Raw genomic sequence first — 55,575 nt, forward strand, 5'->3', positions numbered from 1 at the left:
GTGCCATAGACGTCGATGGCGCGCCAGTCATCCTGCGGACGTCACGCACGCGCTCGACGGACTGGCCCACGATAGCGGCGAGGTCGGTGGCACGTGCGCCACGCGGCGCCTCCGCGACAAAGCCCATCCACGTGGCGTCGCCGTGCGTCACCGGGCGTTCCTCTCGTCAGTTAGGGCGGTTCGGCCGGAGGCCAGCTGCGCCGGCGTCAGACCGGCAATGGTGCTCAGGAATTCGATCACATCGTCGGTGATCGCCGCGAGGCGCTCGGTGCTGATGCTGGCCATGGCACGGTCCCACTGGGCGAAGTTCGTCGGGAACACGGGCCGAGACGGGCGGGCGGTGATGGCGACTCCTTCCATGGCCTTCGCCAGCGGCAGCCTGAATCGGTCGAGTCCGCGCGGACTCAGGCAGAAGAACTCGCCGGGCGCCAGCATGGCGAGGTCGCCGTAGGTAACCCGATGGGCACGGAACAGCGGCGACAGGTGCGTCCAGGCGGTCGAGTCCTTCTGCTGGCCGATCAGGGTCAGATTGGTGTTGCCGAACAGGGTGCGGCTGATCGAGCCGGTGAAGCGGTGCGCCGTGAGGCAGATGTCCAGGGCACGCTTGCGACCTCGCTCCGCCAGATCGTTAAGTATGTCGGTCGTCTCGCTCGCGCCATTGCGCCGACGGCCGGTGCGAGGCGCAGAAAAGAGCTGGCCTTCGTCCATCATGAGGATCAGGGGTTTGCGGTGTGCGTCCGCCGCCGCGGCGATCACCTCCCCGTAGGGTATGAAGGCATTGGCGTCAGGAGCATCCACGACGACGATGGGCTGATCACGGTCGGCTAACCGTTGCGCGAGGGCGTCTGGCGAGGCTACGGGATTCCCGTACAACGCGCGGATCTCGTGCTCTGGATCGACCAGAACGGCAACCCAGCCTTGGTTCGCCAACTGTTCGCATACCACCAGGCCGGCGTTGGTCTTGCCCGACCCACTCGGCCCGATGGCAGCCATGCGCAAACCCGTTGTCGCAAAGTCCGTGAGGTCGATGGGCGTGCCGCCGAGGTTGAGGGAGGCACCCACGAGTTCCTTACGCTGGATCACGCCGCTCATTGCGCCTGCCCTCCGGTGGTGGTGTCCTGGGCCGACAGGATCGTTTCGCGTAGGCGCAGCGCCTGCGCCGGCGAAAGCGAGAAGACGACAGCGAAGTCCTCCACAATCTCCGTGGTCAGGCGCTGCAGCAGGCCGTCCCGGCGCGCCTTGGCCAGCACCCGGCGGAGGCTCGCCCAGTCGCTACCGCCGGCGGCGGCCTGGCCGCCGCTGATCTCGCGCACCGCGTCGCTGAGCATCGCCTCGGTGTATCGCGGCGCGTCGGGCCCGAGGTCAGCCACGAGACGATCGTTGAGCAGCTCGAGGAGCAACGGTGCGGGCAGCATGTTGCCCATGCGGCGGACTAATGCCTTGTCGGCCATCGTGAACGGGCGAGGCTCGGCCGGCGGCGCGAACGGGCCCGCGTTGGACATACGGCAACCGCAGAGGCGGCAACTCGCCGGTGCTGCGGCGCCCGACGCGAGCGGGCCGAGCCTACGAACCTCCGCGCGCTCAGCACAGTCGTCACAGACGCCGTAGCGATGCGGCGGACACAAGGACGTGACAGCGACGGCATTCATGGGGACGTCCCCCTGGCTTCGGTTGGCATGACAGACCCTCACTTCGGTGTCGGACGTCCCGATGCTGAGTGGCCTTCGTAGGCCGCAAAGATCCCAGCGGTTTCGCTGCCTGCGTCATCACTCGCGCAAATGCTACCGACCTACTGTGGCGGCTAGACGGAGGAAAACCCCCGAAAATCCAGCTCTTTTCTCTGACTGCTATGGACGCTGAAGTGGGTATTCCGACTGTGCCGCGAGAACGCGGACGCGCCGGGCAGGCCGGTGCGAAGCTTCGGAGGAAGTGGGTCAGTGCTCGGAAACAGATACGTCGTGGATAGGGTCTACCGGGGCATGGACGCGGTCGCGCAGGATGCCTTCCCAACTCGCGAGCACCGCGCGGGCGCGGCTGATGTCGAACCAGTCGTCGCTACGCAGGCTTTCCTCCATATCGATCCACCAGTCGCCCTCCGCTACCAGCAGGATGCGATCCATCTGCTCGGCCAGGTTGTGCGGCCCCAGCCCGCCTGCGAAGCCGACCCGTTTGGGCGTTTCCGGTCTCCGCCAGTGCTTCGGGCCAATGCCGCGCCCACCGGAGGCATCCACCAGGAGCTGGTGGTGACCCGACTCGGGCGCTAGGGACAGGTCAGTGCTGCGCGGGTTGTACTGCGTGATCAACGCATGTACACGCGAGGAAAGGATCGGGAGTTCATCCCGCCCCACGTCGCCGTTGACCTGGACCCGGCGGGCATGGCGCACCAGGTCCTGCAGTTCGCCTGACTTGAGCTGGGCTCGCGCGAGCATGCCGCAGACGTGGATGGCGCAACGGCCTGCCAATGCCCTCGCGGTGGCGTGCAGCCAGCCGAGGGATGGGTAGCGGTTCCGGTGCTCCGGCGTCGCGCTGTAGAGAAGACCGATCTCGAGCGTCGGGTGAGCCGCGAGCAGCTCGAGCAGGGCTGCTACGTCCGTTCGTTCGTCGGCACCGGTCAGCGTGATGCCGACGTTGGGTGAAGCGGTCATCGCCTGCGGTTGCATGGGAAGTCCCTCTCTGTGATGGGCGCCGACATCCTGTCGTCTGGTCGCAGTACGAAAAGATCGCCGCGAATTGGATTCGGGTCAGCGCGGCGGCGCGGCGGCGACGGCTTCCATCGCCGCGGTTCGAACCAACCCCTGAGCGATGTCCAGGCTGTGGATGGCATCCACCTCGTGGATCAGTCGGGCCAGTGCCCGCACACGGCCGTCGCGAAGGACGCCCGTCGCGCGGAAGTCAAGCATCTCCTCGCAGCACTCCCGCAGGTGCTCGGCGGCGAATCGCTCAGCGTCAGCCATGACCTCGCGGTTGCGGGAAACGACGGGTGAAATGAAGCGGTCGGCAGCCATGGGGCCCGGACTCCGCTTAGTTCGTCGTGCTGTCGAGGATCGAGCAGCCCTTCGGCGACACGCCCGGATCCAGGAGCATGATGGCGCACTGCCCCACGGAGGTCAGATCCGCGCTGAGGTAGGAGACGGCCTCCTCCTGGCCAAGCTGGTCTGCCAAGGCGCGGTCGTGGGCCGCGCGACGGAAGACCGCTTCATCGTCCACAGTGATGGCGATGGTAACTTCGATCTGCATACTGAGATCCTTGATCGGCGTGGTACGGCGGTAGTCTCGCCCGCCCGTTCGGCCGGCAAAGTTACCGCTGATCCTGCGTGCCGCGACGTGATCGCATCGCTTCGATCTCGCTCACGGGCAGGCCCAGCTCGCGGGCGAGCATCGCATTCTGCTCGCCGCGTGGCGCAGCATCGAAGCGGATCACCGTTAGTTCCAGTGCGACCATCCTGTACAGGAAGATCGCCCCCATCGCAGTGCCGGCGATACCGGCGACGATCAGGAATCCAGGCCCGATGAGCGGATCGACCCCGGGCAGTTGCGGAGCCGGGTCGAAGTAGGCAATGGCGCCTGTAGCCAAGGAGTAGAGGCCGAAGGCGACGTAGCCGACCGTCATGAGGAACCCGAATCGGTTGGCGTTCCAGAGCCTGCGGATGACGGTTGTGGCCTGGGTGGACATTGTGAAGCTCCTTGGTTGTCGGTACCGGTTGGACGATAGGATCCGTCCGTCTCGTGGATTGATACGCTCGACGCTACTGGATATCCGGCGGCTCCGCGCGTGGCCGTCGTCTATCGCGCCCTGATCCAGCCCGTGTTTTCGCCGCGTCGACGCAGGTGCCATAGGTGGCGGCGGTAGGCGAGCACATAGTCTTTGCGGTCCACGCTCCCCGGCGGCCAGAGATCGGCCACGTCCACGCCGAGGTCGCAAGCCAGTCGGGCGACACGTGACGTCGGTGTCGGAAAAAGGCGCGCAAGGCAATCATCGCCGACGGCCAGCGCGACGACGCTAGCCGCCAGGGCGCCCAGCAGCCCGTCAGGACTCGGCCACGTCACTAGCACGACCAGTCCTGTGGCAGCGGCGAGCGCGGCGGTAATCCGTTGCCGTAAAACAAACGGAAGGCGTGGCGCGACCTTCACTTGCTCGCGCGCAAACGTCCTCACCTGTTCCTCATGGGCCAGGCGGTTCCTTTCCGTGAACTCCCACAGTGTCTCCACGGCAACGCCGGCGCGTTCGCAGGCATGCCTGGCCTGCAGCACGGCGCGTCTCAGGCTGACGAGTTCGGCATCGCCGGCGACCGGCCGGCCGAAGCCATTGAGCGCAGCCAGTAGTTCGTTTTCGCACTGGCGGAACTGCTGCTTGGCCAGCGCCGCTTCGTCGGTCAGGGCTCCGTCGGTCATGGGGAGGGTCACTTTCCGTAGTGGACGCGGCCAGCGCCGGCGATGTCCGCGCGACGCTCCGCCGGGTTTCCGTAGACCGTCACCATGGCGGCGCCGCTGACCGCTGCGTCGAGGGCTTCGGTGGCCCGCACCCCCACAATGGCTGCGCCAGACACCTCCAGGGACACGCGCTTGGCGACCAGGTGGCTCGTGTCGGCGGTGCCGGCGCCACTCACCCTCAGGTCGAAGGCGTCCACGTGACCGCGCGCCGTTAGGTTGCAGGCGTCAGCGAGGACGATCGGCACGCGGTGCGCCTCTAACACCTTGAGGTCGATGTTCGAGGCGCCGCTGGCGCGGATGGCCGGGATTTCGGGAAGCACCAACTCCACCAAGGGGCGCGGCTTGGCCTTGGTGCGCCCCTCCCCCGTCTGCCCGCCGACCACATGGACGCCGCGGACCTCGGTGGTCACGCGGTCGTCGCCGAAGTGGACGGTCATATTGTCGATGACGACAGCGCCACCGCGCATCGACAAATCGACAAGGCCGGCGCTGACCTCGAGACCGGCGCGCTTGATGACCATCGCGCTCCGTTCGGTGACGGTGCTGATTTCTGCCACCTGCTCGGCGTCGGCGCCGTACACGGTGAGGCTCGGGCAGTCGCCGTCCTGGATGATCATGAGGTCGATGGGTCCGGACACCCGCACTTGGCTGATGTCTCCGCTGAAGGTCCGCGACTCTCGGTACGGATGGTCGTAGCCTCCGCTCTTCCTGGTGGAGCTATTGCGTACGTGCTCTGCCGCCGCCTGCCGAGACAGACTTTTCCAGCCCCGAAATCCCATCTTAACTAGCGTTTCCCTCACGTTCTTCATCAACCATCCGTTGGTCATTTGGGTTCCCCTGCCAAGGCCGTCGTGATCTCGTGGTCGATATACGCGCGTCGGCCGCATTGCGTGGCAGCGGTACGCAGTAAGACTCGCACCCGCTCGAGTTCCGCATCGCTATGCGGCGTGCCGCCACCGTTCAGATCGAGGTAGTGCTGAAGGAGATCCGCGCGATTCTGGAAGGTGTACACCATCACGCGGAAACGAAAGCGGTTTGATGCTCCCGTGACCTGGAACGGGGTGGCATCGAATACCTGGACGGGCAGGCCGAAGGGTTTGACCTCACCGGCGAGGAAGCGTCGTACCGCAGTGAGACGCTGCAAGCCGTCAACGCATTGCACCGTTGCGCCCAGGTCACCCGTTGGGGCGTGATCCCAGGCCGGAGCATTGAAGCGAAGGGCGAGGCCAGCCTGATCCACTACGCCGCGGAGGACGTTCTCGATGAAGTGCCGCTGCTGATCGGTAGACCAGACGTGGCCGCGCTGGAAGTCAGGCTCCAACTCGACAGGCGCACCCGACCCCTCCGCTAGCCAGGTGAGCATGCGCTCGCACCCACTCCATGGATAGTCTACGGCGTAGGATGCAGTCGCCAGCGGACGGATGATGCCGGCCAGGTCACCACGGGGCTCGTTCCTTGGTCCACTGTGAGGCATCACGGCTCTCGCTTCCCAGCTTCGATTACGCGCTTGGACGCGGCGGCGGCGACCGCCCTCGGCGTCGGGTAGGTCTCCGTGCCCATCTGTCGCCCGTCGAGATCCGCGTGGATCCACCGGTCGTTGGTGAGGAGGAGTGCGAGCGCAACGATCTCTTTGTCGCGCACGAGCTGGTAAGCATCCGGTGTGACTCGCCGGGCTGTCACGGGTGGCGCGTCGGCCTTACTACGTGTTGCGCTCATGTTCTCTCCTGGTCAGTGTAGGGGCGTCGCGGCTCAGGGTGCGACTTGCAGATTGCACCTGGCAGCCTTCGTAGATGCTTGGGTGACAGCGCGTCAGCGCCCTCGCCAAGCTATCGCGCCGACGCTGGTCGGATTACACCGCCACCGGCGCTTTGATGGCCGGGTGCGGGTCGTAGCCGTGGATTGTGATGTCGTCGAAGGTGAAGTCCTCCAGCGATCGCACCGATGGATTGAGTGCCAGTTGTGGGAGCGGGCGAGGTTTGCGGGTCAGCTGAAGCGCCGCCTGTTCCACGTGGTTGCTGTACAGGTGCGCGTCACCCAGCGTGTGGACGAATTCGCCCACGCCCAAGCCACACACCTGCGCGACCATGTGGGTGAGGAGCGCATAGGACGCAACGTTGAAGGGAATGCCAATTACCAAATCACCCGATCTCTGGTAGAGCTGACAACTCAGCTTTCCGTCCGCTACGTAGAACTGGAACATGGTGTGGCAGGGCATGAGCGCCATCTTGTCGAGCTCGCCCACGTTCCACGCGCTCACGATCAGCCGGCGTGAATCCGGGTTGCGCTTGATCTCGTCCACGACCCATTTGAGCTGGTCGATCTCATGGCCACTGGCCGTGAGCCAGCCGCGCCACTGGCGGCCGTAGATCGGTCCAAGGTCGCCGCGCTCGTCAGCCCACTCGTCCCATATAGTCACGCCGTGCCTGTTGAGGTAGGCGGTGTTTGTGTCGCCGTGCAGGAACCAGATCAGCTCGTGGATGATGGACTTCAGGTGAAGCTTTTTCGTCGTAACCAGCGGGAAGCCCGCATTCAGATCGAACCGCATTTGCCACCCGAATACGCTGCGTGTCCCTGTGCCGGTCCGGTCAGCCTTGACCGTGCCGTGGTCGAGCACGTGGCGTAGAAGGTCGAGGTACTGGCGCATGGGAAATCCTCTGGCGTTGGGTAAGGTGGCCCGATGGGTGGGCGTGCACAGGACGAGTGTGCTTTGGCGGGCCTCGCCGAAAACATCGGGTCGAGTCTGAAGGTGAAACAGTCACTCGCCCAGGGACGCAGGGCGGTGCCCTCGTGGTCAGTGGCGAACGGCACGGATTCCGCAGAGGACTGCGAAAACGGCATTAGCCGCCGGCAGCGCAACCCACCAGCCCGCTGGATGTGACGAACCGAGTACAACGGCGGCGATGGCGTTGAACAACGAGGCGAACGTGTAGTAATTCAACATCGTCTGGACTCCCTTCGGTGGACTGCGTTTTAGTCGATAGCGCGCCGGATTGGCGTGGGGTCGATCGTGCCCATGCGCTTGGCCAGTCGCACCAGTTCCCTGGTCTCTTCGGGCGAACGCGTTGTGACCTGGTCAGGTGGTGCCTCGGTGGGGAAAAGACCGTTGACCTGCACAAAGGCACTGAACGTGCAGTCGAGCTCCCTGGCCAGCGCTTCGCGCGTGACGGCAAACGCGAACTTCACCTGTGCCGAATGCCCCGACTTCAGGCGAACGGCGATCCGGTCGGGGCAGTCCTCCACCGAGTATGTCGGCACTTCCACGGCATTGGTGACCATCGCGACAACTTGTCGGAGCAGGCGGTGCTCGAACCTGTTCACTACCCGGAACTCCACGAACTTCGCCTCGGCGCCGTCGGTTTCGGCCAGGTCTTCGATGGACAAGCCATGACGGCGCAGCAGCGTGGCGAGGTGTGCTTGCGCCGTTTCGCGCTCGCCGTCGCTTCCGCCTTCGGCGAGTGCGAGGATTTTCTTCAGTCGCCTGAGGATGGCGTCGTCTGCGGATGCTTCACGCATGGCTCATACCGGGTGCCGCCGCAGCGGCTGCATGGTTCCGCAAGGGCCGTGCTCGCAGGCATAACGGGGCTGCAGGCCGGCGCGGCGACGGGCAGTGAGGTCCGCGCGGTTGGCAACCGCCCGGCTGAAGCCGTTGAGTGCAACCAGGAGCTCGGTTTCGCGCTGGCGGTAAGCCCGCTTGGTTTCCGGCGCTTCGTCGGTCAGGTTTTCGTCCGTCATCGGTCGACTCCCTGGGACTCTCCCCAGAGAACGGCAAATATCCCGATGAGCATGCAGACACCGCCAAGTAGCATGATCGCGTTCCCTAGTACCAGCCCCACCACGAGGCCGGCGACCGCGACAATTGCGGCCGCCAGGCGGCCAAAAGCTCCAAAGCGAGTAAGCATGATCTGATCCTCAGTTCGGGGTAGGCCCAATCTCAGGCCAAGGGAGCGGACTCACATGGCAAGCGGCGCAACGTCGTGGCGCTCTCGCTCATCGCGACTTTCCCTTTTCTTCGATGACGATGGACCGTACCCCGTGCAGGACAGCCTTCCAGAGGGAGTACACGGCCAGAACGGGGAAGAGGAGCGCGCCACACAGGTTCGCCAGATGCACCCAGAGTGCCGTCAGACTGTTCGGGCCATCCGTCAAATAATTGAGCACATGCGCCACGGCCATGGCCGTCCAGATGCAGGTCATCGTGACGCACCGTCGGGCGCTTCGCATCGACTCGCGCGCGGTAGCCGGCTCGTCGTCGATCGCAGCGACGGAATTTGGGGAGGTGGTCATCGGACTACCTTCTTCATCCGAGCAAGTAACGCGTGGCTCGATTCGCCCAGGTCGATGGCGGACGCTTTGCTGAGGTTCTCACCGCTTATTCGTTTATTGATCGCGCGCAGCAGGTTCGCGTGTGCTACCGCTGGATCGTCTCCCAGCAGAGTCTTTCTCTCAACACCGGTCGATCGGATTTCGTTGACGGCTTCATTCATGGCTTTTACCTCAAGCTGTTGGAGGGTTCTGGAAGGTGGATGCAACCTCTGCTGTCTGTGGCCGTACGGGCGAATTCGTCCAGTTTCCTCGCGAGTTTCGCCGCAACGGCGTCACCGCTACCGTTGGCCTTCAGTTGGTCTTCGGCCTTTCCATGATCGCCCAGCCGTGGCCCGTGTAGACGATCTTGCCGGCACGCTTCAGCGCCTGCAGGCGGCGGTCGCACAGGCGCTCCGGGCAGATGCCCTTCCTCGCTGCGCGCACCGACGCCAGGATCGCCGCGAATTTGGGCACGTCGCCGCGACTGACGCGGTCGAGGATGGCGGTGTCGATACTCTCGAGACTGGTGTCTTGGGTGGCGGTGCTCATAGACGGATTCCTGTCCAAGGTGGGGATGTGCGGTGGCGGCGAAGCGGGCGGCGCCGTGTGCTGGCCCGACTACGAGGCACCTTCCGCGATGGCTTCGTCGGTCAAAGCGTCGATAGCGTCTTGCGGGACGCGGTAGCCAAGCGCCCGGAGATCGCAGAGGCGCTTGGCACAGGCCGCGGCGTCAGGGTCGTCAAAGGTCTCGCCGGCGTGCGGCAGGTCGATCGGCTCGCGGGGAGCCTGGTCGACGCGCGACTGGACTTCGGCCGCGTGCCGGACGAAGGCGTCGATATTGCTCTCCTCGAACGCGACGGGCGGGGGAAGGGGCGGCTCGAACACGAAGCGCTGGCGCGCCACGTGCGTGACGAATCCGCCACCGATGCCCGCGTACACGTAGACGTCGCAGGCGTATTGGTCACTGGAGAAGCGGCAGTAGGACATGGTCGAGGTCTCCCTCAGGCGGGGCTGGCTTCGGTGGCCAGGTCTGCGACGGCGCGATCCACGGCCTCGATCTCCTCCGCACCGCAGGCGTTGCACGTCACGCCGCCGTCGTAGATGGTCGCGATCACCCAGGCTTGTGATGCGACGTCCCACGCGGCCGGGCCGTCGGCCGTGATGTTCGAGCTGCCGCAGTGCGGGCAGCACTTCTGGACGGGCGAGACCGTCGTGGATTCGGGGAGGTTCATGAGCCGACTCTCGCTGGTGGGTAGATGCGTTGAGTTTGAATCGGCGGCGAGGGGGGAAAAGTCCGCCGATCTTCCGTGAACGCCGTCGCTTGTGGCGAGCATGGCGTCGATGTCTTGAACGGACGCGTCGACCGTGGCCTGGTCGCCCGGTCGATACTCGGCGGCCGCCTGTGGGAAGGGCACCCATCGGATCGGCGGGTGGCCGAATTGATCGGCGGTGATGTCCGCGACGCCGCGCTCGCCGCCGGGCAGCTCGATCTCGGCCCAATAGTGACCACGCAAGATGCCGTCCACGTTGAGGCATCCGCCGTCCTGATGGCCGTCGCCGCCGCGGATGGTGACCCTGGCGTCGGCGATCCATCGGGTCACCATTGCGCGCACCAGCCAGGATGCGAAAAGGCAGGTTCCCATGGTGTCGTTGTTCCCGAAGGCGCCGCGCAGGGCGAGGCTGAAGCTGGCACGGGCTAGCGACAGTACCTCGGGAACGGTTGGAGGCGGTGGGTCGACGGCGGACATTGACGTTTGGTCAACCGTCCGCGCCTTGGCGTTTGGCCAGGACGGCGCCGGCGCCGGTCAGCGAGGCGCTGCCCTTGTCGACTCGGCGCCAGCCCTGGGGCGATCCGTCGTACACCTCTCCTGTTTCCAGGTCGACGGCCACCCACTTCTCTGGAACGCGCGTGGTGATTGCCAACTTCGTCGTCCGGTCGCGTTCGGGGAGCTGCCGCCCGTCGAGCAGCGTCCGCACGTGGTTGGCCACCTTCCAATGGAGATGGCCCTCCCGGACGATCCGGCCCTCCCGCGCGAACGTCCTGAGTGCCACGTCGGCCAGGGCGGTGGCGCGACGCGGGTTGCGCGGGGAAATCGTCCTATGGAGCACCTCGGCCACGTCCGAACGGCGGAAGCGCGCGAGCCGTTGGTCGAGAAAGGCGGCGACGAGGCGTTGCTGCTTTTCGGTGAGGTTCATGGACGTCCCCGATGACGATGCCACCATCGTAGCGGGCGGATTTTGCCTGGGAGGGGCGAAACTAGCCGTTTGCAACCGTCGTTTCTCGACGTTTTTGGGACACGGCGGCGGCGTGCCACCTGGGCGCCACCGCCGTGCGAGCACTACGCGGCCAACCTGCGCAGGTCGCCCACAAGGTCGGTCAGCGTACCGACGAGGCACGCGGCCTGCGGGCCAGGCATGTTGGCGAGATTCTCCCGAACGATGGCCACGACCTCGGCATTGATCCGCGCAACGGCCACGTCGTCCGCCGGGGCGCGCGCATCGGCGGTGCCGAACTGGAACGTCATGGTGATGTTCGCGTCGGACTCGTCGTCGCAGTAATCCGGGGTCGACCCGTCGAAGGAGACGCTGAGGTACTCCCCGGTCGCGTGGGCATGCAGGTTTCCGTTGCTCTGCTCGTTGAACGCGCTGAAACGGGCGGCAACCGTGAGACCAAGGTCGGCGGCGATCGCCGTGAACAGGTCAACGCTATCCCGGTCTACCTGATCCACGCTCAGCGTCAAACCTGAGACGTCCTGGTGGCGGTGGAACAACGCGGCCATGTAGCACTCGGGCGCGAAGGCGTCGTTGCGCAGGAACTCGGGCACCTCGCCGGGCGGGAGCGCGTCGAAGGCATCGGTCGCGGCGGCCGACCCTTGCACAATGAAATGAACGGCGGCCCAGACGTTGGCCCACTGGGAGGAGGTCAGACCGTAGGTCTCTAAGGACTCGATGGTGTTGGCTTCGGACATGGAAGGTCTCGGGTCGGGAGTGGAAATGGAAGGGTGGCTACTGGCTACCGCGTCATTGCGGCCTCGGAGGGGCCGGTTCCGGCGGCTCGTCGCTGGAGCGCCAGCGCAGGGTGCCGTAGGAGCGGTTCGAGTAGGCGTAGACCAGCACCGATTCGGTGATCTGGTCGAGCAGGTCGGCGTCGATGCCCGCGCGCTGCGCGAGCCACGCCATGTAGCCTTCGTGATCCTTGATGGCTTCCAGCGCCGCTGTCGTGTTCGGGTCGGCCGCGAATTGGCCGAACTGGTTGTCGATGGCCAGGCTCCATTCATCGGTCTCCGTAGGCGGGTAAAGGACGGTGCCGTCCAGCAGCGTGATGGCGAGGTTGTCGATGGTGGTGACATAGCCACCTTCGTCGTCGTAGTGGGCCTCCGAATCCCACGAGGCGCTTGCGGCCGCCGGAAAGGCGGCATCGACCAGCTCCCGAATGGCAAGGGCAAGCTCGCCGGTGAGTTGCCCGTGTAGGCCGACCACGGCGGCGAGCCGCGCGCGTGGCTCCGGCGTGCTGAGGGCTTGCGTGAGGGTGGGATCGAGCATGGCAGTCTCCTTCGTTGGTGGGTCAGTGGTGGCGCAACTGGTTGCCTTCGCTGAACACAACGGCATCCGGGTTGATGGCCTCCCGGAGCGACCACCACCATGGTTCGTCGCTCAGGAGATCGTGGGAGTCGCGGCGTCCGTCATTCGCCGAGACGTGGACTTCGAGCGTCGTCGGTGAAGCGACAAGCGCGCGCACGAGGTCGTCACAGCGGCCCTCGTGGCGCGCAACGATGTGCAGGTGCGAGAGGTCGATGGCGAGCGGTACGCCGGCGAGCAGCACGCGTTCGTAGTCGGCCCAGCAGTCCATGAGCTGGCCGCGTTCGGTGTCTGGGTAGAGCCCTTCCACCCCGACAGGGCAGGGGAAGACATCCTGCAGACGGCGGATGTTGTCGATCATCTGCGCTAGCGTCGCGTTGGCGCGATAGCCTGCGTGAACCGTGTAGGCGGGCGAATTAAGCCGCGCGCAAACGTCGGCGACGAGTCCGAACAACGGCGCGGCGTCGGTGCGGTCGGACGACGCATCGAACACACGCAGGCGCGGAAGCACCCGCAGGTTCGCATGGGGTCGAAAGCGCGTATCCGGCCAGCGCTCGCGCAGCTCGTCGCACTGTGCGGGATCGACCTGGCCGCGGCTCTGTGGGCACAACTGCACTTGCGCGTGGTCGAGCCGTCCGAACAGCGGCTCCTCGATGCCAGCGACGATTCGCTCGATGGCTTCGGTCAGAGGAAGGCCAGGTAGCGTCGCCGTAGCTGCGCAGATGTGCATGGGTGATCCCGTCAAGTGATGCTGGGATCATCTCAAGCGAGCGTGAGACGAAAAGACGCGGAAGGTTTTGTGTGCCAGGGCGGTTGGAGGCTTCGGTGCCAGCGCGCGCGTCGCCGCGCCGGCGCTTCGTCGTGAGTGGACTGGGCCGTTCCTCTCGAACCCGCCCGTTCATTCGGCGCTGGGGCAGTCCGGCTACGTGCTTCGTGCGGTACCTGCACGGCGTGACGATGCCCCTGCGCACCGTTGGCTAGTGTCCAGTCAGGACATGGCTGGTCCGCTACAGAAGGACTCCGGCCATGTCCGCGGGCGACGGACGCTCCCGTGCGACACGGGCGGAAGGGCAGGTGCCGGCGGGGTCGCGCCGGCCCAGATCGGCGAAGCGCGCCCGTGACTGGCGTCGGCAGGCTAGGCGGCGAGCAGGTCGCGGATCGTGTCTGACACGTCCCTACTCGCACCTACCGCGTCGTCGAAGGCGACGGCGTGGTGTGTCGCGGCCAGCATGAATCTGTGGCGCTCAGCTTCCTCCACCGTCTTGACGCCGGCGGCGTCGAGCACCACCGCGAGGCCACGGCGCGTGCCGTCCCATTTCTGCCAATGCGGGTCGCTGAGTTGTGGATTTTCGTTACGGGCACTAAGCACACGACGGACGCAGATACGGAGCACCACGTGACGTTTGCGCGGAAGGGCGGCGCGGCAGGTAGCCACGGCGGCAGTGAGCCGAGCGAAGGGGGTGGCGATACGTTCGTGGTTCATGGGAGGCGTCGGTAGGAAGGATGTGCCCACTCTCGCAGTCGCGGCGCGCCAGCAAAGGTGACCATCATTCCGCCCGACGCGCGAGGCCACCCGCGGTGAGGAATTCCGATGTCGCCTCAGGACGGAGGCATGATGTGCGGTATGGGAGGCGCCAAACACTTTGGTTCCGAATGCAAGAAGGCCCGCTGTCGCCAGCGGGCCTTCCGTTCGAGCACCGTTGTCCAGGCGCGGGAATTACCTGGAGCAACCGCCGCAGCTACACCAGTTTTTCGGCGTGATCGGGTCGCACGGATCGCCGCTGCTGCCCTGGTTCTTGGTATTGCCGTCGCTCTCGGCGAAGGCTTGACCCATGAACGGCTGGTACGCGGCCGGCAGGGTGACCGTGCCGGCCGCGGTGGCAGGCGCAGGCATCACGGTAGCCTGGCGGCTCGTGGCGATGCTCGGCATGGCGACGGCGGCGCCGAGGGCAATGGCGAGGGCGATGGACGTGGTGCGCAGGAAGCTCTTCTTCATTGGGATGCTCTAGTTGACGTCGCGACGTTGCGACACTGGGAGTAAACCCGACGATTCGCCCCCAAAAAGTTCGGGAGATATCCGCCCATTTTTTCCACCTAGCCGACGCCGGCGGTGCTGAAGAGGTCAGCGCACTGCGCTGCTTCCGCGCCTTCGGACAGCGGCACGGATCGGTGCTCCACGCGACGCGCTTCAGCCTGCCAGACCGCCAGGCTTTCGTCGGTCACGCCGGCGAGCGGCGTCACGCAGTCGGCGGTCGCTGCAGCCAGCCGCGCGGCGCGCAGATCCTCGTAGAACAGATCAGCGCCGGTGAACGACCGCCCCGCCTCGATCGCCGCAACCGCCGTTGAGCCCGACCCGACGAAGACGTCGCAGATGAGATCCCCAGGGAGCGAGTAGAGAAGGATGGCACGCTTGGCCAGGCGAACCGGGAACTGGGCAGGATGAGCTCCATGAACTCGGTCGGGATGGTTCGCTCGAACCGTCGGGATGTCGCTCCAGACGTCCGTGGGCCACGCCCCCAACGGGTGGCCGGAGAGCTTGCCCTTGTTCGGCCCCTTGTAGGCGCGTTTGCCAGGTTGCTGCTGCGGCTGGCGCGCGGCGTTGGGGTTGAACGTCGGCACAGGCCCCTTGCTGAAAACCAGGATCGTCTCGTAGCGGTCGGCTAGGCGCCGCGCGGGCGTTAAACCGTGTGGCTGCACCCAGACGACTCGGCTCTGGAACGTGAGGCCGGCCCGGCGCAGATCGTCGAAGAGCATCACGTCCATGGGATAGAGCCCGCCGTGATCGTCTGATGTCTTGCCGACGTTGAGGCACACCACGCCGCCAGGCCGCGTCGTACGCGCCAGCTCACTGATGACCTGCATGAGCCAGCCGTGGAAATAGGTCAGGGCCAGCGCATCCGCGCCGGCGGCATTGCCGTACCGCTTCCCGAGGTTGTAGGGCGGCGAAGTCATGTGAACCTGGACGCTGTCGTCTGGGATGGCGGCGAGGAAGTCGAGGACGTCGGCTTTGGCGGTGGAGTCCACGATCGAACTCAGGAAGTCGATCTGCTGCTGGCGGCGTTCGGCCACGCGCTGGGCGATGCGGGCCTCTGTCTTCCGTGCGCCGGTGCGGAGCGCAGCACGGTAGATCGCTCCCTTGGACAGCCCTGTGATGGTCTGTACTTCGGCGTAGGTGCGTGTCGCGAGGAGACCCGCGAGTGCGGCGTCGTCCAGCGGGCTGGCGTCATCGGCAGGCACTGCAGTGCCTGCTTGCGTGGTCTTCATGGAAAGCCTCCCGGTGCGGGCGATTCGAGCACGTGTCCGGAGCTGGTCAGGCCGGCCTCGCAACGGTGGCGAAAAGCTCAGGTGCGGCCTCGGGCGCGCGAAAGCGAAGGCCGTTCGCGCAAATCGTCGCGCGGTAGCGATGGCGGGACCCGCGCTTGGTCAGGTGGAGGCGCACCGTACCTGTCGCCGGGTACACCTCTTCCACGATGCCGGTGGAGTAGATCGTCTGGTTGATCTCGACATCGCGAAGCCGCGTCCCCGGCGAGAGCCGGAGTTCGGCGAGCCGCGCCGCGGCCGCCGCCGTCGCTCGTTCGCGCTCGACGGCTTTGCGGGCGACGAAGATCTCCATCCCAACCATGCGATCCGTGATACCGTCGAAGGTCGGCGTGTCGCACCAGCCGTCGCCGCGCTCGTGGACGCCCGCAGCACCATCGAAGATCCACGCTTCGCAGGACTTCCGCCCGTCAGCATGGTGCCTGTAGACCAGGGCCCAGGTGCCGCGACGGCCCGCCTTCAGCGTAACGCGCAGGGCATCGAGGCACGCGAGTCCGTCGGCTCGATTCTCGTGCAGGTTGACGTGCAGGTCGGGAAGCCTGCGCTCCAGTGCCGGGTAAGCGGAATCCCACGCGGGGCGGCAAGCGGCCTCGAAGGCGTCTTGGTAGAAGACCTTGCCGTCGAGGGCAGCTTCGATCGCTGCGCGCAGGGCGGGAATCGCGAGAAGGTGACTGGCTTCGTGGTGCATGGACTGGCTCCGCCAATGATGGTCGGAGCCAGTCTCCCTTGGTCGTGCAACCGCAAAAGATAGCGAGGAATCCGATTCGCTAGCGCTACTTGGGAACCCTAGGGTTACGCTGAGAAAGCCCTTCAAACCATGTCGCGACGGGTTCATCCCTCAATGCTGCCACCGCGAATGCGGTTGCTACGTCTGTGTCGATCACCGAGGTTACCACCCGGGTAGGCACCACGAACGGTTCTTTCGCATCATGCAAAGAAAATGCGTCCATTGGTTGTGGCTTACGCCGCATTCGTTCGACGACATCGTGGACAAAGCCGTCGACCAATAGAGCTTCTTCAACCGGGGCAGGTCCAGGTTCACCTCTTGCGACGGCGTGCATGCCCTCAAGGACTTCCGTGATCTCGATCTGTTGTCGATTGAACAGTAATGGGTAGTCCGTCACTCCAGCATCGATAGCCTTGTCGTATTCGCCTAACACGAGCCATGCCATGACGGCTCCCTGTTCCATCTGAAAATCATCCAACGGCAGGTAGTCGACGGCGGCTTCGAGATGGTTGGCCAATGCGACGATATGACCAAGCTCAAGCGAGCTTAGGGCTAAGGCGTAGGATGCACCGCATATAGCCTCGTCCAGGCCTAGCGTGTCGCGAAGTTCCATGGCACGAACCCTGTCAGCGCCGCGCGTCCCCTCCAATGTAGCGATGATCTCGGACGATCTAGCAACGATGCGCGTAAACCATCCTGCTTTACCCGTGTAGTAAGGATCACTGCCATCCGGTGATGGCACGAACCGCACGCCATCCAACATGGCTAGCGCCAGTAGCGGACAGAGCGTGAGAGCCGCATAAAGCAGCGTTGCAGCGTGCACTGGATCGGTCGATGCCCCTGGTAAAACACAGTCCTGCAGGAACTCATTCATCACGTTCATCCCTGTGCCGATTCGCTCATCGTCATCCATCTGGATGGCAACCTTCGGTTCGAGCACGCGATCAAGCAACACGGTTAAACACACCGACGTAGCGTCGCCCGGCGCTATACGAATCGCGCCCTTCAGTGTGTTGTAGTTGGGAAACCCGTGCATCTTCGCGACGGCCTCAAGCGCATGCGTTTGCTTGATATGCGTTCCGCCTTCTTGGAGAAAGGAGCGCAAACGCGTGGCCTGTTGCTTGTATCGAGAAATCTCCGTCTTCTCTTTCATATGTCACCCCTATCCCGGAGGTTGTCTTTGTGGTGCCCGCGTTGCCACTCAGCCTCCAGCGTGGAAGTGAGTTTGTTGAATCAGATGGTGATCGGAGCCGTTTGCCGTGCGCCGTAGCGCTGCGGGCGGACAGGTGGCAGAACCTTGGATGATTCTGGCACCGCCACAGCCGGATTACCATGGTTGGTTCGGCTTCGCCATCCAGCCCAACAGCCAGTCGAAGTGAACGGGGTGCGCGGCCCAGGCACGGTGGAGTATCGCCGCATGGTGCGCCTGTTCCTCCTCCGACCCCAGCCTAATTGCTTGCTCGGAAAGCTCGCGCGCGGAATAGAGGGTCTGTGCCATGAATTTCGGCACCAACGGCTCAAGACGCTGCGCTTCGGCGAATGCCGGCACCCCGACACGGGCTGGAGCCCCGCTGATCCTGAGAGCAAGCGTCTCGGCCCAGGCCCAGAACTCGCGCCGCTGGTTTTTCGACTTCGCCCACTTCAGCCACCGGTTCACAGTACCTAGGTCGCCTACCATCAGAGCGTGCGCGACGACGTAGTATCGCAGGCCGCTGCCGTCGCGCTTGTCGAGTTTGAGTCCTTTCGCCCGGAGCGTATTAGCGCAGCCGTAGCGGCCCGCGTCGTCGAGCAGGCCGGAGCACATGGCGACTGCGACCATATGATCTCTCTGCTCGCTTGATCCGATTGACCAGTGGGCTTCCGCGCCGGCTCGTGGCAGCGCCGATGGCGCCAGAAGGCGCTTGGCGACGTCTTCCAGGATGCTGCCGAATGCGTTGGCGTCCGTGCTTGCAAAGCTGATCAGGAACAGGATGGCAAGCAGGTTCCGTGGATCTAGGTTCAATGCTTCTGTCAGCGAGTCGTGCGCAACCTTGAGCCGCCCATGATCGGTGGTGCGACCCAGGGTCTCGTAAAGGTGATTGCGTGCGTTGTCCACCAGGCCGGCCGAGCGCTCCGCCTGCGCATCACTGATGGGGCCGTGGCGGGTTGCCAGTTGTTGCAGAAATGCGAGGTCGCGGTCACTCCGGCGGCTGAAGCATGCGGTCATGGTCTTCGAGCTCCAATGAGGTGGACCTGTGCGGCTGCCTTCACGGCGAGTGTATTTCGGCTGAAGTGTGCCTGATGGGAACGTCGCGTGGGATCCCGGCTGCCGTCGGCGTCGGCGGAGAGAGGCGGCCAGCCGCGCGCACGTCGAGGGCGTTTCCCCCATCGCGCAGCTTTTCCGCCATTGCGAGGAATCGCTCGCGATCCTCAGTTGCCGTGCGGACGCGGAAATTCTCGTCAACCACGCCATTGGCGCGAGCCCACTGGTTCCAGGCAAAGCTGCGCCCCAAGCCCACTGTGGTCTTGGAGCTTGGGAACCGGTCGGCGTTCTTCACCAAAGCCTCCCAGGAGTCGCCAAACTCCACCTCGTCGAATCGGCTATGCCGTCCCGTCAGGGCACGACGCTCCATGATGAGCGCGCGCTCCATGAGGTCGGGGTGCACGGCAGCGAGCCAGTAGAGTTCCCACACCTTCGAAGCACTGCAGAAAAAGCAGCTCGACTTCACGGGTACGAAGGAAGGGCCCAGCGTCGCCGCGATCGCCCGGATACAGTCCTTGCGCTCCCAGCCCAGCAACTGCAGCGGGTAGGCGTAGTCGAACTCGCCGCCGCCGGCGCTGAGACTGCCTGAGCGGCGCAGATCCGCTCTGCCGCAGTCGTATCCGATGAGCTTGAGGATGCGCTCACCTTTGGCCTTGGCCTCTAGCCACAACGGATGTGGCGGGCGGGCGTTCGGCCCAGATCGGACGCCGCGCAGGAATCCATCCTGAGGCCCTTGCTTCCACTTGATCGAACAGCTCTTCATCCCGAAAGCGATGCTAGGCATCGTCTGATTTGAAAGGCAGTTCGTCTCCAGGGAGTCGTAGCCTGTCGACGGCAAGGTGGTCTTGCGAACCACGGTGACTGGCGACCAGCCCCACGACTCGAGCACATGGCTCATCGCGTCGATGTGGACGAGGGTCTCGGGCTTTTCTCCTCCCGTGTCGGCAAAGGTCGACAAGCTCACGGTCAGCCCGGCCGCGCGCAGCGCCACAAGCATCGCCGTCGAGTCGACGCCGCCGCCGAAGCATGCTACGAGAAGGCGCCCGCCGAGGGCCTTGCGAAGTGTCTCTCGCTCGGGAGTCGTCAGGAGACTGGCGAAGGAATCCGACTCGGCGGCCATCGCGGTCACCCGGGGAAGGCGCGGCGGTAGGCCGTGACGGCGAGCTGGTCACAGATGCCCTCGCGTCCTGATGCGTGATCGACGATAGCGCACCGGATCTCGCGGCGGATCATGGCGACGGCCGCTTGCGACGGGGTACCGGCGCCGGAAAGCTGCTTGTCGATCAGGCGCAGGGTGCCGATCAGGACCGCCTGCGCTTCGGCGTCAAGCTGCGGCAGACGCGGGCTCGTGCGGGAGACGGCCGGCGGCGCGTCCGGCGCGGTCGTGGCGTTGAGGTACTCGGCAATGCTGGCTGCACGATGCTCGCCGCCGTAGCAGTCGCATACGACGGCGTCGCCGTGCATCACGCGCCAGCCCGAGGTAAGGATGCCTTTACCAAGGTTTCGGGTATAGCTCTGTGCGATGTAGTTGTGGCTGACGGTGCTCATGGCGCTGTCCGTGGTGTCGATGTGTATCGATCATCGCGGGCTGCGGCGTGGTGAAAAGTTGGCGCGGATTCCACAGCCGCGGTGCGCCTTGCCGGTAGCGGTTGATCAGCTGACGGGGGTGGCCCAGGCAGAGATGAACTCGCGCAGTGCCGCTTTCAGTGCGTCGCCCTCCGGTAACCGATTCGGTAGCCGGTGCCGGCGCTCCGGAAAGAGCCGCCACAGCGCCTCGCCCAAGCCAGTCTCCGGGGACAGGGTTTCTTCGACGAGGCTTTCGACGCGCGCAGCGACCGGCCGTTTTCGCTCAGCCGCAACCAGGTCAAGGCGGCGAAAAAAAGACTCGTGGGTCTGTTGCCAGTGCACGGCGCCGCGTGTGATCCGGCAAGCGAAGCCCCCAAACGCGGCGGGGCATGCATTGTCGGCCCAGGCGCTTCCTTGGACGTCGATGTGCGGTACCGCGTCCACCGGCATCTCGAACAGTGCCGCTTGCATGACGGATGACCATTGGAGGTCACCATGCCGGATGAGGCCGCGTAGCGTCTCGACGAAGGGCTCGAACGAGTACGCGGAAAGGCCTGTCGCTTCGAGCAGTGCCGACCAGGCATCCCCGAAGGGCATGTTGCGGTCGACTATCAGGCGGCACGGGGTCTGCCCCTGCGCGGTGTGGAGGTATAGGTACCCATGATCGCCGGTCGGCGTGCTGGCGAAGTTGCACGCCTGGAAGGCCAACCGATGGTATTCGCGAACGTGCTGGGGTGGCAGAAGAGTAAGAACGGTTGCAACGGTGTGGTTTGGCACGGCGCGTCCCCTCAAAGTGTGACTCTGAGGATCTGCGGCGATGGGGTGCTGCAAAGTTCGCGATCGTTCTGCGCCGGGGAGCCGTTACCCAATGATTCGGCCTGAACGTCCGAGGCGAATCGCTGTCGCCTCAGCCTCCTTGAGGGCCGCGTCGGGCCAGTCGACGCGGCCAGTCACCCTGATGCTGGAAATGTCGGCGAGGCAGCCGCACACACCGCTCCCAGCCACATGAGTGGCCTCTTCGCGCAGACAGTAGCGAAAACGTACGCCATCGCGCTCGAAGGCAGCCTCGAATAGGAGGGCGTCGATCACCTCTGACCAGCCTTTGGCTGCCGGTGGCGGGGCAGCCGCACGCAACCAGGCGTTGCAGCGGTAGGTACTTCCCCGATACTCGAAGATGGCGCCGACGGAGGGTGCGATGTACTGCGGATCCAGTGCCGTGCAGGGCGTCTCGTCGGTGGGTCCGGTGGTCGGGGTCATGGCGGTCTCGAGCTGAGTATCGATCATGCATCGATCATCGTGGGTCCTCGCATGGCGAAAAGTTGCCGTGTAGGCCAAGGCCGCCGTGAGCCGCGGTTGCGACAGTTAATCTGTTGGCCGACCTTCGTCTCGCCATGGTCGCCCGAGGTTGCAGTTAGAACGCGCTGCCGTGACGGCCACGTGGCAACTGTGAAAGTCCACGGCGCCATCGGCTGGCGCCAAGTGGGCTGGACCGCGGCGGCCACCGACCCCACCGCCTTGCGCGGGCGCACGCACGGCCGTCAGCCGGCGGGCAGCGGCCCGCTGGGGTGGGGGGAGGCTTGCCGCGCGTCGTCGAACGGGGTGTCCACCTGTTCCGACTGCGCTGCCTCCAGCAGGGCGATGATCTCCGGGCCGAAGGTGTCCGCTAGGGACTCCGTTCGTGCCTGCAGGCGCGCGAGCAAAGCAGCCGTCGCCGGGCGCTCGATGCCCCGCCGCAGGGCGCGGCTGTACATCAGCGCGTCCATCAGCTCTTCGTCCAGGTGTTGCAGCCATTGCAGCGGCGTGAGGTCGCCGCGATCGACGGTGGTGCCGTACTTCAGCAGGCCGACGCGTTCACGGGACTGCATGGACTCCATGATCGCGGAGAGCGCCCGGCTCGGCGCCGGTGTCGCCCCGGACGCCGGCGGCGACACCGCCAATGTCGTGCCGGTCTGGTGGCAAGTGATCCGGACCAGTGTTCCCGCAACGAAGATCAGGGTGTATTCCTGCCAGCCACGGTTGACCGGCTCGACGGTGTAGATGCTCAGGTTCCCGTCGTAGGCGAGATCGCCAAGCGGCCTCGGCACGCCATTCCAGTTCGAGGAGAAGGTTCGGTGCAGGCGCCCGTCCGGCGTCACCGTATACCCGTCACCGACGCAGTCCAGCGACTTGGACTGGAATCCCGCCCCGACGAAACCGTCCGGCATCGTGCGCCGGCACTCCACGTTGTCGAACATACCCATCGGCGTGACCTCACTGCGTTGCTGTTGATCCGGCCCGTTCACGGGCAGGTGACTTCTTCGGTATGGTGTTTCTTGTGCTTACCGATCCAGTAGACGGCCCGACGCAAGGCCATAGCCATTCGACGCTCCGTCGTCACAGGCCAACGACCGCGGGAGCTGGTCGGCCGCCTTGCGTCCCACGCCACGACCATGGCATCGCTGTCGCCGCGGAAAACATCGGGACGTTTCTGCCCAGGGCTGGCCGGGGTTACGGCTCAGCTCGGCGCGCGGGTTCGCCCGAAGGTGAGCGCCAGCGGGCACACGCCGCCGTCCGGCTTCGCGGCCGGCACGCCCATGAGGTGGGTCGCCACGACAAGGAGCGTGCCGGAGCCCAGACCAACACGGCGAACCAGGCGATATGGTTTCCGGCAGCGACGCGTCACGGATGCAAACCACTCGCGCGCCTCGTCATCGTCAATGCCGCTGCGCACGCTGCGACCGAATGGCAGAGCTGGCACCCATTCGGCGCCCCGCTGCCGTTCGATCACATAGGGTTCCGTGCGCGTGGCCTTGACTTGCAGCCGACGAGGTGGCGTCTGGTTTGTGGCGGTCATGCGGCGCTCCGGCAAGTGGCGGTCAATTCCAGCGTCGCAAGCGAGCCGCGACCGAAAAGATCATTTCGGTTGTGATCCGCCACGGCTCATCTGCCGAACAGATGATTGATGTCTTCGGCAGACCAGCTGAAGGTGGCCTCGCCCTCGCCGCTGAGGATTGCGTCGGCCAGGTCGGCTTTGCGCGCCTTGAGGAGTTCGATCCGCTCTTCGACGGTGTCCTTAGCGATCAGGCGGTACACGTTCACGGCCTTGTCCTGCCCGATCCGATGCGCGCGGTCGGTCGCCTGATCTTCCGCAGCGGGGTTCCACCAGGGATCGTAGTGGATCACCGTGTCCGCTGCGGTCAGGTTGAGGCCGACACCTCCGGCCTTAAGTGACAGCAGGAATAGAGGCACCTCGCCCGACTGGAACGCGTCCACCACGGCGCCGCGGTTGGTGGTCTTGCCGGTGAGCATCACGTAGGCGATGCCGATTTCCTGCAGGCGCGTGGCGATCCGGTCAAGCATGGTTGTGAAGCTCGAGAACACCAGCATGCGGTGGCCTCCATCCATCGCCTCCTGCACCAGCTCCATGAGCGCATCCATCTTCGCGCTGCCCTTCACCTGCTTGGCCGAGGCCATCGGCGCCAGCGCGGGGTCACAGCACACCTGACGGAGCTTCAGGAGCGCCTCGAGCACGGCAATGCCGCAGTTGTTCAGGCCACGCTCCGCGATGGCCGCGAGCACGGCCGCATGCTGGGTCGCTCGCAGGGTCTCGTACAGGGCGCGCTGCGCCGGGGCGAGCTCCACCGAGACGGTGCTGACGGTCTTCGGCGGCAGCTCGGCCGCCACCTGCTCCTTGGTCCGCCGGAGCAGGAACGGCGCGATGCGGCGCGCCAGTGCGAGGCGGTGGAGGTCGGAGCCGCGCTTCTCGATCGGCGCGGCGATCGCACGGTTGAACGCCTTCTCGCCGCCCAGGAGGCCCGGCACGGCCAGGTCGAGCTGCGACCAGAGATCGAGTAGCCGATTTTCGAGAGGGGTGCCAGTCAGGTTGACGTGGCGCGTCGCCTTGAGCCGACGCAGGGCTTTCGCCGTCGTCGTGCGAGGGTTCTTTGCGTTCTGGGACTCGTCGGCGACCACCAGCGCGAAATGCTGGGACTCCAGGCGTTCGACGTCCTTTACCGCGATACCGTACGTAGTGATCAGGACGTCGGCCTCGTGAGCGCGCTGGTGGACGCGTTCCCTTCCGGTGCCGTGCAGGATCTCGACCTTCAGGCTCGGCGCGAAGGTCGAGCAGGCCTGCGCCCAGATGGGCGCGACGGAGGTTGGCACGACGACCAGCACCGGCTCGTCGAGACGGCCGTTGTCCTTCAGGTGCAGGACGTGGGCGATGAGCTGCAGCGTCTTGCCGAGGCCCATGTCGTCGCCAAGCACACCGCCGATGCCGGCGTCCGCGAGCGCGTTCAGCCAGCGCAGGCCCTCGCGCTGGTAGTGGCGCAGCTCGCCGACGAAGGCGGGGGACGTCGTCGGCAGAGGTTCCTGATCGATCGCGACGAGGCGTTTCAGCGAGTCGCGCACGACGCGGAGCGCTGGAGGCGCTTCAGCCCCAACCTCGTTCGCCGCCAGCGCCGCCTGGATGCGCGTCAGACGGATCTTGCCGCCGGCGCGGCGGTCGCTGGCCTCGAGCCACTCGGCGACCGGCGCGAGCATAGTGCGCAGATCAGCCAAGGGGATGCGTACCAGGGCGCCATTGCCGAGCCGCACCGTCCAGCGGGCGCCGGACTCCTCGCCGGGCGTTGGCTTCAGCGGGAATCGCGGGTCCGCCAGCGTCGCCGCCATCACCTCCGCCAGCGAGTACTGCACGCCGTCGACAGTGATGCCTACGTCGAGGTCGAAGGCGTCGTCACTGGACACGGAAATTGTGTGGAACGGCCGGGTCTCGATGTCTTGCGCCTGAAGGGCCTCGCTGCGGATGACGCGCATACCGGCGGCCTCGCACAGGTCGAGCGCCTGGGCGAAGTGCTGCACGTCGTCGGGCGGCACACTCGACGCATTGCCGCACTGGACGGCGTCGCTGCGGCGTCCGGTTCCGCCCAGCACGCGCCGATCAGGCAGTGTGAGGCCCGCCGCGAGGATGGCCTCGTACGCCGCATTGTGGCGCTGGTGATCGCGGTGGATCCGCGTCAGCGTGGACCGGGTACGGATCTCGACGACGCCTTCGGTGTTGAAGGCGGTCGGCGAGACCTCCGTCCCGTTGTAGTCGAAGGTGAGGATAGCGGCAGGGTAGTCCGGACCGTCGGGGCTCTCGACGATATGTCCGCGAAGCACGGCGGTGGCCGGGCCGTGTATATCCCGGGTCGGCGCCACGACGCTTGGCAACGGGATGACGGACTTTGGTCCCGCGAGGGCCAGATGCGTTTGGAGGGCATGGACCTGTGTCGACAGGACAACGTGGCGGGTACGGTGCACCTTCTCGAGCAGTGCCTCGTCGCCCAGAACCCGGCGCATGACGCGCGTCACTCGATCGAAGGCCCACAGCCCCTTCAGGCGGATGAGTTCGTCGACCACCGTGCCCTGAGCGTCGGCGAGGAGCAGTTGCTGGCTACCTTCATCGTCGCCCTCCACACGCACCCATTGGGGCGAGGGGACGATGGGCTCAGCGTAGATCATTGGGTGACTGCCGAACTGTTTCATGAAGACCCGCTTGCCGGACAGTAGGTCCTCGAAGATGGCTTCTTTGGCGTGGCTGTCGATCAGCGCGTGATCCTTTGGCACGCCCGGGCTGCGATCCCACGCCGTGTCCATCCGGGGGGCATACGCTTGCCGCAGCAGGGCGACTTTGCTCGCGTCGGCCAACGACAGTGCGTCGGGTCGAAGGTCGACGTCGTCCGCCATCTTGGTGGGACGGTAACCCTTGGGTTCCAGACCTGTGAGCGGTTCGTAGAAAACCAGGCTCACCGGTACCGAATGCTTCGTAGCGGCTGACGCCTTATGGGGCTTGAGCACGAGTCCGAACGTGGTCGAGTGCTCGATGGGTGGCCGGGCGCGATCGAACGCCGGGTCGCTCCAGCCCTTGCCCAGGTTGGTAAGAGTGGCGAGGAGACTCTCCGGCGCCAGGTTGGCGGCGAACTCGCGCAAGGCCGCCTCCCAGAGCACCAGTGCGTGAACGCACTGACCGGTACGGCATGGGCACTCGAAGGCCACGGTGGGATGGCTAGCTGTGCCGGTAACGCGCGCCCGGACCTGGAAGTCTGGATCCTGACCCCGGAAGCCGACCTTCGCCGCAACGACGACTTCGTCGCCACCCACGGACGTGAGCATGAGGTCGACGGCAGAGAAGTGGTCTGGGTTCTTGTAGTAGTCCGACCCGTAGCCGTAATACCGCTGTGCGGGCCGTGACGGTGCCTGCATGCGCAATCGCTCGGCCTGCACCTGGAGCTCCTTGGTGATCGTCCAGTTCGCGATACCTTCCGAGAATTCGCGGATCTTCACAGGACGGGCTCCAGCGGGCGGTTGCGGGTGGTGGGCGTTGGTGCCGTCGCCAGGGATGGTTCGTCAGGCGGCCGCCGGCATGCGCGGCTTGCGAATCTCGGCGAACCGCTTGTCGGTGCAGTACTCGACGAAGACGTCCGCGCACCGGTTGCAGTGCCAACTGACACGGGTGAAACCGTGATCGTAACCGGATCCCCAGTCGAAGAGGATGCCGCCGCACGCGCACGGCCGATGCGCGCGGGAATCGACCGGATCGTTCGCGTTGGCCTCGAGCGAATAGTTGATCGGGCCGATGCCCTTGTAGAGGAACGTGAGCGTGTCCATTACCGGGTCAGGGATCTTGCCGCCCAGCGCCGCCTCGACGACCGCGATCGCCCGGTGCGGGTATCCCGAGATCCACCAGTCCCAGACCTGGTACGCGGCGCGCTGGCTCAGACCCTGCCGCTTGAGCACGTCCTTTGCCCAACGGCCGGCGTACTGCCAGGTGCAGCCCGAGCGACCGCGGCCCAGGCGCCGGCTCTCGCCGAAGACGGTGAGCACACCGTCCTTGAACTGGGGGATGTACGGCGCATAGGCGTGCGCGGCGCAAAGGGCTTCGCTGGCGGCATGCCGCGCCGCAGATACCTCCGCGTAACCACGCCCACAGTAGCGGTGCGGCCGGCGCGGCGCCTGGATCGCCTCCTCGAGCTCCTCGATCGTCCCGGCGGCTTCGAGGCCGGCGATGTAGGCGGCCTTCGTGAGCCGGGTCGCCGTGTCGCTGGCGACGGACGGCTTGGCCGGGCAGGACTGGCTGCCTGATGCGTGGCTGTGGGTCATAGCGCACCTCGGTTGAGATGCCCCATGGTCTCAGATCCCCGCCCGCGGAAAAGTCGTGGCGGGTTACCTCGGGCAGGTCCCACTTGCTCGACCGAAGCGGGCGGTTGGCACACTCTTTTGTATGGCGACCGCCGGCCGAAACATCCGGATCACCATCGGCGCTGGCCGTGACTACCTACCGCTGTCCAGAAGCACGGAGCCGTTCTCGGAAGACGCGTTGCCCGACGCATACACACCCGGCCCGGCGTGGCCGTCCTCGCGGTGCTGGAGGACGATGCGAGCCCCATCGCCCGTGCCGCCCTCGCCCTTCGCGGCGACGAACAGCGCCAGTTGCGCGACCTGGCCGGCCGTCAGCTCCAGCGCGCCGCCCATCACGACGGGTTCTTCCGGAACCCACCCCAGCGCGGCCGCGTCGCGTACGGACGGCATTGTGCGTACGGCGATCGCCTCCTGGAATTCCTTCTCATTGGCGCCGCCGATGGGCACCACGTAGGCCAGCCGGCCGCTTCCGCCGAAGTAGACGGCGCGCCGGCCCACCACCTGCGCCTCCACGACGACGGTGTAGGCCGTGCTCATCGCCGCGCCGCCCAGGCCGCCGTAGCCCAGCGCGGTACTGCCCCAGACCTGCGGGAAGACGGTCACCAGGCATTCCTGCTCCGATGGTCGGCGCCGCCGTTCGATCGTCGGCCCCTGAACCTCGCCGGAGACGCGTTCGTCGGTGTAGACCCGGGCGCGCTCGTCGCGCGTCATCGCATCGAGCCACTCTCGGTGGCGCGGCCAGTCGCGGTCGAGGTAGACGATGATGGGAAGGTCACGCAGCCACCGCGTGCAGTGCCGCCGAAACGGCAAGGATCGGGCTTTCAGGGGCCATGGTTCGGTTCCTCGGGCGGGGTGATGGTCTTGGTCGGCGCGTCGCACAGCGGCGCGAGCCAGGTGCACCACATCGAACGTTGCTTGTGCCATCGGTCGATTTCCATTTCCATCGGGACTAACGCCATTCTCTGGCGGCGCTGCGCGCACAGAAGTTCGGTGAGGTTGCGTCAGCAGCGTGCGTCGACCTGCGTAGATGCACGCTGGTCGCCGGCGTGCGGGGTGCCACCAAAGTTCAGTCGGTCGTAGACCTCGCGTAGCGTCGATTCGTCCGCTACCCCCATCTCGATCGACGGGAACGTGATTCGGTAGAACCGGCGGCGCTTGTCGGCAATCGACAGATCCGCGAAGCGAGTGGTGCCGAACACCGGGAAGTCGCCGGCCGCGAAATCCCGCAGCGCGCCAAGCCGTTGCTGGCCGTCGAGGAGAAGCCCAGCACAGGGCCGTCGAACGCCCCCCTGATCCCAATCCCACTCGGTCGTGACGTAGTACCCCGTGCCCAGGCCAAGGAAGATGCCCTCGACGAACCGCACCTGCTGCTGGCGCGTCCAGACAGCGGGGCGCTGCCAAACCGGGAGGACGAGGCCAAGCAGGCTCCGCTCGCCCTCACGCAAGTGCGTTGCCGGCGCCATCCCGAGCAGGTGTTCGATGTTCAAGGCTCGGTCGCATCCGAAAAGGATGGGGGAGGGCAGGGAGGCGACCGAAGACTCGGCTGGAGGTAGCGTGGTAGACATGGCGGATACCATCAGCGGCGGGTACCGATCACAGTAGGCCAGTGAAGACGTGGCCAAAGATCACGCTACTTCCGGCGGAACCGTGGTCTGGTGGCGTGCGGTTCCGTACGCCACGCGGCTATCGAGCTTTCGCCTGGCCCATGTCCGTGGCGGCCAGCTACGTGGCGCCGTCCGCTCCGGGCCCGCAGTGCCCGCGCTTCCAGGCGGAGCGTGGTGCCTGGATCAAGGGGATCGTGAGCGCCAACAGCGCACCGGTGGCCACGGACGCGGCGGTCAGTGACGCACTTCCCAGCACGCCGAGGTGACCACCACTCAGGGCGGCGAGCACGCCGCCGAGGAGGCCGCTTCCGACCGCGATCCAGGCGAGGCGACGAAAGCCGGGCCAGTGGGGCGAGCTGTCGATGATGTCGAACGGTTCCCCGGGGAGCCTGTCGTATTGGGCGCGCTGGCGCCGTTGCCACGCTTGAATGTCGATAGCGGACGGTGTTCCGTGGGCGTATGACTGCCACTCGCCGGATCCCAGAAGGTCGTCGAACGACGGCAAGCGGTTCGGCCACGGCGCGGGGTGGACGCCGTAGGCGCGCAGCAGCGGTAGGGATAGGGAAGGATCCGCCAGCACGGCTAGCCAGCGACCGTCGAGCAGTAGTGCATAGAACCTCCCCGGGCCGGCTTCGGCCTCCAGCAGTTGGAGCCGATCGGCGCGGGGGAACCGCAGGGTGGTCAACGACGCCGGCATGAGCTCGGCGCCACAGGTGTCGCGGAGGTAGCGAACGCGGTTCTTGCCCTCGTGCATGGCGCCGATACCAAAGTCGGGTACCCACCAGCCCGAGGCAGCATCCGGGTCGGTTCGATCAGCCCGGGCGGGCGCCAGCAGGTAGGCGGCCAGATCCTCGCGCCCTGGCCGTGCCTCGGGCTCCGTCCAGCGCCAGGACATGCCGATGACGCAGGGCAGGGGTAGCCACTGAGCGAGGTCCTCGCTCGACTCCGGCTGCAGAAACGGCAGCGTTCTTGTCAGGATGCCGAACGGCCCGCCGGCGACCTCAAGGCGTTCACGGTCGATGGCTGCGACGAATCGCTCGGCTGACGCGCGGAGGCGAGGCGATTCAGGGCGTTCCGCCCGCTCGAGCAAAGATCTTTCGCTGAGGGCGTCCATCGGGTTCTCCTTGCAGTTGGCGGCGCCGCGCCCAGCATGCCACGGCTCCGACGGTGGTGAACCTGGCGCGCGATGGCTGGCGGCGGCAGAGCGGCGGACGTCGCGGCGTTAAAGCGCGTCCGGTGCAGACCGTCGTCGGTCCGTGTGGGGAAAGTTCACGCTGCGCGGGGGACGGCAGCAGGCAGCGCCCACTCCGCCGGCCCGGTGCGGACAGCGATTCGCTGCAGCGTCTGCCTAACCTTCTCCCGCCACCACTTGCAGGCGGTTGGCCGGTTTCCCTCGATCTCGCCGTAGATGTGTTCCAGCGTGGCGCGTCCGCCCAGTTGCGATAGGGCGGCGGTGGTCACGGCGACCCAGACCGAGCGCTCGCCGTTCGCGAGCAGCTCGCGGTAGCGGCGTTGCATCGCGGCCACCGCAGCCTGCTCGTAGTACAGGGCGAAGTTGAACAGTTTCCCGGCGACGCCTTTCGTCAGCACGGCGAAGCAGAGCGGATGGCTTAAGCCGGGGAAGAGGTTGCGAGGCAGCATGTCTTGGCGGATCGACCAGCGGGCCGCCAGGTCGACCACGGTACCCGCCGTTTGGAGTACGAAACAGGGCAGGACCAAGCCCACGCGCCCGGTTGGCGGCAGCAGAGCATGCGCTCGTTCCAGGAGTGCCTGCACATCAGCCAGGTGGAACGGCGGATTGCCGATCACGTGCGTTGGGCACAACGGCAGCTCGGCGGTGCGGAAATCGCCGACCACAACCGGTCGACCGCTGCGCCGGCGCGCCATTTCCGCCAATGCGGGATCGATCTCGACGCCGAAGGCCTCGATGTGCGCCGGAATGGCCTGGAGAAACGCACCCGTGCCGCAGGTGGGTTCCCAAACAACGTCGTCGCAGCGGAGATCACCGAGGTAGCGGTTGACCAGCGCTTCGGCGGCCCACGCCGGCGTCATGTACTGGCCGAGCGCAGCTGTGCGAGTCGGCGCCACCGCCTTCCTCGGCTCGCTACTGACGCTCCTCATGCCACGTCACCCCCATCACTGAACAGGCCGCGCGGCGGCTGGCAGCGGTACTCACGGAAGTCCTCAAGGGTTGCATCGCGCAGCACATCGCCGGCGGTGGGGGTGAAACAGCCGTCGCGCCAGTTGCGGCCGCCGCGAATGACCGAGCCATGAAGTACGCCCAAGCGCGAATCGCCCTCAGCCTGGTAGCACAGGGTGTTTTCGTTCCAGACGAAGTACCTGCTGCTGGTTGTCATGGCGCGCTCCGGAAGTGTGCCTTCAGGGTGACGCACGCGCGACGGCGGCAAAGAAAAGCCGGAATTCACTGCGGCACCGATCGGCGCCGCGGGCGCTTCTACCAGCTCGTCGGCAGCGGACGCGCGACTACGCCGGTGATAAGCCCATGGTCTGGCGTACTTCGGCGAGGTGGTCGCGGACGAACACGTAGACCTGGTCACGCACCTCGGTATCGCTCAGGCCCCACTGGATCACACCACCGATGATCACGTCCGGCAGCATCATGAACACGACCCGTTGTTGTTCATGCGTCGGGTCGGCCAGTTCCGGGATCTGGCTCGTCAGCACATCGCTAAGTGCATAGAGCTCGGTGTCGTCGGCCGGCGTCGCGTCCCACCAGGCGCGACGCACCGCATCTAATCGCTTGGTATCCATCGTGTTCCGCTCCTCGCGGCGCTCCCGGGCACGATCCACCTGTTCTGCGGTCGGCTGAACCTCCCGGAGCAGCTGTTCATACGGGACGCCTCGGCGGAGGGCCAGTTCCTGCAGAAAGGCGCTCTTGCCCGACCCCGAAGCCCCGAGGATCAGGGTGTGGTGAGTCACCCCGTCCTGGTTGAAGTGGGGCAGGGCGGCACCGTCGGGCGCGCCAAACGTGAAGACGTGCTTGGTCATGCGACTGAGCTCCAGGCGGTGCTGTTGTCGGTGCCGGGTTAGCGCGACCCCGTGGCAGCCGCGGTGTCCGTACCCGACTTTGGCCTCACGGCCTCCTCGTTCGCGAACAGCGTGTTGATGTCGACCGCTTCGTCCTGCATCCTCGTGCCCAGCTTGGTGCCGCTGTCGCTGATGCCGAAGCTGCCGTTGGCGAGGGGATAGACGTTGAAACGCTCGATGCCCATCGCGCGGTGGCGCACGTTGATGCGTTCGCCGCTGTCCAGGCGAATGGCGTTCAGGTCGCGGAACTGGTTCTCCAGGACCACGGCTGTCGCACCCTTCGGGTTAGGCATCCAGTCGATCTGCCAGAAGTAGTGCTGGTAGTTCGCCCGCCCGTCGCGGTTCCAGATGCTGCCACCGGTGCCCGGTTCGTCGATCGCCAGGTAGACGGCATGGCCGGTCTTGATGTTGAACAGGGCGAAGTCGTTGCTGGTGACCTTGCCGCGCACGATATTGAACAGCCCCTTCACGCCTTCGATCGGGTCGTGACGCTCGGCCTGGCTGATGTAGCGCTTCAGCAAAACGTAGTTCGTCGTCCCCACCGGGCCTCGCTGGAAAGTCGCCACCATGTACTGGGGCGGGAGCGCCTGGGAGACCACCGGCTTACCGAACTCGTAGTCGAAAATGGCCGTATCGCGCGCCATTACGATGCCCTTGCTGGTCGGGATCAGGATACGTCCACTCACCGTCTGCCCATCCACCGAGGTGAAGTGCTGGCCTGTGGGGTCGATGTAAAGCGAGCCGACCGTGATCGGAGGCAGGGTGGAGTGCGTATTCGTAAAGCGCACGTCGAACTGCCCCGCAGCCACCTGCACCAGGTACGTCACGTCGCCCGACAAGCCATCGCCGTCCCACTGGACGATACGGCCCTCGGGATCCACTACCGACTTGCCGTCGGCCACGAATCCGTCCGGACGCCATTCGAAATCGGTAGGTGCCCCCTGGGCGTGGCGCGCGTGCACCGCGGCGAGCAGCTGGTCGGCAGGGTTGCCTTGTGCGTCGGCGGTGGGAGCCTCGGGCTGGGACACCTGCGTGGTCGCTGCCGCCTGGTCTGTGGGAAGGCCCATGGCCAGTTTCACGCGCTGGGCCGGCGTCAGATCGCCGCCGACCTCGGACATGGCCTGCGCATCCGCTGCACGGGCCTGCATCTGGCGGTACTGCTGCAGCAAGGCCTCCTCGCGCTCCGGCGTGAGAGTGAGGCCACGCTGCCGATAGGCGGCCTGCATGTGCTCGACCAGCTGCTGCTCCTTCGCGTTCTGAGGGCCGGGGGTGGCCGGGGCGGTGGTGCCATCCGCAAAGGCGGCCGCCGCGCAGGCGAGGCCAGCCACCAGAACGAGTCCCTTCAAGATTCCCTTGCTCATCGCATTTTCCTTGTCCGAAGTGGATCGACGACTTACCAACGTGTGGCGGGCGCCACGGTCAGAGGCGGCAACAGCGCTGGGCGGTGGCCGTCGCTTCGGGTGAAGCATAGCCGACGGATCGGCCGGTAAAAGGTGAGCCATTTCCCGCCGACCCTAGGAACGACCACGCAGCGCGACAGCCGCCCACTGCTGTCAGCGCTCGTTGAGGTGTTGTCGAAGCTGCTCGGCCAGGCCGCGCATGTCACCCAGTAGGGTGCGGAGCTGCTGCGCAGGCATGCCGGCTGTTTCTCGCCTCAACGGGGACAGCAGCTCGGCGTTTATCGCCGCCAGCTCGGTAGCCTCAAGATGCTGGCGAGACTCCGGGGACCCGAATTGGAAGCGCAGGCGCACGTGGGCGTCGAAGGATTCGCCAATGCGAAGGCCGCCCAGGGGCCGGAAGCCGGCGAAGGCACAGGTTAGGTCGGGGCCGGTCGCCACCCCCATCACCATCGCGGGCTCCTGTGGGCCCGCGCCGTACCCCAGTCGGGCCACCAGGGACAGGCCAAGGTGCTCCGTCGCTGCAACGCAGCGGTCGACGGCCGCGAAGGGCGCGCACGCGAGCTCCACTACCCAACCGACGGCAGCGAGGTCATCCACGTCAACGGGGGTCACGCGGATCTCGGTCAACCGCCCGGCGGTGGCTACGGCCGCCGGTACCACGCCAGGCGCGGCCGGCTCGGCAGCGCTTGTCTCGCGCCATCCTCCCGTGAGGACGTGGAAGACCGCCTCGAGCACGCCGTTCCAGCGCGCTGGCGCGAGGTCTGCTGGCGTTGGAGTTGGGCTATCCGCAGGTGACATGCTGGCCTCGGCGGGTGTCTGGCTGTCGGCTCTGGACGAACTTTCGCACAACCCGCCAGCGTTTGCGGGGCCGGCGGGATCGGCATGGTCAGGGCGAACGGCTGTCCAGGGATGGCGCGAGCGTCCACGGCCGTCACGCAGCCGCGCGTGCCGGCCCGGCGAACGACAGGTCGGCGGCGGAGACCGCAAATTCCGAGCGACGCGCCGAGCCGCGTCGGGTCAGCGCCAAGCCGATATCGCCGGTCTCTGGATCGACCGACGTCACGATGCCGCTCGACCAGGTGTAGCAGTTGAACTGGACAGCCCGGAGCTTCATGCCCACTTCCAGCCTCATCTCGGCCAGCTTCGCGAGGGCAGCGGCGGTCTTGCGCTCCGTCTCGACCACGCGGCGAATCTCCCAGATCTCCAACGAGATCATCCGGCTGGCCATGGCGTTGAAGGTCGCCTCCTTGAGCCAGCCGTTCGACTCGTTGCGTACTCGCCCGTGGCCATCGTGCATGAGGGCGCAGAAGACCCGCCCGTGCGGCCCGCGGTGCTCGATTACCATCCAGTCACCGCGGCCACCGGCCTGCAGCTTCGGCTTCTCTGCCTTGCAGGCCTGCCAGAGACCGTCCCAGTCTTCCTTGCCTGGAACGACGAGGTTCGGGTGGCGCACCTCACGCACCGGAAGAGTGAGCTCCCAAGCTGGGCGGCAGGCGCCTTCGAACGCGTCGGTGTTGCGGATGCCAGCGTCGAGAGCCGCCTCGACAGCAGCGCGCAGGCCAGGCATGGCGATCAGGTGCGAGAAAGGCTGCATGGGTAGCTCCGGCGTGGGTGTCGAAGCCACAATGTCCGGCACGCCAGAGAAGCAAAGATGTCCGGTAGATGGGAGAGGCTCGGCCTGTCGAGATTCGAAGTCGCCGGCGCTCAACGAGTATGTGCCGCTTGGCCTCGGGGCGTCCGCTGTCGCCCGAACGTGAACTTGCCGGTGCTTCAGCCCAGGTGCGCGCCTGGCGTCCTCTGGCCGGTGCGCAACGCCATCCGGCGCGTCCCGTGACGACTCGCTCGCGATATTGGCGAGGGCCAGCACAGATGCCCAATCGGCCTCATCGTCCTGGAGGCGCGGATCGTCCCGCGCGACCCTCTGAGACAGCTCGATCTCCTTCCCGCTCAGTGCTTGCCTGTCGCGCGCTGCTGGACCAATGGTCCCACCAACTCGCCCAGGATGATCTGCAAGCCCTGGTCTGCCAGCTCGTAGGAGCCCTTCACTCCCACTGGATCCACGATACCCGCCTGCACCAGGCGACGGATGGCCGACTGGATGCGAGGCGTGCCCGGAGCGTCGGCGGTGGACATGAAGCCAGCCATCGCGCTGCGGGCCTCCGTGGTGTAGACCGAGCTTTCGCCGCTTGTGGCGAGCCACAGCACAACCGCGAGGTCCTCATCGGCCAGGCTGTCGATCAGGTCGGCATACTCGCCACTCCGCTTGCCATCCAACCAACGGCGGTGGGCTTCGTCGACGTCGGCGTCCCCGGCGACGAGCATGCTGCGGACCACCTCATTGAGGAACTGAGGCGTGTAGCGGAGCCTCGGGAAGAGCAGCTTTAGGGCGTCGCGATCGACTTGCAGGTTCGCCACGTCGGCCAGGTAGTCCGCACGGGAGTCGACGAATTCGTCGCCCAGGTTGGGCAGCGCCACGGACTCGGCGGAACGGAACAATGGGGCCTTGGCGCGCTGGAACAGGCGATTCAGGCCGTCCCGAGAGGATCCGGTGAAGATCACGCTCAGGCGATCCTCCAGATCCTGTAGGACCGTGCGAAACGCGGCGATGAAGTTCTCGTTGCCAGGCTCGGCCAGGGCCTGGAACTCGTCTAGCGCTAGCAGGGCGTGCTCACCGTGCCCGGCGATTCGGTTCAGGGCGTTCGCCAGGCGGTTCTCCAGGTTGGCGTCCTGGACGGGCGCGGCGTCGGAGGCCGGCACCCATTCACCCTCGATATCCACGCCTGGGGTGTGGAACTTGGTGCGAACGGACTTCAGGTTCAGCTTGGTGCCGAGCAAGCCGGTCTTTTTCTCCGCGTAGGCGATCGCTTCGAGGCCTTCCACGAGGCCCTTGGCGGGCTCCTTGCGGTTGCGCCAGAGGTCGACTCTGGCGGCGAACCAGCCGGACTCGTGTACGCTCGGGAGCAGCTCGTTGCGGACGAATTGGGTCTTGCCATGCCGGCGTGGCGCGAACAAGGCGACGTTTGCCCCAGACAGCAGCTGCCGCAGGATTGCCTGAAGCAGCTCAGGGCGGGGGAAGTACGGTAGGCGGTCGGGCAGGGCCATGGCGGTGAACCTCTCGGTTTAGCGCAGTTTCCGTGATCGTCATATTTCTAGCTGGTGCCAGCTAACTTTAGCTCGATTCCAAATTCCGTGCTAATTGCCCTGATGACGGTGCGTACACCAACCCGCGACGCCGGCTGTCCAGAGGCGACGCATCCGGGCACTGACGCGTTGGCGCCGGGCGGCTAGCGGGGCGTCCGGTGCGGACTCGACGAAGCCTCAGGCTGCCGCCACGTACCCATCGCCCGCGAGGTAGCCGGCGGCGTGCTCCGAAACGAACAGGTTCAGCGCCTCCGCCAGCGGCACCGGCACGTGGTACTTCACGCTGGTCTGGAATAGGCGGACGCCGATGCCGCCCACCTGCAGGCGGATGTCCGGTGACGGCATCCAGTTGCACCGCTCCAGTTCATCCAGCGCCACCCTGATCTCTTCCTCCAGTGCAGCCTTGTCGACGGTCGCATCGACCAGCGGGAGGCATTCCGCCAGCGCGGCGAGCCGACCTGACCTGTCGATCGAACCGTTCGTGCTCCGCCTGCCCGGCGCGGCGGGCCTTTCGCTGCTCCGGGGTTGAGCGTTGGCCGATCCGTTGCGCCAGCACCATGCGCGTCTCGCAGTACCCAAGCTCCGCCAACTTGGTGGCGGCGAGGTATGAGGGATCGAAGTTGCGGTGCTGGCGCGCCTTCATGGCTTTCAGCGGATCTGCGGGGTGGTCAGTGCGGACATCACGGAGTGAATCAGGACTTCGGAGTTGAACAACTTCTGGGCAGGCGAACGGTTGTCGTAGGTCACGAACTTCAACCCCTTCATCGACCCCTGCTTCAGATCCTCGATCACGCCCTGCTGGTCGATTAGGCCCATTGCAAGCGCCTGATCCGACGTCCAGATGCGACCGGAGAAAAGGGTGGCTCGGTCGACCTTGAGCTTCGCGCCACGGCACTTGATGACATCGTTGAGGAAGGCGGTACCCATCGCCTTCACCATCTCGTCGTTGATCGCGGCGTCCTCGGGCGACGTCTTCGTCCACATCGAAGGGCCACCCTTCAGTGGCATCGAGCGGAAAATCTCCTGGGTTACACCCAGCCGGTGGGCGAGGTCAGAGGCGTCGAAGTACGTGATCAGCGCTCCGATGGAGCCGACGACCGCGTACCGGTTCGCGTAGATCCGGTCGGTGTGCATAGCGACCATGTAGGCCGCGGACGCGGCCATGGACTCGACCATCGAGTCGATGACCTTGTCTTTGTGCGCCGCCTTGCAGAGGTGGATCTCACTGACGATCCGCTCGGCTTCGGTCGGCGAACCGCCCGGGGAGTTGATGTCAAGCAGGATCGTCTTGACGTTCGGATCGTTGCAAGCCTTCTCGATCAGCGGGTTTACGTGGTCGGCGTCATTCAGGGCGCCGGTTTCCATCTCGCCATGGAGATTGATGACCGCGACCGACGGCACGGGCTGGTTGCCCATCTTCCCGGTCGCCGTGAACTTGTAGAGGCTCGCCCAGTAGCCGATCAGGCAGGTCGCGAAGAACGCGACGATGACCGTGCGCTTGACCTTCGTCCAGATCGCATCGCGCTTGGTCTTCTTCTGGAACTCCTCCGCCGCACCCTTCAGGGCGAGCGCCGCCTGCGCAATGGCTGTGGTGCTGTCGGTCGGTGGCGGGCTGGGTGGCAGGTTCGGTTCAGTCATGGCTGGTCTCCTGGGTGAGTGATGGGGTTGAGGCGACGTGACGCCGGAACGGCAGCACGGTGGCGCCGCCGGCGGTCGTGTCGACGGAACCAGGCAGGGGATGGCGCAAATGCACCCACGGGCGGCGAAGTAGCGCAGCGAGCGGGATGGGGTTTCCGAGGTAGGCGTGCACCCTTACCCAGAGGGTGGGAGGTGCGAGTGCGCGCTCAGCAGAGAGCGGGCCTTTGGGGGTCGTACGCACGGCTGATTCCATGTGCTTTCCTTGCTCGCTGTCCTTGCGAGGCTTGAGTTTCAGTTGTTGGAGCGACTGCGGTGTAACTCTATCGCGGGGTGGCGACCAGTCCTAATCGCCATTCTCACCCGCTGAGACGCCCCGCACCTCGCAAGGGTGTGGCGCCGGGGCAACCAACGGGTGCTCTTGCGCATGCGATGCCGCTTCCGCAGCGACCGACGTTCCTGCGTCGACGGCGAATTGGAAGTTGCGGTCGAGGATGCGGCGGTAGACCGACCAGCGCCCACGTAAGTCCAGCAATCCGGTACGGGCCTCGCGAAGCGTCGCTGCGTGGGCCTCGACTCTTCTAACCAGGTCGACCTCCCACTTCTTGGCGTGCCGAAGGAGCGCGGGCAGGTAGTAGCCCGCCTGGTTCTTACTCCGCCCAGTTCCCCAGGGCACGCGCCGCTTGATGACATGGCTCGTGCCGCTGGCGCCCTTCGCCTTCTTGGCCATGTGCCGGGTCCACCAGGAAATCTCGAGCCGGTCGTCGTCTACCCGCACCATCAGGTTGAGCGGGGCGTAAGCTCGCCCCCTGGCCTTGTCCTGGTCGTTGAGTTCACCCGTGAGCCGGTCTACTTCCTTCTGGTAGAGGATCTCCTTCTCGGCGTAGTACTGCTCCCTCACCAACAAGATGAGCCTGAAGGAGCGCTGGGATGCCATGAGCCCCGGCTCGCGCCGTAAGGCAACGACCGTCGGGGTTCTCGGCGTCGTTCTTCTTCTCGCGTGGCTCGCGCTGGGCGGGTCGGGTAACAAAAAGGTCACCAACGACGCTGACGCAAAGGCCCAGATTGCCAACGCACTACTGCCCAGTGGCGACGCTCGGGATCTAGGCGTCAATGGAATCTCTGACCAGGTCACGCAGCTGCAGAACGACAAGAAGCAGCAGGATCAGCAGATTGCCCAACTGAAGCAGGAGCTGCTTCAGAGCCGTCAGGAGGGCATGGGCGACGCCTCGCAGGGGACCCAACAGAAGATGGCGACCGACCTCGATACTCTGCATCGGGAAGTCGAGGCCATGCGTCAGCAGATGGCGCAACATCCGGGTCCAGGCGGAGTGGCTGGTCAGAACAGCGGCCAGGGGATCAGCCAGCGGGGTGCACCGGTGCCCCAGCAACCGGCCACCCATTCGAGCACCATTCGCGAGATCCAGTCCGAAACGCAGCCGCCGCCACACGATACCTCTACCAATCCGGAACCGTCGGGTACCAAGGTCGCGACGCAATATCTGCCGTCGGGGTCGATGCTGACCGGGGTCAACATCACTGGTGTGGACGCCGCGACGGGCCAGGCGGCCATGCAGAACCCGATTCCGATGCTCGTCCGCATCAAGCATGACGCGGTGCTTCCGAACCGCTACCGCGCCGATGTGCGGGAATGCTTTGTCCTCGCGTCCGGCTACGGTGATCTGGCAAGCGAAAGGGCCTACATGCGCGCCAGCTCGATCTCGTGCATCCGAACCGACCACCGCGTCATCGACATCAAGGTCGAGATGGTCGCCATCGGTCCTGACGGCAAAGCAGGCATTCGCGGCCGGCTGGTGTCCAGGCAGGGTGAGGTGATCGCGAAGGCCGCGCTAGCAGGTCTTGCGCAGGGCACGGCTCAGGCATTTGGCGGCGGCCAGAACCAGATGTCGTACCTGCAGCCGGGAACGTTGCCGTCCGCAGGCACAGCGGGCGCCGAGGCGCTTGGCGGCGGCGTCGGTTCTGCGTTCAACGAAATTGCGAAGTACTACCTGAAGCTGGCCGACCAGATGTTCCCGGTGATCGAGATCGATCCCGGTCAGCGGATCTCGTTCGTGCTGGAGCACGGCGCAAACATGGGCGTGCTGCGATAGCCGTACCCCCGAAACTCGCGCGGAAACCGGGTGGTTTCGACCGTCCACCACAGGAAATGTTTAGCAGACTCTTCGTCAAGGAGCGACACGATGAAATTTCGCATTCGATACATGATGGTGGCCGGGGCGATCCTCTTGGGCGGTTGCGCGACCGACAAGTTCGCGTGCCCAAACCCGCACGGGGTCACCTGCATGAGCGCCCCAGACGTCTACGTTGCGACGAACCAGGCCGATCACGTGACGGGCCTCGATCCGAAGAAAGCTCGCAAGCTCTACGAAGAAGGCAAGACCGCGGGGGGGGATGTGGTGCAGCCGGCAGCACCGATCGCTGAAGTGTCGGCACCCGCTCCGGGTAATGCTCCGGTTGTCCCGCGGCAGCCGTCGGCACCGGTCGCAAGCCCCGCCAATTGTTGCCATCGCGCGCGTCCCCAAGCAGGGCTCGGTGTCAACGGCGACACGCTGGTGGTGCTGTCTCCCCAGGAGAGCACCACGACCGCGGCCGCCGCCGCTCGTGCCGTCAGGCAGTCGGGTGTGAGGGCTTACGCCCCGGACGGCGGGGTGGAAGCGTACCGCGAGCAGGCGAAGATCATGCGCATCTACATCGCGCCGTGGCAAGACCAGGGTGGCGATCTGCACATGGGCGACTTTATCTACTCTGAGATCACGCCGAGGCAGTGGTCGGTCGCTCGCCACGATGCCGATGGCGACAACAACCTCTTCCAGTTGCTGGGTGCGCCTGCCGCGGCACCCAGGCCGGCGGAACCCGCACAAGGGGCGGCTGGCAACGCGCAGGGATCGGAGCACCCCGACCCGTGGAAGGCCGGCTCGCAAAACACCCAGCAACCTCGCGCCCCGGTGGTGGCTCGCGGATAGCTGAACCGTTTAGAGGCCACGCCATGACGGCGAGTCTCGAAGAATCCGACAGGATGCAGCGCAGGAAGCAAGTCTGAGGGTGTTACGCCACACGCCCAACGGCCGCACGGATTTCCATCCGTGGCATCAAAGAAATGGAGTTTTCAACATGAACTGGCTCACCAACTTCCGCAGCAACCGTGTCGCCCGCGCCTCCGCCGTTGCCGTCAAGAACTACGGCCTGCTGTTCGCCCTGGTCGCCCTGCTGACCGGTACGGCGTTTGCCGGCACCACCACCGGCACCACCGGTTTCGGCACGATGCTGACCACCGTGACCGACTGGGCCAACGGCGACCTGGGCAAGCTGCTCGCCGTCAGCGCGTTCCTGATCGGCATGGGCATGGGCATCGTCAAGCAGTCGATGATCGCCATCGCCCTGGGTATTGGTTTCGCCCTGGCGCTTGCCTACGGCCCGGCCCTGATCACCGGCATCTTCACCTTCGCGCTGTAAGCCGGCGTCGCGCAACGCGACGGCCGATGGCAACGGAATGCGGTACTCAAGGACGGGCAGGGAATGCCCATCTCCGACCGGCCACCTTCGGGTGGCCGGTTCGGGCCCCACAACAAGGAGACTCCAGTGCAGTACGAAGATCGCCAGGAAGCGTTGGTTCGCACGTTCGGTGTTGTCGATGCCTATCACGATGATGACGGCATCTTCGTAGTTTCCCCCGACCGCCTCGGGTTCGGCGTGATGGCGAAGCCGATCGCCGGCTTTGACCAGCAAATGGGCGAGGCGCTGAACGCCCTGCTCAATGTTCCCTTTCCGCCTGGGACGATTCTCCAGTTCTGCCTGTACGCATCGCCTGACATTGAAGAGGTTCTGCTGCGCTTCGAGATGATGCGCCAGTACGAAACCGATCCGACCTTGTGCGAGATGACCCGGCAGCGCATCGGCTTCCTGCGTAGCCTCACACAGCGCCCGATCGGTCAGGTAGCCGGCGCCCGGCTGCGCCAGATGCGCCTGGTGATCTGCGCCTCGATCAAGGAAGGCGAGACGGATCCGACATTTGAAGAAATGACCCGCATCCGCGAGCTGCAACAGAACTTCGAAGCGGCGCTCAAGACCATCGGTTTCAAATACAACCGGCTGACTGCGGGCTCCTACGTCCGTTTCATGGAGTCGATACTCAACCATGGTCCGGAGGCCATTTGGCGGCGTTCGGCGCAGTCGGATCACGAGGAAGGCGAACTGCTGTGTAACCAGCTCCTCGATCCGGATGTGGCCATTGAGGTGGACACCGACGAAATCCGGCTTGGCGATCGTTGCCACGTGCGCATCCAGCATCCGAAGCGCTACCCGGACTACCTCTACCCTGGCTTGGCCCAGTACTACATGGGCGACATCATGAAGGGTATGCGCGCGATGCGCGACCCGGTGCTATACACGGTCAACATCCTGTACCCCGATCACGAGACGCGCCGTAGTGCGCTTCTCCGCGATTTCCAGTGGGCGACCCGCAACGCCGAGGGCCGGCTTGCCCGGTTCGTCCCCGAATACGCGCAGCGCGCGAATAGTCTGCGCATCATGAACGACGCGATCAACAAGGGTGACCGCATCGTTTATGCGTACATCTCAGCTGCGACGTTCTCGGACACGCGTGAACAGTCGATCCAGGCCGCTACGGCGGTCCAGGGCATGTTCCGCACGGCCGGCTTCCAAACCCTGCCGGATCGCTACGCGCTGCACGCGATGTTCGCGCAGATGATGCCCTTTGCGGCCGAGGAAGACGCACGTCAGTTCCTCGGCAGCTATCGCACCATGGCGACGTCGCACGTGGTTCCAATGCTCCCGGTGATCGGCAGCTGGGGCGGCAGCTACAACCCGTTGCTCACACTGATCGCCCGCGATGGTCAGCTCATGCCGTGGTCGCCCTACGACAGCGACAACAACTTCAATATCGTGATCGCGGCGCAGTCCGGCTCCGGCAAGAGCTTCCTGGCCAACAACATCGTTTCCAACTTTCTATCGATCGGCGGTCGCGCCTGGATCATCGACAAGGGCTACTCGTACAAGAAGCTGTGCGAGCAGCAGGGTGGCGAGTACATCGAGTTCACCGATGACACCGATCTCTGCCTCAACCCGTTCTCGATCGTGCGGAACTTCGTTGACGAAGTCGAGATCCTGGTGGGCGTTCTGTCCGTGATGGCCGCGCCCAAGGAGGGCTTCAGCGAGTTCCAGCTCCCCGCAGTGATGCGCATTCTCACCGAACAGTGGGAGATCCACGGGAAGTCGCTGATCATCGACCAGGTTGCGGACGCCTGCCTGGCTGAGGAAGACGACCGCATCCGAGACGTCGGCCACCAGCTCTTTGCCTTCACCACCAAGGGGCAATACGGCCGGTTCTTCAATGGCGAGTCGAACGTCGACCTCAACAACCGCCTGGTCGTGCTCGAGCTGCAGCAGTTGTCGGGGCGTGAGCACCTCCAGCGACTCGTGCTGCTGCAGATCATGTATGCGATCCAGCAGTCCATGGACAACCTGCCGCGCGACATGCCCAAGATCATCCTGATTGACGAGGCCTGGCAGCTGCTAAGTTCGGGTGAGACCAAGACGTTCATCGTCGGCTGGTACCGCCAGCTCCGAAAGTTCGGCGCCACAGCGGCGATCTGTACGCAGTCGATCAACGATTTCTATGCGTCGGCCGGGTCGGAAGCCATCGTGGAGAACTCTGCGCACAAACTCCTTCTCGGGCAGAAGAAGGAGTCGATCGCGATGGTCAAGCAGACAGGCCGACTGCCGATGTCGGACGGCGAGTACGCATTGCTCGAGTCAGTACACACCGTGAAGGGTGAGTACTCAGAGATCATGTTCAGTGGTCCGGCGGGAACTGGCGTGGGCAGGCTCGTCGAGTCGGACTTCAACCTGCTCCTCTTCTCCTCCGACGCACGCGACGTCAGCGCCATCAAGGCGTTCACGGATCAGGGTCTGAGCACGGTCGAGGCTATCAAGGAGGTGCTGCGGCAGCGCGGCAAGGCAAGCGAGGCTAGGGCGGCATGAGCAAGGAAGCAACGCAACCTATGGATCTGAACAGAGTGATGCTGCACATCGTCTGGCCGCCGGTGGCCGCCCTCTTGGTGGCGTGCGGGCTGTACCAATGGAAGTTAAAGCCTGCGTTGGCGGCGCGCCCGCCCGTCGCAGTTATCAACGTCGAAAAGGCGGTCGAGACTGGCATGGGCAAGGACGCTTCGACGGCTGCGGTCCAAGCGGCGATCGCCAAGACCCGCGCCGAGGCGACGGCGCTCAGGGCGCATGGCTATGTGGTGCTCAACGCGAGCTATGTGTATGCCTACCCTGCGACCTATGAGGCCAACCCGTGACCGCGGTCGCCGGGCAGGGACCGGTGCGGCGGACCATCAGGCGTGTGTTCGCGCGACCGAATTCGTCCGCTCCCCGCTGGTCTGGGATCAAGATCCTCAACATCGTCTGCGGAACGACCATCGCCTGGATGCTCCTGTGGATGGGCGTGAGTCACTACTGGCGCCTGGGTGTGGAGCTGCAGTCGCAGGGTTGTCTGCCATGGCGCTACTTCGTCGTCACCACGCACGCGCCGGCGACGATTGAGCGCGGCAAGACCTACCAGTACCAGTCCGAAGGCGCCCCGCTGATCCCCGATGGCATTCGTATCGTCAAGTTCGTGGCGGCGGTGCCTGGGGATCACGTGGTCGTGAATGCCGCCGGCATCTCGATCAATGGAAGGTTTTGGGGACCGCTAAACGCAGACACGCTCCGCAAGGGGCACATGACCGTCCAACAGGTCACAAAAGACTACGTCGTGCCGCCTGGAAAGCTCGTAGTGCTCGGCACCACGCCCGTAACGTGGGATAGCCGCTACTGGGGCCCGATCGACAAGATGCAGGTCAATGGCCGGGCGTACCACCTATGGTGACCACGCTGACCAGGATTGCATTAACAGTGGCTGCTGCTGTCTCGGCATCGTCGGCCGCGGCCCAAACCGTCTCGCCTCCGACACCGGGTACATCGACGAGTCTTCCGGCACCTAGTATCGCGGCGCTGGTAAGGCCGGATGACTCAGTCCCAGTGACGCCGAAGTCAGGCAGCGCGTGGGAGCGGCAGGCGTCGGCGCTGATCCAGCGCGAGAAGCTTAAACACGCCGACGAGCTCAATGCCGCGGCTGCGAAGCCCAAACCGGCGGCGAGCGACTATGACCAGTTGACCAACATGGCGAAGGGTAGCGCCGACATCATCTCCCATCCCGAAAAGGTCGTAGGGACTCGGTGGCAAAGTGACGCAGATGCTCGCCAGGCCACGGCGGAACGTGAGAACGCGGCGACGCTACGGACGATGACCAACCGAACGCCGACCGCCATGCAAGAGCAGCTGGACAAGGCGGCACAGGCGTTGGGTATGGAGTCGCCGACCGACGATGCCCTTGCAGCAAAAATGAAGGCTCAAGCCGCGGCGAAGCGACGTCCGGTGCACTACCGCCTTTTCGTCTCCCAATCGATGGGAGATGACGCGGTTCGCATGGCGATGTTGCTTGGCAAGGGGCACGACGACATGCAGATCGTCTTCCGCGGCATGAAGCCAGGCCAGACCATTGGCCAACTCAGTCGCTACCTGATGTCGCTGCACAAGAAGGCGCCGAAGATGGGGGAGAGACTGCCTTCGATCGTTATCGACCCTGTCTACTTCACACAGGAAAAGGTCTCCGCGGTGCCCGTGCTCGAGGAGCTAGATGATGAGGGCAATGTGGTGGCGCGCGTGGCGGGCGTGGCGGATCCAGGCTGGATAGACGGTCAGGTGAAGGATGGCCACACCGGCGATCTCGGCACGATGGGGCCCGTGTCGCCTGTATCCGAGCTGGACATGATGAAGGTGATGCAGGCGAAGGCGAAGGCCTTCGATGTCGAGCGCTGGAAGAAGCACGCGGTGGACAGCTACTGGCAGAAGGTTCCGTTTACCGACCTGCCGCTGGCAACCGAACAGAAGACATACACGGTCGACCCGACTGTCGTCGTGACGCAGGACGTCGTTCTGCCGAACGGAACGGTGCTCGCGCACAAAGGCGACACGTTCAATCCGCTGAAGGAAATCGGCTTCCATCAAAAGCTGCTCATCTTCGACGAAACCGACCCAGCACAAGTGAATTATGCCGAGGCGTTCCTGAAGGCCAACCCCGACATCACCGTGATGCTCATAACCACGAAGGTCGACCGAAAGGGCAGTTGGAAGGGGTACCGCGATACCGAAAACAAGATGCGGCATGCGATCTTCATGCTCAACCAAACGATCGTGGATACATGGAAGTTGAAAGCTGTTCCCAGTGTGGTTACGGCAAACAGTTCGGTTTTCGTCATTAACGAGGTGCCTGTGCACCAGGGAGGGTCTAATGTTGCTGATTACGCGTCGCCGCGGTGAAAAACTGACCATTGGGGATAACGTCGAGGTGACCCTCGTCGGCTTTCGCAACGGCGCAGCCCAGATCGGCATCGTTGCGCCGAAGCACGTTACCGTGCTGCGCAACGAGCTGATGGAGCGGCCGACATCGCCGCGCCGTCCGCTGCCGGCGGCTCGGGGCGACGACAGTGAAGCGTGACGCTTTCGCCCTGTGGAGTGTGATGCTGGTTATCGCGCTCCTTCTCCCGAATCTCTCCCGCGCACAAGCGGCGGGCGGCGGGACCTCGACGAGCAGCGGAGGCACGTCGCTAAGCGCGGCGACGTGCCCCGACGCGAACTTCTTCGGCGGCGCCATGTTCAGCAATTTATGCTGGTCATGCTTCTTCCCGGTCGTTATCGAGGGCTTCCCCATTGGCGACGGTCCTCTGCCGAGCGACACCGCGTTCCCAGAGTGCATCTGCCCAGGCAAGCTCTTCAACATTCCGAGTCTTGGCACGGTCGTTGGGCTGTGGGAACCGGCGCACCTCTTCGAGATCGTCCGTCAACCCTGGTGCTCGCCGATCATGGGCGAGCCCCTGATGGACAGCAGTATCGACAGCGCAACCACCAATACCGGTTTTGGTGGGCTATCACGCTGGGGTGGCTACAACTCGCATGATGCGGGTGGGGACAACCAGACTCAGGACTCTACGTTCTACAACTTCCACTGGTGGATCTATCCGGCAAACATCTTGGTCGATGCGCTGATCGGCGCCGACGCGAAGAAGCACGAGGGTCAGGACCTCGATATCGCCTACATCTCGGAGATCGATCCCACGTGGATCAACGACGAGATGGCGTTCTATACGCAGCCCGAAGCGAAGCTATTCGCCAACCCAATCGCGATAGCAGCGTGCGCTGCGGACGCGGTCGCGTCGACCGTCGCCAAGCCTCTGACGTTCATGTACTGGTGTGCGGGTACGTGGGGTCACGCCTATCCCTTCACGGGAAACGTCAACAACAACGACGATCCCGAGCGTAACGCGTCACTCGTGACCTTCCGTGCACTGGCTGCGCTGAGTCGTCGCACACTGGCACGACGGACATATGGGGATGATTCGACGTGTTCGGATTCGATCAATCCAATGATCCAAAAGCAGGAATATCGCCTTCAGACATTTTATCCGATTCCTGAAAAGGCTGGTAATCACTGGCTAGGTGCATCGGTCTTTAATTGGGGTGAATGGCGAAATATTCCTTTTCGCGGCGAGGATTTCATAATCGCCGAGTGGCGTTATACCGAGTATTGCGAGGTTTATTGGTAATAATCGCAGAAGATCACGAAAACCGATTAATAATATCCTCAATCTAATTAAGAGATGATAATGATTCGCTGCCGACTCATCCAAAACGCGCTGACGCTTGGCGTCGCCTGTGCGGTGGCGCTTGTCGGCATCGCGAATGCGACGGCTGCCTTTGCGAGTGGCGCTCAGGCAACCACAGCGCCGTCGCCGTCCTCATCGTCGATCGCACCAACGGCCCCAGCGATCGCATCATCCGTGGTTAGTGGCCAGATCGCCGACGCCGGAACCTTCAGTGACACCGTCCTCGCGGCAAAGCCAAATCTTCAGGTCAGCGCCGGCGGGGAAAAGGGCCTAGGTGTTGCGACCGTCAACGGGCAGAAGATCGACGTCAATCGTCTAGTGCCCACGACCGCTGATACGTCCTACGTTACGCGCCTTGAGCAAGCAAACAATGGGAAGGATCTGCTTGGGCTTAAGGCAATGTACGACCAGGAGGCCGCGGCCGATGACTCGCGTACGGACGTCACGACGGATGCGACAACGACGGTCAACAATTCTGCCGCCAACCGCGTCTACACCGACAAGAGCGTGGCCCACGACTCCACGATGAATTCCTCGGCCGCCGTGATCAACAACGCCAAGGGCGGCACGATTATGGGTGACGTCTTCGCTGCCTGCAGCTCGAAGACAGTTAGCACGCCGACGCAGGGAACCGGCACGATCCACAACGACGAGACCTGCAACAAGGTTTTGATCCCCGGGAATGGTGGACCGGCGTGCACGCGCACGCGTACCGGCAACGCCTCATACACGATTCTCCCAGGCGAGAAGGACGCCGTGCTCCTCGTGGATAAGGGGAGCAGCGCGACGGCCTGCACGCGAGCAACCACGGTCACCCAGTACCCAACGACGCTCAACCAAGCGGACGACGCGGATCTGCAGTTGACGAACGAGACAGGCGGGCTCTCCTGCACGCGACAAATCACGGCATCGCTAACCACCACGAACACGGCGGGATCGGCCTCGGGGAATCTGCCGATCGATACCGAGTCTGGCGGTCAGTCCTGCGCTCGCGTTGTGACCGTCGCTAACGGCTCGCCGGCTGACCTCGGATCGGTCAGGGTGAACGCTGCCACGGGTGGGAACGGGCCATGCCCTCCGCCGACTGTCTCCTACAATGTCGCTTCGTATCTTCCCGCGGGAACCGTAAGCGTTGGGGGAATCAGCCTCATCGCGACACAACAGACGGGTTATCCGCCGCCTGACGTCGTTCAAGAGCCGACGGCTGCGAACGGTTGGGTGGTGAAGTTGAAAGGCATGAGCTGTCGCGGCGTGGCGATGGCAAGGCCCATGAAAACCAAGGGTGGTTACCTGCTTCCGGTGATGTTCCCCGGGTGGTACGGCTACATGCAGTTCGAGGCATACGGCCAACCGAGCCACATTGTTGGCGTTTCCGATAGCGGAAATTGCGGTGATCCGGGGACGGGCAACTGCCCGTCTTCTTGGACATGCACCACGAACGCGCCAACAACCTACAACGGCATTACGTTGACCGTGGCGGACGCGCAGTCGAAGGCTCCCCTGTTTCCGGGGGCAGGCTCGACGTGTGCTGCAGCGACGCTGAACCGTGTCTGCAGAGGGAGCGCAAGCACTTCCTCGACAATCAGCATTGGGCCCAGCATTCCGCCGGGTACAACTGGCAACGTGGATCGAGCGAAGCCACTTTCGGAGAAGATCTTCGAGGGCATCATTCCGACGGCCTATGCGGCCAGCTCGCCGGGCACCGGCTTCAGCAACTTCACCTGGTCGGTTACCAATCCTCAGAGCGGCGTTACGGTCACACTGACTCAGGTGCCAAGCGCGGCCAACGGCTGGGTGGCGGGTTTCACGGTGACACGCACGGACTTCAGCTACGTGCCCCAGCAGCCGCACATCGTCATGAACTGGACGATCGCGACGACCACTGTCAAGTTCGGTACGGGCGACACCGGCAACTGCTCTGACACGGGAAGCACCGCGTGCCCAACGAAATGGACCTGTACCCAGAATGCGCCGACCACAATCGACGGGTATGCCATCTCGGCCGCACAGGCGCAGGCCTATGCGCCACTCTTTCCCAGCGCCCCGAGCACTTGCACGACTGGTCAGCTGAACCGTGTGTGCGATGGGTCGAGTTCGATCGGAACGACAGTGGGTATTGGTGCACTTCTCCCGGCCGGTGCGACGGTAATTACCAACTTTGCGTGGACCGTCACGAATCCGAACCCGCTTGTCACGGTCTCGCTCGTATCCGCGCCGACCTTGGCCAACGGCTGGACGGCGACCTTTAGCGTTACGCGTCAGTACAACGGTGGCGCCGAACCGGCCCTCCCACATGTGCACCTCACGTGGCAGGTCGCAGGCCCAAACAAGATCGTGATCGGCTACGCGGACACCGGCAACTGCAACGCGACGACTGCCGACCCGTACTGCCACATGGCATGGAGCTGCACGTCGAACGCGCCCCAAACCATCGACGGCATCACGGTGAATGCGCCGAACCCATCCCCCCTGTTTCCGGGTGGCTCAGCCACGTGCCTGAGCGGGACGCTGGCGGAAGCCTGTAGCGGCACAGGCGCCACTACGACGTCGGTGTCAATTGCCGACCAGATCTATGCAGGCGATACGGCCATCACGGGTTTTGCGTGGAAGGTCACATCGCCGGTCGCTGGGGTGAACGTCACGCTGGTGCAAACGCCGTCGGCCGCCAACCAGTGGGTCGCGATTTTCCAGACGACGCGAACGGATTGGTCGACGCCGCCGGCGAACGGTCCGGGCGTTCACCTGTCATGGAACATGAACGGAGCACCGCAGTACCAGTTCCAGATCGTCGATAGCGGGAACTGCAGCACTACGGGCACGAGTTTCTGTTCCGTGGCCTGGAAATGCGATGAGAATGCTCCGGTCACCATTGACGGGATCCTCGTACCCGCCTCGGTGATTCAAGGCCAGCCCGCACTCTTCACCGGCGACGGTGGCACATGCATGAAGGCCGAGCTCGACTACAACTGCACGGGTGTCTGGAATGGGCAGGGCGGGCAGGTCTGCTGGACAAACGATTCAGGGCAGACGCAGTGCACGACGATTCCGCCGAGTGGATCGCCGCCGGACACCTGCCAGGATCTCGAGGCCAACAAGTCGTGCATCCTCAAGACCAGCGACTGCGCGGATGGGGCGACAGACGCGAATGGCTTTTGCTACGTGATGACGTATGACTACGACTGCGTCACGGAAGTCCAGGTGCCGGACGGCAACACCACGACAGTGACCAACTGCACGAGCGCGCAGCCGTGCCTGGATGGCACCTGCACGCCACCCAGCCGGCCCGCCGAGACCAGCGATAGGAACAAGTCGATCGCGCAGCAGGTGATCGTGCAGACCATCTCCAACGACTGGACGTGGCAAGGACCGCACCCGACGGTGCCGGCACCTACGCCGAAGCCGCAGCCGGTGCAGGCACCAGGTGTAGCAACTCAATGACGAGCGAGGCTAGAACGATGACATGGATGTCCGTTAAGCGGGTCAACTTCCAGCGTGCGCTGCTAGTTGCAGCGCTAGCGACGTGCGGTGGCGCCGCCGCGCAGACCACGCCGCAATACAGCAATCCGACCAACCCGACTCCCGCGACGCCGCCAGGCTGGACGAAGACCCAGGCGATGCAATGGTTGCTTCCGAACCAGCAGGTCGCGGGGGACGGTGCACCGATGGGCTTTACGCAGGCGATCTCGGCGTCGACGTACCAGAACCTGCGGTTTTTAGCCGGACGCCACCTGACGTGCCGGAACATCTTGGGAAGCCTGCTCAAGTGTTGTCGCGCTGCCGTGCCGGATCAGCAGCAGGCGTGGTGGAAGAAGTATGCACAGACTCAGCGCCAGTCGAACGCATGGAACCAGTCGCAGGTCGTGGCGCACGTGCAGGGTGCGTGGTCACAGATCCAGGGCGGAGCGTCCAGCTTTTCGCTCGACCAGCCGCTCACGTCCGACTACGAGAACATTAACGGAGGCGGCAATGGGCCGCCCTCGAATTCTCCTCAGTCGGGCGACCTGCAGACCATGAACGACCAGTTCATGGCGAATGAGGACGCGAACGTCAAGCCGCACCTCGGCTGGTACTGCGACAACTCCGACTTTGAGACGGCGGTAGGTAAGAACCTGGGCGAGTGCCACTACCTTGGCTCCTTCTGTTCGACAGATGTTCTTGGCATCTGCCTGATCAAGAAGGAGTCGTACTGCTGCTTCAACTCGCCGACGAGCCGGATCCTACGCGAGAAGCTGCTGTCCGAGGGCATCGGTGACATGGGCTCGGCGAAGCACTGGAACTGCCAGGGGATCTCCCTGCAGGACATGGCCAAGGGAGCACTGACAAATACCGATACGTCCGAGATCATCGGGCGCATGGAGGAGGGGGGCTACCTGCCCGCCGACATTTTTAGCGGTAATCAGGCCCAGGTGGAATACACCGGGAGCGGCAGCGACATAGGCGATCCTTCGCGACTGATCGCGAGCGACCGTACCAACTCGACCGTTGGGAAGATGGATCCGGCCGCTGCATCGTCTTCAATCGAGGCGCAGGCCATGTCCGCGGTGCCGACGGCCACGACCAGCACGCCCACCGGGCCCGGGCAGGTCAGCTTCAGCACGGGCTACCTCTCCGTGACATCGGGTCATCCGGTGGTCCTCACCGTGACCCGTAACGGTGGCCTTGGCATGGTTACCGTCAACGAGACTACGACGGCGGGGACGGCCGCCGACGGAGCGGACTACACGGGTTCGAACAACACGCTCTACTGGGGCAACGGCGACGTCAGCGAGAAGTCCGTGACCATCCCGACGCGGGCCTTTGGTGGCACATCTTCCAAGAGCTTCACCGTCACTGCGTATTGCCATCGAGCTGACCATCTGTTGCCAACACGGCTGACCATTTCAGGCAAGTGAACTGACCAGCAGCAGCAGCTTTTTGACCAGTGAACGTCGTAGCTGTAATGCGTGATCTTGCTGCTGTCGTCGTTCAACACGCGACCGCGTCACTGACGTGGCCGACCATGAACCGCTATGTCTTGCCTACCGCCAAACGTCATGCATCGAAGGCCCGCATGAGGCGGGCGTTCGATGCATGTGCCCCAGCTTGGCAGTGAGGTTTTACCCCATATTTCCCTGCAGCCCTTTTTCTAACCGCAAGGTTCTGGTTGACGGCGCGCATCGGTCATCGTGTGGCGCTTGCCGTTGGCGTAGTAGGCGTGCAGCGTGACGTGGCCCAGCATGTCTGTGACGGTTGCAAATTAATTTCCTCCGCCTCCTTATTGCTGCTTCTGCAGGTAGCGCAGCCGACACCCGCCGCCCTGGTAGAGCCGAAGGCGGTGAACTCGACTGTGGCGACACTGAGTGGCGCCTCGCAGCCATAGAGTCCACCGCCTCCCCTCATTGGGAGGCGAGAGGATCCAGTGATGGACGAACACCAATGAAATAAACAAGGCGCCTCCAGAGGCGCCTTGTTCGGTACTCAGGTCATTCACGCGGTGCCGAACTTCCCGGCAATTGTTCGAAGTCTTCATCTGGCTCAAGGTAGTGGATTAATCCAGCCCCAGCCATTCTGACTATCACACCGGAACGCAAATAGCTCCACTGTTCTTGTGGAAAGAGCGTGGTGTACTCATTCGTGTCGATAGAGCATACAACAACTCCTACGCGCCCCCCCCCTAATGCCACATGATCGCCTAGCCTGACTTCTTTCCCATCTGCATATTTCATTACGCGCCGCCTCCCTTTCTCACAGAGGCACTGCCCCGGGTGGCGGCGGCGGCTCTGTCACGCCAATCGCAGACCAAAAGCACTGACAGTTATTGGGATTCTGGTTCATTCGATACAGGTGTACGTGATCACCCGGGAAAGGGTAATGGGGTTTGCTTGGGGGAACTTTATCAAGGCGGTAACCAATCGTGCCCACTTGGGGCGAACACGGTGGGCAGGAGTTATCAGCCTTATTGCACATTTTTCCGCCAAGCCAATTGCCGACGGCACCGCCCGCAACAGCACCACCTGCAGCACCTGCAGAACCACCAGACTCTCCTCCAGCAACGCCACATCCAACAGTACCTACACCAGGCGCAACCAGCGTGCATGCAGCACCACCACCCACTGCGCCGCCCGCCCCGCCAAGCACTCCTCCTAGAACTCCACCACATGTGGCCCCAGCGGCCGCCCACGCGGCTTGGCATGTCTGTCCCGACGAAGCTAGGCCCAATGGATCGATCGAGCCCAACGGATCTCCATCTACGTAGGCGTAAATGTTCTCCCCTCCCTCTTCCCCAATCGGATCGCGACTGAGCCAGCGGCCTACGGCTGGATCATAAGCACGGTACTGCGTCAGAAACAGACTTGATCCTTGGTCATGCAGCATACCTGCATACCCGTAGTCGGGATGTATACCCCTTGCCCGTGTTGTGACGCCATACGCACCGTACTTGGCAGTGCCCAGCATTTTGCCGTTGGCGTCCGTCGCACCAACCACACTGCCTAATTGGTCGCGCACGTAGTACAGCGCCTGCACCCCATGGATTTCACCCTGGTCGAAGTAGTCCGCCATCACCACGTCGTTGCTATCACGCACCTGGCAAACCGCCGACCCACACCACAGATAGCGAGCCTGCGTGCTGGCAGCGCCGTTCTGGTGGGTGATCATCAAGCGCCGGCCCCAGCCGTCGTAACCGTAACGGGTGACTTCACCGGTTGCGGTATTGGTCTGGCTGACCAGCCTACCAGCCGCGTCCCATGTGTACTGATGTACGCCATCACTGATCAGATTGCCATCCGCATCGTACTGCCATGACATGCCGTTGACCGTGCTGAGCTGGTTCAGCGCGTTGGCAGAGGCCGTGAGGGAGAACGAGGCACCCGCCGCCTTCAGCAGATTGCCGGCCGCGTCGTAGTCGAAGCGGCTGGCATCCCGATCGTCACCGCGCACATCCGTGAGTCGGTATGCCGCATCGTAGCGATACCGCTCGCTGTCACCACGACCATCTTCGTTGTTCCCGTCATCGCGACCGTCATGGCCCCATCCGTCGCGATCGTGACCGTAGTCGTGCTGCAAATCGTTCGCTACCGCCTGTTCCGCATCAATGGTATCGGCCCGATCGTCGTGATTGCCGTCACCATCGTGATCCCTCCCTTCGCGCAGCCGCGGCCACTCAAGTTTGGCGGCTGTCAGCAGATGCTCGGGACTGTGAGCATATTCCTGCAAGGCCTCCAGGCGCCGCCCCTTGACGTCCAGGTACATCAGACGATGCAGTTGCCGGTCACCACGGTTGGACTCGTACTCCATGTTCAACGCAAGGCCGGGCTGGCCGGAGGGCGTCATCAGCACCCGCCACGTCAGCTGGTCGGTGTCGCCGAGGTAGCTGTATTGGAAGTTGCCAAGCGGGTTGGTTTCTTCGCTCAACCGACCCAACGCATCGTAGGTATCGCTCACCGTCACGTCCGTGGTGCGGTGAATGACCCTGCCCAACGCATCGTAGGCATACTGCGCGCTGTCATTCGCACTGAACGGCCCCGTCTCCTGTGCCAGTTTGAGGGCGCCAGGTTGACCGGCTGGCACATAGCTGAAGCCGGTGTTACCCAAGCCGTCCGTCATGCCAGTCAGGCGGGAATAGTAGGGATCGTAGCGGTAGGATGCCGCCGCCGTGGGGTTCACGGCATGCAGGTACTGCACTCCAGTAAGCAGGTCA

64 protein-coding genes (2 of these 64 running past the window's edge) are annotated in these 55,575 nt (G+C 64.5%); 11 read left to right on the forward strand and 53 right to left on the reverse strand.

The genetic code is table 11. The features are described from left to right. From AC3WQA_RS00545 to mobI, 51 genes are all read right to left on the reverse strand, one after another. On the reverse strand, positions 1-151 hold the 5' end (the start) of the coding sequence (locus tag AC3WQA_RS00545; RefSeq protein ID WP_369487945.1) for a helix-turn-helix domain-containing protein. It extends 1,799 nt beyond the left edge of the window; the window shows 151 of its 1,950 coding nt (coding positions 1-151); it begins with the start codon at positions 149-151; its stop codon lies off the left edge, out of view. Beyond that, positions 148-1,092 carry a hypothetical protein gene (locus tag AC3WQA_RS00550; protein ID WP_369487947.1) on the reverse strand — a complete coding sequence of 315 codons (945 nt, stop codon included), beginning with the start codon at positions 1,090-1,092 and terminating at the stop codon, positions 148-150. The genes AC3WQA_RS00545 and AC3WQA_RS00550 overlap by 4 nt, the downstream gene beginning before the upstream one ends. Continuing rightward, on the reverse strand, positions 1,089-1,649 hold the full coding sequence (locus tag AC3WQA_RS00555) for a hypothetical protein (protein ID WP_492673259.1): 561 nt from the start codon (positions 1,647-1,649) through the stop codon (positions 1,089-1,091). The genes AC3WQA_RS00550 and AC3WQA_RS00555 overlap by 4 nt, the downstream gene beginning before the upstream one ends. A 285-nt stretch (positions 1,650-1,934) precedes the next feature. Next, complete coding sequence (locus AC3WQA_RS00560; protein ID WP_369487950.1) at positions 1,935-2,660, reverse strand: hypothetical protein; 726 nt, start codon at positions 2,658-2,660, stop codon at positions 1,935-1,937. A gap of 81 nt (positions 2,661-2,741) precedes the next feature. Continuing rightward, positions 2,742-3,005: a hypothetical protein gene (locus tag AC3WQA_RS00565; protein ID WP_369487951.1), complete on the reverse strand. Its 264-nt coding sequence runs from the start codon at positions 3,003-3,005 to the stop codon at positions 2,742-2,744. Between the two features lie 16 nt (positions 3,006-3,021). Next, complete coding sequence (locus tag AC3WQA_RS00570; protein WP_369487953.1) at positions 3,022-3,237, reverse strand: hypothetical protein; 216 nt, start codon at positions 3,235-3,237, stop codon at positions 3,022-3,024. 61 nt (positions 3,238-3,298) lie between these two features. After that, positions 3,299-3,673 (reverse strand): hypothetical protein, encoded by a 375-nt coding sequence (locus AC3WQA_RS00575; protein ID WP_369487955.1) that lies wholly within the window; start codon positions 3,671-3,673, stop codon positions 3,299-3,301. A gap of 110 nt (positions 3,674-3,783) precedes the next feature. Further along, the gene (locus AC3WQA_RS00580) at positions 3,784-4,392 is read right to left on the reverse strand and encodes a hypothetical protein (RefSeq protein ID WP_369487956.1); all 609 of its coding nucleotides are present in this window, start codon (positions 4,390-4,392) and stop codon (positions 3,784-3,786) included. A gap of 8 nt (positions 4,393-4,400) precedes the next feature. After that, positions 4,401-5,258, reverse strand: coding sequence for a GIN domain-containing protein (locus AC3WQA_RS00585; protein WP_369487957.1), 858 nt, complete (start codon positions 5,256-5,258; stop codon positions 4,401-4,403). After that, positions 5,255-5,794: a DUF262 domain-containing protein gene (locus tag AC3WQA_RS00590; protein ID WP_369487959.1), complete on the reverse strand. Its 540-nt coding sequence runs from the start codon at positions 5,792-5,794 to the stop codon at positions 5,255-5,257. The genes AC3WQA_RS00585 and AC3WQA_RS00590 overlap by 4 nt, the downstream gene beginning before the upstream one ends. Positions 5,795-5,904: 110 nt before the next feature. After that, positions 5,905-6,147 carry a hypothetical protein gene (locus AC3WQA_RS00595; RefSeq protein ID WP_369487960.1) on the reverse strand — a complete coding sequence of 81 codons (243 nt, stop codon included), beginning with the start codon at positions 6,145-6,147 and terminating at the stop codon, positions 5,905-5,907. Positions 6,148-6,280: 133 nt separating this feature from the next. Next, positions 6,281-7,075, reverse strand: coding sequence for a thymidylate synthase (locus tag AC3WQA_RS00600; RefSeq protein ID WP_369487962.1), 795 nt, complete (start codon positions 7,073-7,075; stop codon positions 6,281-6,283). Positions 7,076-7,222: 147 nt separating this feature from the next. Continuing rightward, the gene (locus tag AC3WQA_RS00605; RefSeq protein WP_369487964.1) at positions 7,223-7,372 is read right to left on the reverse strand and encodes a hypothetical protein; all 150 of its coding nucleotides are present in this window, start codon (positions 7,370-7,372) and stop codon (positions 7,223-7,225) included. A 29-nt stretch (positions 7,373-7,401) separates the two neighbouring features. Then, the gene (locus AC3WQA_RS00610; protein ID WP_369487966.1) at positions 7,402-7,944 is read right to left on the reverse strand and encodes a DUF2786 domain-containing protein; all 543 of its coding nucleotides are present in this window, start codon (positions 7,942-7,944) and stop codon (positions 7,402-7,404) included. A 3-nt stretch (positions 7,945-7,947) separates the two neighbouring features. Then, entirely contained in the window at positions 7,948-8,163 is a 216-nt protein-coding gene (locus AC3WQA_RS00615; RefSeq protein WP_369487968.1) for a hypothetical protein, read from the reverse strand. Positions 8,164-8,418: 255 nt separating this feature from the next. Further along, positions 8,419-8,715, reverse strand: a complete 297-nt coding sequence (locus AC3WQA_RS00620) for a hypothetical protein (protein WP_369487969.1) — start codon at positions 8,713-8,715, stop codon at positions 8,419-8,421. After that, positions 8,712-8,915, reverse strand: a complete 204-nt coding sequence (locus AC3WQA_RS00625) for a hypothetical protein (protein WP_369487971.1) — start codon at positions 8,913-8,915, stop codon at positions 8,712-8,714. Before AC3WQA_RS00625 ends, AC3WQA_RS00620 begins: the two co-directional genes overlap by 4 nt. Before the next feature lie 130 nt (positions 8,916-9,045). Then, positions 9,046-9,282, reverse strand: a complete 237-nt coding sequence (locus AC3WQA_RS00630) for a hypothetical protein (protein WP_369487973.1) — start codon at positions 9,280-9,282, stop codon at positions 9,046-9,048. A 69-nt stretch (positions 9,283-9,351) separates the two neighbouring features. Beyond that, the gene (locus AC3WQA_RS00635) at positions 9,352-9,720 is read right to left on the reverse strand and encodes a type 1 periplasmic-binding domain-containing protein (RefSeq protein WP_369487975.1); all 369 of its coding nucleotides are present in this window, start codon (positions 9,718-9,720) and stop codon (positions 9,352-9,354) included. A 14-nt stretch (positions 9,721-9,734) separates the two neighbouring features. Further along, positions 9,735-10,481 (reverse strand): hypothetical protein, encoded by a 747-nt coding sequence (locus AC3WQA_RS00640; RefSeq protein ID WP_369487976.1) that lies wholly within the window; start codon positions 10,479-10,481, stop codon positions 9,735-9,737. A gap of 10 nt (positions 10,482-10,491) precedes the next feature. Next, entirely contained in the window at positions 10,492-10,929 is a 438-nt protein-coding gene (locus AC3WQA_RS00645; protein ID WP_369487977.1) for a hypothetical protein, read from the reverse strand. Between the two features lie 143 nt (positions 10,930-11,072). Then, a complete protein-coding gene (locus tag AC3WQA_RS00650; RefSeq protein ID WP_369487979.1) occupies positions 11,073-11,702 on the reverse strand; it encodes a hypothetical protein in 630 nt (209 codons plus the stop codon). Positions 11,703-11,754: 52 nt separating this feature from the next. Beyond that, positions 11,755-12,276, reverse strand: coding sequence for a hypothetical protein (locus tag AC3WQA_RS00655; RefSeq protein ID WP_369487981.1), 522 nt, complete (start codon positions 12,274-12,276; stop codon positions 11,755-11,757). 22 nt (positions 12,277-12,298) lie between these two features. After that, a complete protein-coding gene (locus AC3WQA_RS00660; protein WP_369487982.1) occupies positions 12,299-13,042 on the reverse strand; it encodes a hypothetical protein in 744 nt (247 codons plus the stop codon). 405 nt (positions 13,043-13,447) lie between these two features. Next, positions 13,448-13,795, reverse strand: coding sequence for a hypothetical protein (locus AC3WQA_RS00665; RefSeq protein WP_492673260.1), 348 nt, complete (start codon positions 13,793-13,795; stop codon positions 13,448-13,450). A gap of 234 nt (positions 13,796-14,029) precedes the next feature. After that, positions 14,030-14,308: a hypothetical protein gene (locus AC3WQA_RS00670; protein ID WP_369487986.1), complete on the reverse strand. Its 279-nt coding sequence runs from the start codon at positions 14,306-14,308 to the stop codon at positions 14,030-14,032. Between the two features lie 98 nt (positions 14,309-14,406). Further along, complete coding sequence (locus tag AC3WQA_RS00675; protein ID WP_369487987.1) at positions 14,407-15,576, reverse strand: DNA-methyltransferase; 1,170 nt, start codon at positions 15,574-15,576, stop codon at positions 14,407-14,409. A gap of 46 nt (positions 15,577-15,622) precedes the next feature. After that, positions 15,623-16,318, reverse strand: coding sequence for a hypothetical protein (locus AC3WQA_RS00680; RefSeq protein WP_369487989.1), 696 nt, complete (start codon positions 16,316-16,318; stop codon positions 15,623-15,625). An 85-nt stretch (positions 16,319-16,403) separates the two neighbouring features. Further along, complete coding sequence (locus AC3WQA_RS00685; RefSeq protein WP_369487991.1) at positions 16,404-17,510, reverse strand: glyoxalase superfamily protein; 1,107 nt, start codon at positions 17,508-17,510, stop codon at positions 16,404-16,406. Positions 17,511-17,684: 174 nt separating this feature from the next. After that, a complete protein-coding gene (locus tag AC3WQA_RS00690) occupies positions 17,685-18,563 on the reverse strand; it encodes a hypothetical protein (protein WP_369487993.1) in 879 nt (292 codons plus the stop codon). A 40-nt stretch (positions 18,564-18,603) separates the two neighbouring features. Beyond that, on the reverse strand, positions 18,604-19,719 hold the full coding sequence (locus tag AC3WQA_RS00695) for a hypothetical protein (RefSeq protein ID WP_369487994.1): 1,116 nt from the start codon (positions 19,717-19,719) through the stop codon (positions 18,604-18,606). A 5-nt stretch (positions 19,720-19,724) separates the two neighbouring features. After that, positions 19,725-20,147 (reverse strand): hypothetical protein, encoded by a 423-nt coding sequence (locus tag AC3WQA_RS00700; protein WP_369487995.1) that lies wholly within the window; start codon positions 20,145-20,147, stop codon positions 19,725-19,727. A 105-nt stretch (positions 20,148-20,252) separates the two neighbouring features. Next, positions 20,253-20,942, reverse strand: coding sequence for a hypothetical protein (locus tag AC3WQA_RS00705; RefSeq protein WP_369487997.1), 690 nt, complete (start codon positions 20,940-20,942; stop codon positions 20,253-20,255). An 84-nt stretch (positions 20,943-21,026) separates the two neighbouring features. Beyond that, positions 21,027-21,449: a hypothetical protein gene (locus AC3WQA_RS00710; protein ID WP_369487998.1), complete on the reverse strand. Its 423-nt coding sequence runs from the start codon at positions 21,447-21,449 to the stop codon at positions 21,027-21,029. A gap of 254 nt (positions 21,450-21,703) precedes the next feature. Next, on the reverse strand, positions 21,704-22,447 hold the full coding sequence (locus tag AC3WQA_RS00715) for a hypothetical protein (protein ID WP_369488000.1): 744 nt from the start codon (positions 22,445-22,447) through the stop codon (positions 21,704-21,706). Positions 22,448-22,659: 212 nt separating this feature from the next. Continuing rightward, positions 22,660-22,998 (reverse strand): hypothetical protein, encoded by a 339-nt coding sequence (locus AC3WQA_RS00720; RefSeq protein ID WP_369488002.1) that lies wholly within the window; start codon positions 22,996-22,998, stop codon positions 22,660-22,662. Between the two features lie 86 nt (positions 22,999-23,084). After that, entirely contained in the window at positions 23,085-26,468 is a 3,384-nt protein-coding gene (locus AC3WQA_RS00725; protein ID WP_369488003.1) for an SNF2-related protein, read from the reverse strand. A 63-nt stretch (positions 26,469-26,531) separates the two neighbouring features. Beyond that, positions 26,532-27,284, reverse strand: a complete 753-nt coding sequence (locus AC3WQA_RS00730; protein WP_369488004.1) for a hypothetical protein — start codon at positions 27,282-27,284, stop codon at positions 26,532-26,534. Positions 27,285-27,455: 171 nt separating this feature from the next. Further along, positions 27,456-28,247 carry a hypothetical protein gene (locus AC3WQA_RS00735; protein WP_369488005.1) on the reverse strand — a complete coding sequence of 264 codons (792 nt, stop codon included), beginning with the start codon at positions 28,245-28,247 and terminating at the stop codon, positions 27,456-27,458. Positions 28,248-28,324: 77 nt separating this feature from the next. Continuing rightward, positions 28,325-28,810: a GmrSD restriction endonuclease domain-containing protein gene (locus AC3WQA_RS00740; RefSeq protein WP_369488006.1), complete on the reverse strand. Its 486-nt coding sequence runs from the start codon at positions 28,808-28,810 to the stop codon at positions 28,325-28,327. 235 nt (positions 28,811-29,045) lie between these two features. Next, the gene (locus AC3WQA_RS00745; RefSeq protein WP_369488008.1) at positions 29,046-30,041 is read right to left on the reverse strand and encodes a hypothetical protein; all 996 of its coding nucleotides are present in this window, start codon (positions 30,039-30,041) and stop codon (positions 29,046-29,048) included. A gap of 155 nt (positions 30,042-30,196) precedes the next feature. Continuing rightward, positions 30,197-31,015 carry a class I SAM-dependent methyltransferase gene (locus tag AC3WQA_RS00750; protein ID WP_369488010.1) on the reverse strand — a complete coding sequence of 273 codons (819 nt, stop codon included), beginning with the start codon at positions 31,013-31,015 and terminating at the stop codon, positions 30,197-30,199. A 29-nt stretch (positions 31,016-31,044) separates the two neighbouring features. Then, positions 31,045-31,284, reverse strand: coding sequence for a hypothetical protein (locus tag AC3WQA_RS00755; RefSeq protein WP_369488012.1), 240 nt, complete (start codon positions 31,282-31,284; stop codon positions 31,045-31,047). Positions 31,285-31,411: 127 nt separating this feature from the next. Continuing rightward, positions 31,412-31,936 carry a hypothetical protein gene (locus AC3WQA_RS00760; protein WP_369488014.1) on the reverse strand — a complete coding sequence of 175 codons (525 nt, stop codon included), beginning with the start codon at positions 31,934-31,936 and terminating at the stop codon, positions 31,412-31,414. A 38-nt stretch (positions 31,937-31,974) separates the two neighbouring features. Continuing rightward, a complete protein-coding gene (locus AC3WQA_RS00765; protein WP_369488016.1) occupies positions 31,975-33,336 on the reverse strand; it encodes a hypothetical protein in 1,362 nt (453 codons plus the stop codon). 192 nt (positions 33,337-33,528) lie between these two features. Next, positions 33,529-34,110, reverse strand: coding sequence for a hypothetical protein (locus AC3WQA_RS00770; protein WP_369488018.1), 582 nt, complete (start codon positions 34,108-34,110; stop codon positions 33,529-33,531). Positions 34,111-34,306: 196 nt separating this feature from the next. After that, a complete protein-coding gene (locus AC3WQA_RS00775) occupies positions 34,307-34,969 on the reverse strand; it encodes a hypothetical protein (protein WP_369488019.1) in 663 nt (220 codons plus the stop codon). A 353-nt stretch (positions 34,970-35,322) separates the two neighbouring features. Beyond that, positions 35,323-36,477 (reverse strand): ATP-binding protein, encoded by a 1,155-nt coding sequence (locus tag AC3WQA_RS00780; protein ID WP_369488021.1) that lies wholly within the window; start codon positions 36,475-36,477, stop codon positions 35,323-35,325. A 216-nt stretch (positions 36,478-36,693) separates the two neighbouring features. Next, positions 36,694-36,894 (reverse strand): hypothetical protein, encoded by a 201-nt coding sequence (locus AC3WQA_RS00785; protein ID WP_492673261.1) that lies wholly within the window; start codon positions 36,892-36,894, stop codon positions 36,694-36,696. 270 nt (positions 36,895-37,164) lie between these two features. Beyond that, positions 37,165-38,154 (reverse strand): S49 family peptidase, encoded by a 990-nt coding sequence (locus AC3WQA_RS00790; RefSeq protein WP_369488028.1) that lies wholly within the window; start codon positions 38,152-38,154, stop codon positions 37,165-37,167. 343 nt (positions 38,155-38,497) lie between these two features. Next, positions 38,498-39,088, reverse strand: coding sequence for a conjugative transfer protein MobI(A/C) (gene mobI, locus AC3WQA_RS00795; RefSeq protein WP_492673262.1), 591 nt, complete (start codon positions 39,086-39,088; stop codon positions 38,498-38,500). Here mobI and AC3WQA_RS00800 point away from each other — a divergent pair. From AC3WQA_RS00800 to traN, 11 genes are all read left to right on the forward strand, one after another. After that, positions 39,060-40,262, forward strand: a complete 1,203-nt coding sequence (locus AC3WQA_RS00800; RefSeq protein ID WP_492673263.1) for a TraB/VirB10 family protein — start codon at positions 39,060-39,062, stop codon at positions 40,260-40,262. The genes mobI and AC3WQA_RS00800 overlap by 29 nt on opposite strands. A 90-nt stretch (positions 40,263-40,352) precedes the next feature. Beyond that, the gene (locus AC3WQA_RS00805; RefSeq protein ID WP_369488049.1) at positions 40,353-41,135 is read left to right on the forward strand and encodes a TraV family lipoprotein; all 783 of its coding nucleotides are present in this window, start codon (positions 40,353-40,355) and stop codon (positions 41,133-41,135) included. A 148-nt stretch (positions 41,136-41,283) separates the two neighbouring features. Beyond that, positions 41,284-41,625 carry a TraA family conjugative transfer protein gene (traA, locus tag AC3WQA_RS00810; protein WP_369488050.1) on the forward strand — a complete coding sequence of 114 codons (342 nt, stop codon included), beginning with the start codon at positions 41,284-41,286 and terminating at the stop codon, positions 41,623-41,625. A gap of 126 nt (positions 41,626-41,751) precedes the next feature. After that, positions 41,752-44,172 (forward strand): type IV secretion system protein TraC, encoded by a 2,421-nt coding sequence (traC, locus tag AC3WQA_RS00815; protein ID WP_369488052.1) that lies wholly within the window; start codon positions 41,752-41,754, stop codon positions 44,170-44,172. Further along, positions 44,169-44,492 (forward strand): hypothetical protein, encoded by a 324-nt coding sequence (locus AC3WQA_RS00820; protein ID WP_369488053.1) that lies wholly within the window; start codon positions 44,169-44,171, stop codon positions 44,490-44,492. Before traC ends, AC3WQA_RS00820 begins: the two co-directional genes overlap by 4 nt. Further along, positions 44,489-45,061 (forward strand): S26 family signal peptidase, encoded by a 573-nt coding sequence (locus tag AC3WQA_RS00825; RefSeq protein WP_369488054.1) that lies wholly within the window; start codon positions 44,489-44,491, stop codon positions 45,059-45,061. Before AC3WQA_RS00820 ends, AC3WQA_RS00825 begins: the two co-directional genes overlap by 4 nt. 152 nt (positions 45,062-45,213) lie before the next feature. After that, a complete protein-coding gene (locus AC3WQA_RS00830) occupies positions 45,214-46,554 on the forward strand; it encodes a TrbC family F-type conjugative pilus assembly protein (RefSeq protein WP_492673264.1) in 1,341 nt (446 codons plus the stop codon). After that, positions 46,526-46,732 carry a carbon storage regulator gene (locus AC3WQA_RS00835; protein ID WP_369488057.1) on the forward strand — a complete coding sequence of 69 codons (207 nt, stop codon included), beginning with the start codon at positions 46,526-46,528 and terminating at the stop codon, positions 46,730-46,732. Before AC3WQA_RS00830 ends, AC3WQA_RS00835 begins: the two co-directional genes overlap by 29 nt. Positions 46,733-46,754: 22 nt before the next feature. Then, positions 46,755-47,837 carry a TraU family protein gene (locus AC3WQA_RS00840; RefSeq protein WP_369488059.1) on the forward strand — a complete coding sequence of 361 codons (1,083 nt, stop codon included), beginning with the start codon at positions 46,755-46,757 and terminating at the stop codon, positions 47,835-47,837. Between the two features lie 54 nt (positions 47,838-47,891). Continuing rightward, entirely contained in the window at positions 47,892-51,335 is a 3,444-nt protein-coding gene (locus AC3WQA_RS00845) for a hypothetical protein (RefSeq protein WP_492673265.1), read from the forward strand. Positions 51,336-51,361: 26 nt separating this feature from the next. Then, positions 51,362-52,789 carry a conjugal transfer protein TraN gene (gene traN, locus AC3WQA_RS00850; protein WP_492673266.1) on the forward strand — a complete coding sequence of 476 codons (1,428 nt, stop codon included), beginning with the start codon at positions 51,362-51,364 and terminating at the stop codon, positions 52,787-52,789. 570 nt (positions 52,790-53,359) lie between these two features. Here the strand turns inward: traN and AC3WQA_RS00855 are convergent. Both AC3WQA_RS00855 and AC3WQA_RS00860 read right to left on the reverse strand, forming a co-directional pair. Then, a complete protein-coding gene (locus AC3WQA_RS00855) occupies positions 53,360-53,602 on the reverse strand; it encodes a hypothetical protein (RefSeq protein ID WP_492673254.1) in 243 nt (80 codons plus the stop codon). A 19-nt stretch (positions 53,603-53,621) separates the two neighbouring features. Continuing rightward, positions 53,622-55,575: the 3' portion of an RHS repeat-associated core domain-containing protein gene (locus AC3WQA_RS00860; RefSeq protein WP_492673253.1), read on the reverse strand. Its footprint extends 2,114 nt past the window's final position; only the last 1,954 of its 4,068 coding nucleotides appear in the window; its start codon lies beyond the right edge, outside the window; the stop codon is at positions 53,622-53,624.

Source organism: Rhodanobacter sp. FW106-PBR-R2A-2-24, assembly GCF_058789615.1.

Coding starts and splice junctions, on each gene's coding strand:
- mobI (WP_492673262.1), bottom strand. CDS start 39,088: ATGGCATCCCAGCGCTCCTTCAGGCTCATCTTGTTGGTGAGGGAGCAG.
- traA (WP_369488050.1), top strand. CDS start 41,284: ATGAACTGGCTCACCAACTTCCGCAGCAACCGTGTCGCCCGCGCCTCC.
- AC3WQA_RS00835 (WP_369488057.1), top strand. CDS start 46,526: ATGTTGCTGATTACGCGTCGCCGCGGTGAAAAACTGACCATTGGGGAT.
- AC3WQA_RS00710 (WP_369487998.1), bottom strand. CDS start 21,449: ATGATCGATACTCAGCTCGAGACCGCCATGACCCCGACCACCGGACCC.
- AC3WQA_RS00790 (WP_369488028.1), bottom strand. CDS start 38,154: ATGACTGAACCGAACCTGCCACCCAGCCCGCCACCGACCGACAGCACC.
- AC3WQA_RS00670 (WP_369487986.1), bottom strand. CDS start 14,308: ATGAAGAAGAGCTTCCTGCGCACCACGTCCATCGCCCTCGCCATTGCC.
- AC3WQA_RS00555 (WP_492673259.1), bottom strand. CDS start 1,649: ATGAATGCCGTCGCTGTCACGTCCTTGTGTCCGCCGCATCGCTACGGC.
- AC3WQA_RS00560 (WP_369487950.1), bottom strand. CDS start 2,660: ATGCAACCGCAGGCGATGACCGCTTCACCCAACGTCGGCATCACGCTG.
- AC3WQA_RS00735 (WP_369488005.1), bottom strand. CDS start 28,247: ATGGCACAAGCAACGTTCGATGTGGTGCACCTGGCTCGCGCCGCTGTG.
- AC3WQA_RS00635 (WP_369487975.1), bottom strand. CDS start 9,720: ATGTCCTACTGCCGCTTCTCCAGTGACCAATACGCCTGCGACGTCTAC.
- AC3WQA_RS00745 (WP_369488008.1), bottom strand. CDS start 30,041: ATGGACGCCCTCAGCGAAAGATCTTTGCTCGAGCGGGCGGAACGCCCT.
- AC3WQA_RS00675 (WP_369487987.1), bottom strand. CDS start 15,576: ATGAAGACCACGCAAGCAGGCACTGCAGTGCCTGCCGATGACGCCAGC.
- AC3WQA_RS00605 (WP_369487964.1), bottom strand. CDS start 7,372: ATGTTGAATTACTACACGTTCGCCTCGTTGTTCAACGCCATCGCCGCC.
- AC3WQA_RS00590 (WP_369487959.1), bottom strand. CDS start 5,794: ATGCTCACCTGGCTAGCGGAGGGGTCGGGTGCGCCTGTCGAGTTGGAG.
- AC3WQA_RS00585 (WP_369487957.1), bottom strand. CDS start 5,258: ATGACCAACGGATGGTTGATGAAGAACGTGAGGGAAACGCTAGTTAAG.
- AC3WQA_RS00575 (WP_369487955.1), bottom strand. CDS start 3,673: ATGTCCACCCAGGCCACAACCGTCATCCGCAGGCTCTGGAACGCCAAC.
- AC3WQA_RS00655 (WP_369487981.1), bottom strand. CDS start 12,276: ATGCTCGATCCCACCCTCACGCAAGCCCTCAGCACGCCGGAGCCACGC.
- AC3WQA_RS00855 (WP_492673254.1), bottom strand. CDS start 53,602: ATGAAATATGCAGATGGGAAAGAAGTCAGGCTAGGCGATCATGTGGCA.
- AC3WQA_RS00660 (WP_369487982.1), bottom strand. CDS start 13,042: ATGCACATCTGCGCAGCTACGGCGACGCTACCTGGCCTTCCTCTGACC.
- AC3WQA_RS00680 (WP_369487989.1), bottom strand. CDS start 16,318: ATGCACCACGAAGCCAGTCACCTTCTCGCGATTCCCGCCCTGCGCGCA.
- AC3WQA_RS00665 (WP_492673260.1), bottom strand. CDS start 13,795: ATGAACCACGAACGTATCGCCACCCCCTTCGCTCGGCTCACTGCCGCC.
- AC3WQA_RS00695 (WP_369487994.1), bottom strand. CDS start 19,719: ATGGCCGCCGAGTCGGATTCCTTCGCCAGTCTCCTGACGACTCCCGAG.
- AC3WQA_RS00595 (WP_369487960.1), bottom strand. CDS start 6,147: ATGAGCGCAACACGTAGTAAGGCCGACGCGCCACCCGTGACAGCCCGG.
- AC3WQA_RS00780 (WP_369488021.1), bottom strand. CDS start 36,477: ATGGCCCTGCCCGACCGCCTACCGTACTTCCCCCGCCCTGAGCTGCTT.
- AC3WQA_RS00650 (WP_369487979.1), bottom strand. CDS start 11,702: ATGTCCGAAGCCAACACCATCGAGTCCTTAGAGACCTACGGTCTGACC.
- AC3WQA_RS00685 (WP_369487991.1), bottom strand. CDS start 17,510: ATGAAAGAGAAGACGGAGATTTCTCGATACAAGCAACAGGCCACGCGT.
- AC3WQA_RS00600 (WP_369487962.1), bottom strand. CDS start 7,075: ATGCGCCAGTACCTCGACCTTCTACGCCACGTGCTCGACCACGGCACG.
- AC3WQA_RS00775 (WP_369488019.1), bottom strand. CDS start 34,969: ATGCAGCCTTTCTCGCACCTGATCGCCATGCCTGGCCTGCGCGCTGCT.
- AC3WQA_RS00565 (WP_369487951.1), bottom strand. CDS start 3,005: ATGGCTGCCGACCGCTTCATTTCACCCGTCGTTTCCCGCAACCGCGAG.
- AC3WQA_RS00630 (WP_369487973.1), bottom strand. CDS start 9,282: ATGAGCACCGCCACCCAAGACACCAGTCTCGAGAGTATCGACACCGCC.
- AC3WQA_RS00580 (WP_369487956.1), bottom strand. CDS start 4,392: ATGACCGACGGAGCCCTGACCGACGAAGCGGCGCTGGCCAAGCAGCAG.
- AC3WQA_RS00690 (WP_369487993.1), bottom strand. CDS start 18,563: ATGACCGCATGCTTCAGCCGCCGGAGTGACCGCGACCTCGCATTTCTG.
- AC3WQA_RS00805 (WP_369488049.1), top strand. CDS start 40,353: ATGAAATTTCGCATTCGATACATGATGGTGGCCGGGGCGATCCTCTTG.
- AC3WQA_RS00840 (WP_369488059.1), top strand. CDS start 46,755: ATGCTGGTTATCGCGCTCCTTCTCCCGAATCTCTCCCGCGCACAAGCG.
- AC3WQA_RS00645 (WP_369487977.1), bottom strand. CDS start 10,929: ATGAACCTCACCGAAAAGCAGCAACGCCTCGTCGCCGCCTTTCTCGAC.
- AC3WQA_RS00845 (WP_492673265.1), top strand. CDS start 47,892: ATGATAATGATTCGCTGCCGACTCATCCAAAACGCGCTGACGCTTGGC.
- AC3WQA_RS00640 (WP_369487976.1), bottom strand. CDS start 10,481: ATGTCCGCCGTCGACCCACCGCCTCCAACCGTTCCCGAGGTACTGTCG.
- AC3WQA_RS00800 (WP_492673263.1), top strand. CDS start 39,060: ATGAGCCTGAAGGAGCGCTGGGATGCCATGAGCCCCGGCTCGCGCCGT.
- AC3WQA_RS00620 (WP_369487969.1), bottom strand. CDS start 8,715: ATGACCACCTCCCCAAATTCCGTCGCTGCGATCGACGACGAGCCGGCT.
- AC3WQA_RS00720 (WP_369488002.1), bottom strand. CDS start 22,998: ATGACCGCCACAAACCAGACGCCACCTCGTCGGCTGCAAGTCAAGGCC.
- AC3WQA_RS00625 (WP_369487971.1), bottom strand. CDS start 8,915: ATGAATGAAGCCGTCAACGAAATCCGATCGACCGGTGTTGAGAGAAAG.
- AC3WQA_RS00765 (WP_369488016.1), bottom strand. CDS start 33,336: ATGAGCAAGGGAATCTTGAAGGGACTCGTTCTGGTGGCTGGCCTCGCC.
- traN (WP_492673266.1), top strand. CDS start 51,362: ATGTCCGTTAAGCGGGTCAACTTCCAGCGTGCGCTGCTAGTTGCAGCG.
- AC3WQA_RS00700 (WP_369487995.1), bottom strand. CDS start 20,147: ATGAGCACCGTCAGCCACAACTACATCGCACAGAGCTATACCCGAAAC.
- AC3WQA_RS00570 (WP_369487953.1), bottom strand. CDS start 3,237: ATGCAGATCGAAGTTACCATCGCCATCACTGTGGACGATGAAGCGGTC.
- AC3WQA_RS00615 (WP_369487968.1), bottom strand. CDS start 8,163: ATGACGGACGAAAACCTGACCGACGAAGCGCCGGAAACCAAGCGGGCT.
- AC3WQA_RS00610 (WP_369487966.1), bottom strand. CDS start 7,944: ATGCGTGAAGCATCCGCAGACGACGCCATCCTCAGGCGACTGAAGAAA.
- AC3WQA_RS00820 (WP_369488053.1), top strand. CDS start 44,169: ATGAGCAAGGAAGCAACGCAACCTATGGATCTGAACAGAGTGATGCTG.
- AC3WQA_RS00730 (WP_369488004.1), bottom strand. CDS start 27,284: ATGACCCACAGCCACGCATCAGGCAGCCAGTCCTGCCCGGCCAAGCCG.
- AC3WQA_RS00760 (WP_369488014.1), bottom strand. CDS start 31,936: ATGACCAAGCACGTCTTCACGTTTGGCGCGCCCGACGGTGCCGCCCTG.
- AC3WQA_RS00755 (WP_369488012.1), bottom strand. CDS start 31,284: ATGACAACCAGCAGCAGGTACTTCGTCTGGAACGAAAACACCCTGTGC.
- AC3WQA_RS00550 (WP_369487947.1), bottom strand. CDS start 1,092: ATGAGCGGCGTGATCCAGCGTAAGGAACTCGTGGGTGCCTCCCTCAAC.